Below are 53,819 nucleotides of genomic sequence, written 5' to 3'. Positions count from 1 at the left end.
CTTTCTTGGGCATCTTAATCTTCCTTTTGACCCTCAAATCAAAGGGTTAGTCTATACTAACTTGATTAAAGTGCCCCCTTAATTGGGGTAGAGCCGGATTTTTCTAAAGTTGCTTGCGGGGGTACCCATGTTAAATCCACTTCAGAGGTTGGCCTTATTGCTCTTAAAAGAATAAATATCGGAGGTGGTAAAGAGCGTATTGAAATTAAACTTCTAGATGATAATTTGGGATTGTCTTAATTAAAAGCAATTGTTCTTATCATAAGTAAATAGTCTGGAGCCTCACTATAATTTGATTCTTCAAAGCCGGATTTTTTGTAACAACGAATAGCTTGAATATTATCATGATTTGGATCAACAACTACCAACCGAAAATGAGTCAGAAACTCATTGATAAATTGATTGATAATAACTACACCAAATCCTTGCCCTCGATTTTCATGGGTAGCAATGAATAGGTCAATGCCAGCGATTTGATTTGGTTGATAGCTTTTAAATAAAGAGTTTTCCTTTTGAATACCTTCTGGATAATGATCTGATAGACAATAGTATTGAATAAAACCAATGGGGTTATTGTCTGAATAAATAATAAAGCTGGGTACATTGTCATGGTCATTAAGCCTTGGAAGGTATTTATTTTCAATATCTTTGAGCGACCATGTTTGACCCCGTGCGTATTGCTGATTGATCGTTGGCTCCTGAAACCATTGATAGAGGAGCTGTAGGTCATCTTTATGTAATGGTTTAAAATCAATCATTTCTCAGCAATCGCTTTTGCTACTTTTTGCATCATTTTGGCTGTAACCTTTTCCTGATTTTCAATTTTACTGACATAGGCTTGGGTAACACCCATAAGCTTGGCTAACTCTTCTTGTGTTATACCTGCTTGAATGCGAGCTAAGGCAACAGGATTATCAATATAATCAGCCGTATCAAATACCTCATATTCTTGATCTTCCTTTGTCTGTTTTAATTGTTCAGTAATTTGGTGGCGCAGAGCTTGATAGGTAGCGACAGGTAAAAGGACATATTCGATCTTGCCATCCATTGATTTAATTGTTTGTAGGTTCATTTGTAAGCACCTCCACGGGGTTTAATTTTCTCAATCGAAATAATTTTTACTTCGTTATCTCAATCAAAAATAATTCGTCATTGTCCAACACGTAGGCGAAAATAGGGTTCGCCTTGTAATTTTTTTATATCCAAGCTTGCGTTGTCTGGATTTTCTCTTAACAATACAATCTTTTCCGTAATTCTGGTTCTATCAGGTTGTGGTACACTTTTAAGTGCTTTCTTGGCCTGTTTTTTGATCAGCAACGTGTGCGACACTATAAAACCTTGTTATTATTCTTAATAGTTATTATAGGTTATATTTAGTTATAATTCTAGTGGTATTATGTGGATAGAATTTAGTGGCATTCTAGTGGCACGAGATGACAAGAAATCATGTTTTATGGCAACAAACGGCAATGATTAGTTTGATCTAATTTATTGATTTTATTATCGTTATTTGTCATGTATTATTGCCATTAATAGAGCGACCGTGGATTCGTAATCAATAGGTTCGCGGTTCGATTCCGCGCAACGGCATAGTAAAATCAATGACTTACAAAAATACAATTCAAAATAATTTTTACGTGTCGAATATGTGTCGAAGGTTGGAGTACTAGATAATATCAATGGGACAGGTTAGTAGTATGTCGACTGAGAACAATTCTGGATGGTGGAAACGCGAAATAGCTGCTGGAGTGACCAAAGCTATGGCATACCATTTTACTATTACCTATGTTATCCCGTTTGGAGTTACATTATTAACAGGGATAATTGGTTATATTACTGGTATTCCTTGGTTTTGGATTTGGTTAGGTCTTCTTGCAGCTTTTTCTTTTATTTCAAATGGTCTTTTGCGGTTTGATGAATGGCTGTATAGACGAAAAATCCAGGACAAGCTTACATTTGGATCTGTACTTGTTGGACGTAGTATTAAAAATGATGGGTATACAATTGGGGTGTCATTAAATAATTCAGCAACATTTCCTATCGAATTTGAAATTACAGATATTAGAACCAAACTTGGAACCACTGTGCCCGAAAAAAATCATACGCCAAAAACAATTGTTATCCCTCCTAAAGGCTATGGTTGGTATAATGATGGAGTGATCAAGCTGCCATCAACTATTACTTCATCGATAGAAGGACTTCTTGAGTACTCCATAAAATATGGTAAACCTGGGGCTTTAAATTATACGATGACAGGAAAAAAACAGATAGTTGTCTCTTTTAATAGTGAGGGTTTTTTCGTAAGGGCTGTATGGCATGACGCGACTTAATATGAAATTCTAAACAATATATTTTTTTGAAAAGAAATCCTACGCTTGCTTCGCTAATGCTGTCGACCCTTCTTTTTTTGAATTTATTTTAAATCTTGGAAGATTCAGATTCCAACCAGTATCATGCCCTCTTCTATCTTGGTGGGGTAGACCTTTAAGGTCTTTTCTCTTGAAATTTTCCCTAAGGCATTGCCAAACACAGGTGGCCAAGGAGACCAGTCTTTGACATCACCAGTCTCTAAATCAAATGCACTCTTATGGAATGGGCAGACGATGGCGCAATCCTCAGTGATTTTTCCCTTAAATAATGGTAATTTGAAATGAGGGCAATTATGTTGCACGGCATGAATCTTTTCTTTTTGCTTAATAAATAGAATCTTATGTTCTTCTACCTTGACTACTTTGCGCTCATCAAGATCGTTAACCGCCAGCGCTTTTTTCCATTCCATGTCATTTCCTCTTTGATAAAAATCACCATATTACCACATCATTAGCCTTTTATTGAATCGGAACGCTAGTGGGTAGAATTTAGTGGCAATCTAGTGGCACGAGACGACAAGAAATTATGTTTTATGGCAACAAATGGAAATCATTGCTTTGATTTAATTTATTGATTTTATTATCGTTATTTGTCGTATGTCATTGCCATTAATAGCGAGATCGGGGGATCGTAATCAATAGGTCCGTGGTTTGATTCCGCGCAACGGCACTAGTAAAAGAAAGGGATGCAGAGGTTTTTGAAAAATAAAAAGAAGCGCAAATCATCGCGGATAAAGCTTATGATGCGGATTGTTTAATTGAGCAAATAGAATCTCAACAGTGAGCAGTAGACAATGATATAAACTCAAATCAGAGGAGTCACGTATGAACAAATTTAAGCGTATTTTTATAGTTGGTCATTCGGGTGCTGGCAAAGGCGTTCTTGGACAAGCGCTTGCTGAAAAGCTTGGTTGGAAATACATTGATGCTGATTTTGCATTGGCTCCGTCAATTGGCCGTAAATTGTCAGAGATTATTGGCAACAAGGGAGAAGAGGTTTTCCATCATACTCTAACAGAAATTTTGTCTAATCAACGGCAACAAGAGAATATTGTGGTGATAACTGATGATAGTATTGTTTGTCACGAAAAAAATCGCGAATTACTTTCATCAGAGTTCACGGTTCATTTGCAGGTAAGTTCTTCTGTCCAGTTAGAACGGCTCTCTCACAATCGTCCGCTTTTACCAGTTTCTGATTATGAGGCCTTTTTAGCGATACTACGTAAAGAGCGTGATGATTTGTATAAGAGTGTGGCTAGTTTTTCGCTGAGTTCTGATAATGGCGCCATTAATGATCATGTAATGCGCATTATTAAAGCCATGGAAGAATAATTTTGAGTTAACTCGCATCCCTTAAAAAGGGTTTTATCAACTATACTGGTATACTGGAACACATATCATGGTATAATCCAGCTATTTTTATGTTTTCATTTGCTATGCTCAGACCTGTTTTAATTTTTTTGATATTATCGTTCATTCCTTATTCTACTTTTTGTAAGCCCGTATCCATAACTAATGTTGTAGTTTTTGGTGATAGTCTCTCTGATCGTGGCTTTACTAAAGAACAAGGCGGATTCAACCGCTATTCTAATGGTCCTGTATGGCCTGAGTATTTCACCAGTGATCTCTGTAAAACTTGCTTGCAAGTCTATGCCTGGGGTGGTGCAAAATCTGATCAAACTAATGTTAATAATCTCGATTGGTCGGGTCTGTTATGGCAAGTTGAGCACTATCGGATGACTACTAATCCTGAACATACTTTATACATCATTTGGGTTGGGGCTAATGATCTTATTCAAGGGGAGACCAATGGCGCCATTCCGCCCACTAATATTATGCTGGCCATGGATCAATTAATTGATAAAGGAGCACGGTATATTGCTGTTTTTAATTTGCCTGATTTTTCTCTAGTTCCTGCCTATAATGATCCCCAACTCCCTGAGTATAATGAATACTCTCCGATTAAGGGGCGAGTTAAACAGGAATTGAAGACCTATAATCAAACTTTAAAAACCCTGTTGAAACAAAAAAAGAAAGATTACTCTGGAGATGCCCCTGGGGTAACTATTTACAGTGTTGATTTCTCTGATTTTTTTAATAAATTGATTAGAAGATATAATAATAAGCAATCACCTTGGCTAGGTACTTATGATTACCCTGAGAAAAATGGCTATTTCTGGTGGGATCACTGGCATCCAATGACTAGTGTTCACCAGCAGATAGCAAAGCATGTAAAACAATCCCTTGAGCAACAAGCATTAATACTGGGTTCTGAACTTTTATCGCCAACTGGCGATAAAAGGGCTTAATTTTCGAGTATCAACGCAGAGCATATAAGCATCAATCCCCGGAGTTCGGTGGTTTTTCAAGTCACTAGTACAATGTTACTCGGCAATAGATTCTTCATATTATCTTAATTATTTTTTATTACACTATGAGAATAAATTGAACATTAGGGGATTGGTTCTTGTTCTTGCTCAATAGTGGAGTGACAATATGAAGAAATACGTGGCAGGGATTGCAGAACAGCTCCAGTCAGGCATACAGGAGGTGATATCAGCCAAACTGTCTCTTTTTAATTCAGGTAAAAGCTTATCATTGGCTGATCTTCTCGAACAAATGTCTGAAGAGAAGGCCAAAAAACTATTAGACATTCTCAAAAAAGGAAAGGTAGGGGCGAATGAAATTTCGCAGCTCTATGAAGGCGAGACGAGTCAGGAAGCAACTAATTTTCGTAGTTTCATGAGCAGCCATGAGATTTCTTATTTGGGAGGAAATAATTCTATAAATTTTAAAGTCAGTTCTATTGACGGCACTAGCGACGAGGTTTTAAAGGTTGACTGTTGCATGGAAATGCCAAGAGACGCTGAGGAATATTTACGTGATAAATTAGGCTCCCATTTTTTACCCAAAAAAATAGCGCGTAAAGTTGCTGGTGCTGATGATCTACTGGTTGTGACCGAATATTGCCTATATGGAGATTTACTTCATGAAAGAAAAAAATGGGGTGAAGCCGATCTGGTTATGCGTACGCTCAATTTTTTTGAGCAAATGGCAGACATCCTGCTGAGTATAGAAGAGCAAGGTTGTTTATTCCCTGACGCTAAATTAACTAATTGGTTAGCTGATGGTGAGAGTAAGTTACGTTTGGGGGATGCCAAAAGCCTTCTGTTCACTGATGGGAAGGGTAATTTTTCTGCAGATAAAGCTAAAAATTTTTTGAATACAAAAAATTTTAACCCCCCTGAATTTTCAAGTAATGCCCTTATCCAGGCTGACAGTGTCCATGCTTATATCATGGGGAAAAATTTATATTTATATTTTACAGGCAAGATGTTTCCAATTGATCAAAATTTTAATTGGCCAAAAACTCCTGAGTCAGAGCATGTTGATAGTATAAAAAAACTGATAATTGGATTGGTTAAGCCTAATCCTGCTGAGCGAATTCCCGTAAGAGAGGCTCTGGATCAATTGTTTATGATGAAAAACCCTAGTTTTAAAGAGGTCTTTATGGAACTTAAGGCCTTGAAATTCGGCTCAAATGATGAGGGGATGAATAAATTTATTCGTGAAAAACAGCAACAGATCAATGCAACTAATGGAAAAGGGAAAAATAAAATTTTGATTGAATTACAACAGATGGTTAAAAATCTCAAGGCTGGTGATGAAATGAGTGAGGTTCGTAGGATCATTGCTGATTTTAGGAAAAGTTCAGGATTTTTTACGATAGGAATGAAGGCGAAGGCAAAACGCATCGAGGAAGCGATGGCTAAGATTCCTGTCGAGGAGCGTATTCATTTCCTTAAGTCAAAATCCTCCGGGGAAGTTATGAAAGCGTTGGCCTCCCATCGTTATTTGGGGAAACGAGGTAATGTTTATTTAGATAAGCATGATAAAATTGACTGCAAGAAAGCAGCGACAACCTATAAAAATTTTCACACAAAGTTTTTTGATACGGAACAAAAGAATAATAATGAGCCTCCAGTTGATAAGGGAAAGGAATTAAAATGAAATTTAGCCAACTTTATGAAAAACTCAAAATTGATTCATTAACGCCAGAGGGAAAACATCAAGCATTCGAGCAATGGTGCGGGGAAAATGTATCGCGAGATCTCCGTTTTTCGGGAAGCGTTGACGAACAATATAATCAATATATGAACTTGGCAAAGGCATATCTGGACGAGTTTCTTCCTAATGCCTCTGGGAGTCTAAATAAACCGGTTGCTTTTTTTGATGATAACAATCCTTTGGAAGTAGCCTCCTTACATGGTCTTGATCGTGCTATTGTTTCCTTGGCTCCTGGCCCTGAGGTTTTAAATGCTGTAAATCCAAAAAATGGCATGACGGCTTTACACTATGCCGCCTTATCAGGCCATGTGAATACCGTTACCGTTTTACTTTCTATGGATGCTGATGTGAGGAAAGCTAATAATCACTTGCAGCTGCCTATATTTTCTGCCTTGGTGCTACCTGTTCTGCAAACGGAAGATTTAAAAAAGAATAAAATGGCGGTTTTTAGATTACTGAAGGAAAAAGCGCCAGAGACTCTTGGAAAGCAAGATCGTGACGGTAATACAGTAATACACCAGATGGCAGTTCATGGATTTTCTGACTTATTACCAGAGGTATTGGAAACTCAAAAATCACTTATTTATATAAATAATTACCATGGGCATTATCCAATACATACTGCAATTTTGAATAATAAGCTGGAGTGTGTACGAATTCTTCTGAACCAGGACAATGTAACGGCTCTCGAGGATGGACATGGTGAGACACCTCTGCACTACGCAGTACGCCATGGTGGAAAAGAAATTCTGGAACTTTTCTATAGTGATACGAATGTTCTTGACCCTAGGGATTTTTTAGGCAAAACTCCTTTGATGCTGGCAGCTGAGAAAGGTAATCTGGAAGCAGTAAAAGGGCTTATCGGGAAAGGTGCCCGTGTTGACTTGGCAGATACTCAGGGTGCCACGGTGCTGCATTATGCGTTATATAATAACAATGCTGATATAGCACGTTGGTTAATTGAGAATACAACAGTCAATATCAATGCTGCGGATAGTGTTCAAACTCCACTAAAAATCTGTGAAGATAAAGGATTGGATAACATAAGAGATTTGCTTTTGGAAAAAGGGGCAGTTTCTGAGGTCAAAATGCAATTGTAGGAGCATCGGCTTAAATTAAACGTCCGGGATGAACCAAATTTAACCATGCTTTTTCTTAATGTCTTTTGAAAAATCCAGTAAATGGTTCTCAAAAACACTAAATGCTTGTTGCATATAATTAAGCGATTGGTGACTATTTTCAATTAGGATATGTACGATTTTTTCTAGAAAATCTTCTGGTTTCTTTAAGTGGGAAAGATCTTCAGGTTTGAGGTAGGTAAGTTGTTGAAAAGTTTTTACATTAAGCTCTATTATTTCCTGGATCGGTTTTTGTAATTGTTCAACAACATTTTTCCAGTTTTCTACATACCTGTAATATATATGCGGCATCAGCACTCTCCTTTTGTTGCAGCGCACAATTAAGATTAGAACCCTTAAAGCTAATTGTCAAATCAATTGAATGAATCTTAAAGTGTAAAAAGAGGGTTGATCTTTCGGATGAAGCTATTGATTGATTTATTGAGGTTGATTAGGATGAAAGAGTAATGAGCTGTAAAAAAGAACTATAGAATTAAGGTAAATATGGCTATCTGGTTTAAAAATATTACGCCGGAAGATTTAAATCGACGTGGTAATAATACACTTTCTGATTTTCTTGGAATTTGCTTCACTGAGGTAGGTGAGGATTTCCTTGTTGCAACAATGCCCGCAAATGAGCGAACAAAACAGCCTTTAGGTATTGTGCATGGAGGGGCAAATGTCGTTCTGGCAGAAACTATTGCCAGTACTGCTGCTAATGCAGTCATTGATCTAGATAGCTATTATTGTGTTGGGCTGGAGATTAATGCTAATCATTTAAGACCGGTTCGAGCAGGCTTGATAAAGGCTATTACCCATCCGATCCATTTGGGTCGCACGACACAGGTTTGGCATATTGATCTCTATAATGAGGAAGGGAAACAAACTTGTATTTCAAGGATGACAGCATCAGTGGTTGCTCGAACTATAGGGCAAACTTAGAGCTCTAGCTTTCTCCAACTTGCTTAAAATTTTTCTCGCCAAAAATGGCTGAGAAGTTAGAGTAGTGTTTAAATTCAAGTAAATTATTACTCGGATCTTTGAGAAAAAACGATTGATGTTCGAGTGCTGTGTTGGCAAAGCGTGTTTTTAACGGGATTTCATAGGGTATTCTCTGCTCATTAATGCGTTGAGTAAAGGTTTCAAACTCTGTTTTTTCGAGAAAAATCAGACCAAAATGCCTTGGGTATATGCCTTGTTGGGGAGGTAGGGCTGTGTCTATTTTATGTGCTACGATTTGATGCGAACCAAAACGAAAGATTAATGCATGGGCTGACTCACGACCTAATTCAAAACCCAATTTTTTATGATAAAAGACTTTGGATAACTCAAAGTCGTGTACAGGAAAGGCTAAATGAAACAAAGTATTCATATTATTCTCCTGATTTTCTTTATGCATGAATTATCTTGCTACGCTCCTGGTAATAAAGAGCAGAGAATCCAATAACCGCAAGCCCCAGTGTAATGGGAATGACACTTAAGCCATAAATAAAAGCACCAGGAACGGTGGTGCCACCGAAACTGTTAATCACTAATCCTATCGTAGTGTGAAAAGCATAACCAAAACTCATGATAATCATATTTGCAATAGCAGTGGTGATTCCTGCTACATGCTCAGGTACGAATGTAGATGCTTTGTAAATTGCTAAAATCTGATAAGCACAGCATATGCCAACCAAAATAAAGCCCAGAGCCATTGTTTTACTGGAGAGATGGTGAGAAATTAATGCCAGAAAAACAAACATCATCAGTAGTCCTGCTCCCATGATTACCCCAAGGTAATTACCGGATTTTTCAGCAACAAAGCTTAAAACAGGTGCGCCAAAACACATGCCAATGAAAATCATAGAGGGTAAATAACTGGCAAGCTCTCTGTCAAAACCATAGACCTGGGTAATAAAAGCAGAACCCCAGACATCCGCAAACCCCTCTAATGGCCCAACCATTAGTCCCGCCAGAAGACATAAGCTGATTACCTGTGGATTGGTAATTACCTGTTTAATATCCGCTTTTATGCTGTTAGATTGGGTTTCCTTGTTGATTTCCGGGACAATGAAGTAAGTAATAACCGCCAACAATATACCAAATAAAGCAAAAATTTTTATTACTAGCTGATACCCTAGGAGGTGGCTTAAATAACTGACTGGCCCCCCGCCATAAATGGCGCCGATTAAGCCAATCGTAACGGAAAAACTGAGCATTCGGGTGAAGTATTGTTCTTTAAAGGCCATGCGAATGATCTTGAACGTTCCAAGGATTGCAGCAGAAGACCCGATACCAATTAAGGCACGACCGATCATCGGATAAGTCCAGTTTTCGGCAAAAATAATGGGCAACAGTCCAATAACCGTCAGTAAGATACATCCTGTCATTACCCTTTTGGGCCCAAAGCGGTCAAGCATTATGCCAATTGGAAGATGCATCAGGGAATAGCCTATGTAATAAATCCCCGAGAATTGTCCAAAGACAGCAGTATCGATATGGAATTGCTGAATGAAATTGTCCAGCATGATATTAGGCATTACCCGTAAGATATATTGGTAAGCGTAGAAGAGGGAGGCGATTATCCACATTCCCCAGGCTGTTATGCGAGTTATTGAAGTATTCATAGTGTATCGCTTAAAAAATTAAAGAGTCCAATCTAAAACTATTTGTTCAGATGTAAGAAATATGCACAGAATTTAAGATAACCAGGTGAGCACTCCGCTCAGCGGAGAAGACTGCTAAGAAGTAAAATTTGTTTTGCGAAGGGTATAGTATTATTCATATGCAGTAAAAAGTCTTACCAATGGTATCATAATATGTGCATAAGCAATTTAAGTCAATGCCTATAAAAATTGGCACTACCCCTGATTATTTAAACAGGCAGCCAATCGTTTTTTTACTTCTTCCAGACCAAGGGTTCGCAAGAGACGGATATTGGTTTCCGGCACTTTTTCTGCGTTATGATATTTGAGCGCTTCCTCAATACTTTTCTCTCTTAAAAAATGGATCATGGGGTAGGGTGAGCGGTTTGTATAATTAGAAACATCTTCAGGCTCTTCATTAGTAAAACAGTATTCTGGATGAAAAGTGGCCATTTGGTAGATTCCTTCATAATTGTTCTCAAGTAACACAGATTCGAGCAATGCTATAAAATCCAAATAACCCTGGAAATTTTTAAATAAAGAAGGAAAAATTAACAGGGTGGTTTCTATTTCCCGTTTGCTGTCTAATAGCTTCATTTCTTGCACCGCATCGGCAAGTGCCTGGCGAATATTTTTTGCAGAGCTTACCTGAAATCGCACTGTTTTTCTGTCCATTTCCCTTTGTGCGAAAGGGCATAAATTAAGTTGCAGAACAAATGAGGTGATCCAGTTTTTAGTATGTTTAAGAATTAATTCGTTGCTGTTCATAGACGGTCTCTTGGACTGATACTAACTTTCAGATAAAAATTTAATTTCCTCAATCATGGCTGTAATTCTTGCCAGAAGATAAGGATCTTTTTTTGCCAATAACTTTGCCTGCTTTAGTTGTCTGACTGCATCACGCTTTCGTCCCTGTAAAAGCTGACATTGTGCTTGAGTAAAGTAGGCATAACTTTTACGGTGCGAGGCTGCCTGTGCTTGGGCCAAGGTTTCGCATAAGGCTAAATCCTGTTTAAACTGTCTTGAACCTTTCAGCAAAATGCTGGCAGCTTGCTCTGCTTTTCCTGCCAGTAACAAACTGCGGGCATAAGTCATCGTTGCGGCGTAATTTTCCGGATAATTAGCTTGTAAATTTCCTAATCTCTTCAATGAAGTTTCATATCGCCTATTCCCTGTTTCCGCTTCTGCCATGGCTATCTGGTAAAATAGATTATCCTCATCTTTATTTAGCAAGGGTGTGAGACGTGCTTCTGCTTGTTGGAACTGATTGATATGCAGCAGGGCTAAGGCGTAGCCGTATTGACAAGCATCACCGCTATTTTTTTTGTGACACTGGTATTGGTAGTAATCCAGCAACTCCTTGCTCCGGCTCACAGTGGATACACGAATCAATTCTTTAAATAACTGGTATTCAAGATTATCAGAATAGGACTTTTTTTCTAACCGCTCGGTTCGGCTCTCCGCTTCAGCAATCCGGTCGTCATCAAGCGGGTGGGTTCTTAGAATGGCTGGAATGTTCGCAGTGTAATAATAACGTGAATTTTGCTGCATTTTTTTGAAAAAACCGGCCATTCCCTGTGGGTTGAAACCTGATTTAATCAGCATGTCAATGCCTATGCGGTCCGCTTCTTTCTCATTAGCGCGGGTAAAATTGATATTGTCCTGGGCAAAGCCTGTTAAAGAAGCCATTAGAGCGCCGCTTCCCAAGGTTGGATTAATCATACCCAACGCCGCCGCAGCCAGTATGGAAGCCAGCATGGGGATACGCATTTGTTTTTCATGCTCAATCATTCGATAGAGATGATGGAGTCGAACGTGGGCAATTTCATGCGCCATCACCGCAGCGAGCTCACTTTCATTTTCGGTAGCAAGGATTAATTGGGTATTAATGCCAATATATCCCCCAGGTCCAGCAAAGGCATTAATTTCATTGGATTTTACAATAAAAAAATAAGGCAATGGGATTCGGGCAAAACGTGCAAGTTGTTTCCCCAGGTGATTGATGTATTGTGTGGCCAGAGGATTTCGCTCAATGCTGTCGGAGCGATTAATCAGTTGAATAAATTCCTTTTCCAGCTCTTCAAGCTCGCGGGTCGAATAGGGGGTTAGGGCAAAAGCAGAAAGAGAGATACCTTGAGAGACTAACAAAAAGAGAGCCATCGCTAATCGAGTGCAAATTGTATAAAACCTTTGTGATTTTAAAAAGCGCAACAGGTTCATTCGATTACCAGGATCAAAAAATGGATTAAAAAAATTTTATCCAAATTAAACATTCAGTATATCATAAAAGATTAAAGCTGCTTTTGTCTTTCAAACAGGATTTTCTTGCGTTAAAGCATGTAGGGTCTACGCATGAAAATTAAAATAGAATTTAATGACATCGAACTGGTCTATATTTATACATCCAGTGACTTGTTCACGGGATCCATAAATCTTCAAATGCCACTGGATTCTGCGGATAAACCGCAGAACGTAGAGGTCAAGAGTTTTTTCATGCGTAGGCCCTGTTAAAGCATGGGCTTGGGCTACTCAAGAATTGAATAATTTGTTATCATATTCACTTTTTTAATCGTTGACTTAACTATGCACAAACACTTTATGTTGGCTGCTCTTGAGCAAGCATGGCTTGGTCGCGGTATTTGTGCGCCAAACCCAAGTGTTGGTGCTGTTGCAGTATGCAACGGTGAAATAATTGCACGTGCCTGGCATAGGGGCGCAGGAACAGAGCATGCTGAACAGCTTCTATTAAAGCAAATTCCTCAGGGAATGCCGAATGTCACGCTGTATGTCACTCTGGAGCCCTGTAACCATTGGGGACGAACCTCGCCTTGTGTGTCAGCAATTATTCAACATGGTATTTCAGAGGTCGTGTATGCTTTTCATGATCCTAATCCGGTAGTTGCTGCTAACAATACCCCTGAGATTTTGCTGTCAAAAGGAATTAACGTCATCCATTACTCTTTACCTGAAATTGATGCTTTTTATCAAAGTTACCGTTATTGGACACTTAACAAGAAGCCTTGGGTTACTGCCAAGATTGCACAATCATTGGATGGTAAAATTGCTGGTTTAAATGGAATACGGTATCAGTTATCAAATAGCAAGTGTGCGCAATTTACCCATCAGCAACGGCTTTATAGTGATGTGATTGTTACGACAGCAAAAACGGTGCATCAAGATGATCCCTTATTAAATGTTCGTCTGGAAAATAAACAGCAAAGCAAACCCTTGGCAATTCTGGATGCCCGCTTATCGCTCAGTCAGGAAGCAAAAATATTTACCAGTGCCCGGCATTGTCATATTTACCATGATGAAATTTATACTGTGAAAAATCCTCTCCCTGATTGCAGTTATCATGCGATGCCTGTAAAAAATGGACTGTTGGACTTAACTGCAGTAATCAACCATCTGGGCTCTTTAGGGTATCATGATGCCTGGATTGAAGCGGGAGGGACATTATTCTCTGCGTTGCATCGTGAGGGTTTGCTTCAACGAACCTATATTTATGTTGTACCTGAAGTCCTGGGAGATGGGGCAATTACAGCATTTCATGGGAATGATATTTTTAGTCGTAAGAGAACCGTGTCCTGGCAAATAAAAGAGGATAATGTCATAGCATGTCTTGATTGGCAGGAGGATGTATGTTTACGGGATTAGTTGAAGAGCAGGGGGAAGTAATGGCTAACATTAAAAGTCAGTTAGCTAATCGTTTATACCTTAAATCCCCTTTTAAGGACTTGAAAACAGGAGAGAGTATCGCTGTAAATGGGGTTTGTCTGACTTTATTGCCGACAGAGAGTGATAGTCTGGCTTTTGATGTCTCTCCTGAAACGTTAAATTTGACCACCCTGGGTCATTTGCGTGCTGGTGATCAGGTCAACCTGGAACGGGCTGTATCTGTATCAGGACGATTGGGTGGACATTATGTTAGTGGTCATGTAGATGCTGCTGTTGCTGTAAAAGCAATGAGGCCAATGGATGATTATCTGGAAATAGTAGTAGGTGATTTTGCACCCTATGCTAAAATGTACCTTTTGCCAAAGGGTAGCATTACCCTTGATGGTGTAAGTTTGACGATCAATTCAGTAACTGGAACTGACATTACATTGATGTTAGTGCCGCATACACTGGCAAAAACCACCTTTGGGCAACTAAGCATTGGCCAACGGCTAAATGTGGAATTTGATTACTTGGCTCGTATCGTAGCGCATCAGCTCAAGATTGCGGGGCAATTGAAAAATGAGGTTGAAGTATGACAAGTCCTTTTGCAACGATTGAGCATGCCATTGCTGCTATGAAAGCAGGCCGCATGGTTATTTTAATGGATGATGAAAACAGGGAAAATGAAGGTGATTTAGTCATTGCGGCTGAACATGCCACTCCTGAGGCTATCAATTTCATGTCTCGATTTGGCCGCGGGCTTATTTGCCTTTCTATGGCGGGGGAGCTAATTGACAGGCTCCAGTTACCAATGATGGCATCTGATAATCGTTCGCCTTATGGTACGGCTTTTACTGTCTCGATTGAAGCTGCCGAGGGAGTGTCTACCGGCATCTCAGCCAGTGATCGGGCGCGTACTATTCAGGTCGCTATTGATCCTGAATGCAAGCCAGGTGATATTATTTCTCCAGGACATGTATTTCCCTTACGCGCCCGGTCTCGAGGTGTTTTGGAGCGTGCCGGCCAAACAGAAGGCAGCGTTGATTTGGCGAGTCTGGCAGGTCTTAGGCCTGCTGCTGTAATTTGTGAAATTATGAATGAAGACGGGACAATGAGCCGCCGTGATGAGTTAGCGCGCTTCTCAAAAGAACACGATATTCCTTTGGTCACCGTGAAGGATTTAATTGATTACCGTATTCGGCATGAAGAGTTGGTAGAGGAAGTGGCGACAACAAAGCTTCCCATGCAGGGATATGGCGATTTTACCATGATTGCCTTTCGTAATATGCTTGATTCGGCTGAGCATTTTGCCTTGGTGAGGGTACCCCAAACGCCTAATAAAGTTCCTTTGGTACGCATTCATTCGGAGTGCATAACAGGCGATGTTTTTGGCTCATCTAAATGCGATTGCGGAGCACAGCTTAAACACTCTTTACAACAAATATCAGAAGAGGGAGGGGTAATCATTTATCTGCGCCAGGAAGGCCGTGGTATTGGTTTAGCCAATAAACTGCGAGCGTATGCGCTCCAGGAACAAGGGTATGATACGGTCGAGGCTAATTTGCACTTGGGCTTACCTATTGATAACCGGGATTATGCGATTGCTTTTCAGATATTAAAACATTTGGGGCTGAATGCAATCAGATTACTGACAAATAATCCTCAGAAGGTAGAGTCTGTAAAGAAATACGGTATAGAAGTAACTGAACGCATCCCGCTAATAATTCATCCTACTAAGGAAAATCGGCATTATTTAAAAACAAAACAACAAAAGCTTGGTCATTTGCTGGTAATTGAATAGCGTTATTTAATGCGACACTGCTCGCTGTTTAGTGTCGCTAGATAGCTGACCAGGTTGTTGAGGAGATAATTATGAAATATATTCCTGCCAATCCCCCACGGGCTATGGATTCTTCTTTTCCAGTGGCTGTAGTAGTGAGTCGTTTTAATTACGCTATTACCCAGGAATTAAAACGCGGGGCATTAGATCGCCTAAGCGAACGTGGTTTCAGGCCAGAGGATATTATTGTTGTTGAAGTGCCTGGAGCCGTTGAAATTCCTCTTGTTGCCAAGCGATTAGCTATGCAAAAACAGGCGTCTGCCATTATTGCACTGGGAGCAGTTATTCGTGGAGAGACCAGTCATTATGATTATGTTTGTGAGCAAGTAAGTAACGGTTGTCAGCGAATAGCGCTTGATTATGATCTTCCTGTTATTTTTGGTGTTTTGACTACTGAAAATGAAGCTCAAGCCTGGGAGCGTCTCGGTGGTAGTCATGGGCATAAAGGAAAAGATGCTGCTGATTGTGCAATCGATATGTATCAAATTCTTAATGAGTTGAATTCCCTGTAGAGGTTGCATCTTTAGAGGGATACCTGGCTTTCCTTGATGCGTTTACCCTGATGGGATGGATAGCCTTGCCTGATGGTATGAATTACTCCATAATATTTTCTACGTTAGCAGGGAATCATCTTAATGAAAATCAGGACGTTCTTATTTATAATTTTTTATACCTTGAGTCTTACCGCCGCAGGTGGTACCTCGTCTATAAACGATAAATCAGTACCTCAATCTCCCTTATGGGATTCTGTAGTAGGGTTGAGATATTGGTACAGTACAGGTAATAGCAGCTGGAATCATGATCCGAGTGGCGTTGAACCTTTCCTGGGTAATCCGGGTTCTGTCCTTAGTTATGACGATATGGATGCTCATTCCGGAGAGATTTTTTTTCAGTTAACCCATAAAACAGGGCTTTTTGCCAAGGGTTTTCTGGCTACAGGCTCCATTAAGAATGGAAACCTGAATGATAAAGATTACTTAAGCGGACAAGTGAGATTTTCAGACACTACAAGTAGTTTAAGAAACGGAGATCTTGATTATTTATCGATTGATTTCGGAGGTAATTTTTATGAAAATAATTCTCTTGATCAAAGAAATAGTGTTTATCTTAAACGTGTAGGAGGGTTTGCCGGTTATTTTTATTGGCAGGAAGACGTCCATGCCTATGGTGTTCGGTGTAATCCTGATGATTTTGGTGGATTATTTTGTGGTCCCCCTGGATTTATTGAGACTCCTTACTCTACAAATGTTCTGAGTAATAAAGCGCGGTGGCGTTCCTTTCGCATAGGCCTGACTGCGGATGTTAACCTCCACCCTAAATTTACGTTGAATGGCGAAATTGCTTATGTACCTATTGCTCATTTAAAAAATGAGGACAGCCATCATATGCGCTCTGATCTTGGTCCTGTTCCAAATATCCTTATGGATGCTAATGGACAGGGTTTTATGGCTGATTTGATAGCCTCCTATAAGATTACAAGCCAATTAAATATTGGGGTAGGAGCAAGATATTGGGAGTTTATAAGTGAGGGGTCAATCTTATTTGCAAATACCGTCAGTCTGCCATTAAATGATTTTAAGAGTAAACGCTATGGCGTTTTCGTCCAGGCAAGCTATGCGTTCGCCTAGTATGGAGAAGTACAGCGCTCTCTAAAGTTTAAGACAGGAGTTAGTGAAGAGTGGTAAATTACCCGCTATGTTTTCTTTATATAATGGTTTTTTTGTCATATAGGGAGCGCTTTGTTGATTAAATGTGTCATTTCTCTTCTTCTTTTGATATAATAAAGCCCCGTTTACATGCGATCTTATTTGTCCGCCCATGAGGCGGTTTAGCATTCCAACGGGGTCATTTATGACAAATTATATTTTCATTACTGGTGGGGTTGTTTCTTCGCTAGGTAAAGGTATTGCTTCTGCTTCATTGGCAGCAATTCTCGAAGCACGCGGCTTAAGTGTTACTCTAATTAAACTTGATCCTTATATCAATGTTGATCCAGGAACCATGAGTCCTTTTCAGCACGGGGAAGTGTTCGTTACCCATGATGGGGCGGAAACTGATCTTGATTTGGGACATTACGAGCGTTTTGTACGTACGACGATGACAAAACGCAACAATTTTACCTCTGGCAAAATCTATGAGACGGTCATTAAAAAGGAGCGTCGGGGCGATTACCTGGGAGGAACTGTACAAGTAATTCCTCATATCACCAATGAAATCAAACGCTCTATAAAGCAAGGTGCAGAAGGATTTGATGTGGCGATGATTGAGATTGGAGGTACTGTTGGGGATATTGAATCCTTGCCCTTTCTCGAAGCAATACGCCAAATGCGCATTGAATTAGGTGCTCAGCGTGCCATATTTATTCATCTGACTTTAGTTCCGTATATCCCTACCTCTGGTGAGACCAAAACCAAACCTACGCAGCACTCCGTTAAAGAACTGCGTTCTATTGGTATACAACCTGATATTTTAATATGCCGCTCAGAAAAGCCATTGTCTTTAAATGATCGGGCGAAAATTGCACTATTTACCAACGTTGAGAAAGAGGGGGTTATCTCTCTCCAGGATGCGGAAAGTATTTATCAAATTCCAATTATTCTGCATGAACAAGGCCTGGATGAAATAGTGGTTAAAAAAATGGCTTTACAGGTGAAGTCTGCTGATTTGGGTGAGTGGCAAAAGGTTGTTAAGGCTCAGAATTCTCAAACAATGACGGTCAAGGTAGGTATGGTTGGTAAATATACCGAACTAAATGATGCTTATAAGTCCTTGAATGAAGCGTTGACCCATGCTGGTATTCATACGGAAACCAAGGTTCAAATTATTTATATTGATGCCGAACTGATTGAGAAGCAAGGTTCAGAACCACTTGCCGAGATTGATGCGCTTTTAATTCCTGGCGGATTTGGAGAGCGTGGAATCGAAGGGAAAATAAAAGCAATCCAATATGCCCGTGAAAATAAACTGCCCTTTTTGGGTATTTGCTTAGGTATGCAGACTGCTGTGATTGAATTTGCACGTAATGTGGTTGGCTTTGTGGGTGCCAATTCAACAGAATTTGACAAAACGACTGCCTATCCAGTTATTGGTTTGATAAGTGAATGGATGGAAGCAGATGGTCGCGTAAATTTGCGTGATGAAACTTCAGAACTGGGCGGTACTATGCGCTTGGGGGCTCAACTTTGTCAGTTAGAAACCAATTCCCTTGCCCATAAAATTTATAAAAAAAATCAGATTGTTGAGCGCCATCGGCATCGTTATGAAGTTAACAATCAATTTATTGATGCGTTGGTACAAAATGGTCTGGTTATTTCGGGCCGTTCGGCTGATGGCAGTTTAGTCGAAATGATTGAGCTACAGGATCATCCCTGGTTTGTTGCTTGTCAATTTCATCCTGAATTTACTTCAACGCCTCGGGATGGCCACCCACTTTTTGAGGAATTTATATTAGCGGCACGCAATGCTCACCAGAAAAAGGATAAAGTATGAGATTATGTGGCTTTGAGGTTGGAATAACCTCCCCCTTGTTTTTAATCGCGGGGCCATGTGTTATAGAGAGCGAATCCTTAGCGCTGGAAACAGCAGGTTACCTTAAGGAATTATGTGCAGGGCTTGGGTTATCTTTTATCTATAAATCATCCTTTGATAAAGCCAATCGCTCATCTATTGCCAGTTATCGAGGACCTGGATTTGAAAAAGGGTTAATAATTCTTGAAAAAGTCAAAGAGCAAATGGGGGTGCCTGTGCTGACAGATGTTCACGAAGATACCCCCTTACTTGAGGTGGCCAGTGTGGTTGATGTGTTGCAGACTCCGGCATTTTTGTGTCGCCAGACTAATTTCATCCAAAGGGTTGCTGCAATGAATAAGCCTGTGAATATCAAGAAAGGCCAGTTCTTGGCACCATGGGAAATGCAACATGTTGTTGCCAAGGCAAAAGCTTGTGACAATGAACAAATTATGGTTTGTGAAAGAGGGGTGAGCTTTGGCTATAACAACCTGGTTTCAGACATGCGCTCATTACAGATTATGCGTGAGACAGGATGTCCGGTGGTATATGATGCTACCCATTCTGTCCAGCTGCCTGGTGGAAATAATGGGGTATCTGGTGGCCAAAGGGAGTTTGTTCCTGCTCTGGCAAGAGCTGCTGTGGCAGTTGGGATTTCAGGGATTTTCATGGAGACGCATCCAAATCCTGATAAGGCATTAAGCGATGGCCCTAATAGTTGGCCGCTTGATAAAATGCAGCCATTGCTGGAAAGCCTGCTTGCGATTGATAGCACAGTGAAAGAAAGCATGAAAAGGATTGGTCTTTAACAGTAAAGTATTCTTTTAGAGGACCTTGCATGCCATACAATGTGACTGACGAGCATTACTCAGACCTTCTTAGGCTTGGAATCCCTCCGGCGTTCATTCCACCTGCTCTAATGCAAGAGCAGATGAAGACTTTGTATCGACGGTTACTTCTTGCTACCCGCTACTGTACTCTAGTGATCACTGAAAAATGGCAGATCCACTGCCTTCTGGGCAACATGGATCTTGTCGTGAAAGAGGACAATCGCGGGGCTAACTCGGCCCATTACGCCGCATGGTCAGGTGAGCCGATGGCGCTTGATCGGGTTAAGACACAGTGCCCAGACTCGCTAAACACTAAAGACAAAAATGGCTTCACCATCGCCCATTACGCTGCATGGTCGGGTGATCACAGAACGCTTGACTGGGTTAAAAGATACTATACTGAGTTCCTGAGTACCGCAGGATCAGGTGACAAGGCACTTGAGCAGGTAGAAATGCGCTGTACTCAGTTCCTGAACGCAATAGATAATAATGGCGGCACCATCGCCCATTACGCTGCATGGTCAGGTGATCCCAGGGCGCTTGACTGGATTAAAACGCACTGTCCCGAACTGCTGAACACAAAAGACAACAATGGCTGCACTATCGCCCATTATGCCGCAGTGTCAGGTGATCGCAGGGCGCTTGACTGGATTAAAACGCACTGTCGCGAACTGCTGAACACAAAAGACAACGATGGCTGTACCATTGCCCATTATGCTGCAAGGTCAGGTGATCGCAGGGCGCTTGACTGGATTAAAACGCACTGTCGCGAACTGCTGAACACAAAAGACAACGATGACTGCACCATTGCCCATTATGCCGCAGTGTCAGGTGATCGCAGGGCGCTTGACTGGATTAAAACGCACTGTCGCGAACTGCTGAACACAAAAGACAACGATGGCTGCACCATTGCCTACCATGCTGCAAGGTCAGGTGATCTCAATATGCTTGACTGGATTAGAACACACTGCTCTGATGAGCTCCTAAACACAAAAAACAACGATGGCCGCACTATCGCCCATTATACTGCAGTGTCAGGTGATCCTAAGGTGCTCGACTGGATTAAAACGCACTGTCCCGGGCTGCTGAACACAAAAGACAACAAAGGTAACACTATTGCCCATTATGCTGCAGTGTCAGGTGATCCCAAAAGGCTTTCTTGGGTTAAAGCGCACTACCCCAATTTATTGGGCAGCAAAAATTTGGATGGCAATACCATCGCGCATGTTGCTCTGGCATCTGAAGTCCCGGAACAATTCAACCTTGCTACCCGCCTGAGCGGCTCACCACATCAATTTGACAGTTCTCACGGTTACTGTTGTTCTGATGACAAAGCCATTAATACACTGCGCCGGGCGATGGAAACAAATTTCAGCCTTACCAAAGTTATTCTACCTGGAAATAAGATTGACAGCGAAATTATCGCACTTTGTAAACGCAATATCAGGCTTGCTGAAATCCGTGTGGGATTTACATGGCTGTTGCTGGGGCATCATCAAGAAAAAAATAACCTTAAAATGCTTAATAAAGACATACTCTTTTGCATTTTCAAAAATGTCGCATTGCCTTTTGAAAGTGATGAGATTACCCTGAACAGGGTATTTCAGGAGATGTATGAAAAATCAAGAGCAGAAAGTCGACATCTGGCAAACATGGACAGGCAAGTGAATTCACGCATAGATGCACTTCAGCGCGCGCCAACTTTTTTCGGGCTCATGGAGAGTCCTGATAAAAAAATCAGCTGTCTGCGAAAACTCACCGAAGAAGTGCTTGATAAAAAATACAATAGTATACAAGAGCTTCAAAACGCTATTGCGACATTTTATATAAACAATAAAGAAGTACCGCCCAAGCATAGAAGGCCTTTTCAGAACTTATTTAAACCCGTCGATAAGACCAAAACCCAAGGACTTTTTGAAAGCATTGGCAAGATGGTGGGTGTCGATCTGAATGAGAACATTAGCCAAATTGAGAAAAACAACCAGCAACTCCAATAAGTATCTTGGGTATAAAAACGGCGCACTCGCCGAAAACAGGAAGATTTTCAGCACTTGGTATGATAATTGGTTTAAGGATGGCGGAGAGGCAGGGATTCGAACCCTGGGAAGGTTGCCCTTCAACGGTTTTCAAGACCGCCGCTTTCGACCGCTCAGCCACCTCTCCGATAGGGCAGAAATATATCGCATCACTTGTTTCTTTGCAAATAATTTTTAACCTTAATTTTCTGTCAGGCTCTTTTTTCTTTAGCGTTCGCAAAAATCGCGGGGACAGGTATAATATGCCTGTTTTAATTGGGGCTATTATCAATTTGTAATAAATATTTCTGGTTTAAATGAAGTGCGGGCTATATTATAGCTCATTAAACGTTAACCAGCATTTAGTTGCTTATGGTTATCACGTTCATGATTTATAGGTGTTTATATGAAACGAATTCAAGCGCTACTTCTTATTACACTTCTGCTTTCTTTGACAGCTTGTGCAAGATGGTGGGACAAAAATGATGATGATTATAATCCTTATCAAGGACTGTCTGCCAAACAACTCTTTACTGAGGGACAGCAGTCTTTGGCTAAGGAGCAGTATGAAAGTGCTGCTAAGCGTTTCGAGGCGATGGAAACAATGTATCCCTTTAGCAATTATGCTGAAAGAGCACAGATGAATTTGATTTACGCTTACTATATGAAGGGTGATTACGCTTCCACGGCAGCAACTGCAGAGCGGTTTATTCACCTGTATCCGCGGGCTAAAAATGTTGATTATGCTTACTATATGAAAGGGCTTGCCAATTTTCAGCAAGTTCGCGGTACTTTTGCAAATGCATTACCTATAGATGAGTCATGGCGTGATCCTGGAACACAATCGCAGGCTTATTCAGATTTCGCCACTTTAATTCAAAAATTTCCTGAAAGCCCTTATAAAGCCAATTCTTTGCAGCGGATGATTTACTTACGAAATATGTTTGCTCAGCGGGAACTGAATACGGCTAAGTACTATTTTCAGCGTAAAATGTATGTGGCAGCGACTGAAAGGGCGAGTTTTTTAGTAAAAAACTATCCCCAGGCTCCCAGTGCCCAGCAAGCGCTGGCGATTATGTACCACGCCAATAAAGCGATGGGATTAAAAAAGGCAGCGGATGATGCGTTGGCTGTTTATCAGGCTACCTATCATAAACAACCCAATAATATGGTTGCTGGATAGGATGGATAATTGCGAAAAGTAATTGATCGCTTTTTGCCGGGTATCGTTTTATTGCTGCTGATTTCATCAGTCTATGCTTTTTCTTCAGAAGATGCCCGGTTGTTAAAGAAAGAATACCAACAATATCAGGCATGGAGTCTTGCACGTAATTATTTTTTTGGCACGACTGTAAAAAAAGATCAGCCAAGAGCACTCGCTTGGCAGTTGGTTTACGTTAATCAATTACCTTCCTCCTACCCTCAAAAAGAGAAATTGCTTGCTCCTTTTAAATTGGGTTTGACCCGTGTAGAAATTGATTCAGCAAATCAGTTAGCAAAAAACTTAAGGGAACAGTTTAATTTTTCAACACCCTTTACCGAAGCAGAATTGTCCAGAATCTATTCCCTTCATGAGCAGCACGTTTCCTGGGGGGATGTGGAGCTATTATCAGCACCTCAAACTGTACGGGGGCATTTCAAAGAATGGATTGATTGGCTTATTGAACATAACGATTCCCAGACAGCTGAAAAACTTGGTCAACGGATGTTGAATTTATATGCGGCCAAACGATTTCCCATTATTTATGGCCAGATTATTATCAAAGGGCCTGAATCGCCAGAAATGGTGAGTAGCGAAATCAATATTCTTCCTGGTGGCTTTTTCATTGCTCATCCTGCTGGTAAGAGTATTTCTTTTAATCTGCCCGGGTATCGTTCTATAACGGTTGCTGTAGAGAAGGCAGCAAAAATTCAAAGTATTGCGCCTGTGGTATTTGAAAGGGCTCCTCTTTCCCGGGATACCGGGGTTATTGGACGTGTTTTACCTTGGTCGGGTATTGAGAAAGGGAACCTCCTGTTACGATTCAAAGCCCCAAATAATATTGAAAATGCTCCTTGGCACTATCCTGCAATCCCTTTAACAATAACGAATGATGGCCAGTTTTATGTCACGGAATTAGCGCCAGGCAGTTATCAACTTTTCATTAATGTTGCAGGACTTGAAACATTAAAAGAATTTACCATCCGTAAGGATGAAATCAGAGGTTTATCATTAATTGACTTAAGAAAAATTATACTGAGGAACAATAGGTAATTAAGATATCAGAAAAACACGGTTCATTTTCTGACAGAGATAATTAAAAACGTTCTTTAGCAATCTTGGGTTACAGCGCTTTGCGCTTTCAACCAGGCTACTACACCTGGTTGAAGTGGCTCTTGATAATCAGGGTAAATGTACTTTGAGTGTAAATATCAAGCTTAATATCAGTGGGTGAAATCATGGTGAAAGAAATGCTTGCTGCCAATATTCATCTATTTTTGAGTAACGGATAACCTCTGAAAAAGCAGTAGTTCCAATGGTATAAAAAAATATGGTATGTGGAGTGAATCGAAAACCACAATAATGTTTACTCATGGGGATCACTTGATCGGCAAACTGGCTGATTAATTCTGCCTTTCTTTTTTTCAGTACTGTTTGATCTTCAATGACTTTTCCTGAAGTGGGAGCGTAGCTGGAGAATCGCAATTGACGCTCACGGGGTAAACTATTCCAAAACGCTTGATTTTCTTCATATGATAAAGGGGTAGCGACCCCTTCTAAAATTACCTGTCGCTGTTGCATTGCAAACCAAAAATTGAGTGTTGCATTGGGGTTTTGCTGTAATTCGGCAACCTTACGGCTGAGTTGTTGAGTAAAAAATAAGAGACTTTCTGTCTCAATTTTACGTATGGCAACTACACGACTATGAGGGTTGCCTTCAGTAGAGACAGTAGCTAACACTGCGCATTCAGGTTCATTGACACCCAATTGCTTTTCTTGTTTAAGTAAATTTTTGAGTTGATTAAAAGGCATACGTGGTTCCATTCTAAAAGAGCAAAGCTAATAAGATTATCTTGTAAAATGCCGAATTCCTCTATTATTTCTCTCATTCTGAGTGTTCCTTCAGGCTGACAGAGTAATTAAAAGCAGTCTTGAGGAATCTCGGGCTACAGCGCTTTGCGCTTTCATTTGAGTGTGGTTGGTATAGATCCCGCGCATAAGCGCGGGAAGTGAGCAGTTTCAGTTTGAAATGTCAACAGACCTTAAACTGGGCATGTTTCTTTTGGCAGAGATTCTATTCTATCTGAAGCCGTAGCATTTAAACCTGTCAGCAAATCATTGGTTAAGGCACGTAATTCACCAGAGAGTAAGGTAAGTGCTGCATCTTGTTGTTGGTATTCTTCTTCCAGTTCATGGATTTCGTTAAACTCATCTACCAGATATTCCAGGCTTTTTAATCGCTTGAAAACAAAATCATGAGTCAATGTGAATTGAATGCGCTCATTCCATATTAAAGAAATTTCAGCCGCAGCCAATCCCTGAGAGAGCAGGGTTAAAATTTCTTCTGCTGGTAATTCATAGCCTTTGCAATTAACCCGTTTTTTTTCATCATCCAGGGAAAAAAGCAGGCAGTCAGATGCTAACTGGAACGATGCTGGTAGTGTTGACGGATCGGTTATCCATTCTGCAAAACGTAAGGCTAAATTTTCATGGAATGGAAGAGGTTCAATCTGGATGCCAGGAATGGATTTCCGTAATAGGGAGGTCAGTTGCGATGCCTGGTTATTACTGGATGAATTAATAATAAGGCGATGGCTTGCCGTATCCAGCAGGGCAAATAATTGCTTTTGGACGCAAAATGATTTCGGCAGCAATTCAAATTCCAGGTCTTCGGCAATTTGGGCTTTTTCTGCGCGTTTGACAGTACGTTGCTGCTGAGCTTCCAGAAGCTGTATACGTTCTGCAAGTAAGCGTTTGATGACGCCACGGGGTAATATTCTTTCTTCTTTCCCCAAACAAATTAATGAGCATCCGGCTACTTCCTGCACAAGTTCATCAGCAAAAGCAGGCAGCCATCCATAGATAAATCGTGCGTGCGGTGGGCAGGGTTTTAGTACATCTTCTGATAAAGAAGTTGCTATGTCTACGGTTTCTTTAAGTTCATAATGATAAATCAGTGCATTATTAAACCACATCGTTTGTCCCCCAATACTAAATGCAGAGATGCTAACATGTTTCTATTAACTGGGCGATAAAATCTATAGAATTGGGTGCGACTAACACTGCGGTTGGTGGGTAATGATAGTAGCCCGGGATCGGAGCTTGATAATAAAGTCATGCCCCCGGATTCCGCTGGCGCTCCATTCAGGCTACAAAAATTAAAGTTGTTGTTGGCAGAAAAGATGATTGCAAAAAAGCCATTGGCGCGGTTTAAATCAGGCCAATGGCTTTACAAATTGAATGGAATTAAAATGATGGGGTGAAGCTGCTTTTGTCTTCTTTTTCCTCATCTAGCCTCTTTTTATCCAAAATAGGATTAAGAATTTTTAATGTCTCTACGTAAAGTTGTTTTCGAGCTTCTAAGTTTTTAATCATATCTTCACTTGTTTTAAGCTGTTTTTTATTTGCTTTAACCTGGCTTTCCATGAGTGTTAATTGGTCTATTTTATTTTTATCAAGTCCAACCCAAAACATTAATCCATCATAAGATGAATATTGTTTATTAGATTTATTTGTCTGCTTCTCTTGAGTTTCAGCTTCCTTTCTGAGGTTTTTAATCTTCTGTTCTAATAAGTTAATGGTGTTTTGATAATCCGCTATTTTTTTTTGTTCGATTTCGATCTTTTCTTCAACAAGTTCAATGCACCTGCCAAAAGAATGATTTAGTCTGGTTAATTGTTTCTCTGTCTTCTCATTAAGATGTTTAATCAAAACTTCTTCTGGCATTTCACTAAGAATGCTTAATCCTTCTGGTGTATCGTTATTTACAGGCGCTTTTAATTTTTTATTATTAATCTTTTCGTTAAACTCGTTGGGGCGTTTGGCGGCAGTCTTTGAAAAGGGCATATTTCATCTCCAGGTAATAAAATTTGCCTTATTATACTAAAAAATGACTTAAAATTAAATATTGTGTTTGTATTTTGCTCTAATAGATTATTAAACAATCTTTTTTATGATAAGTGCTTCAAAATAAAAAATTGAAGCACTGCGAATTAAGCTTACCAATAAGCATTAAAAGCAACCACGTAGGAAATAAAATCGGACGTTTCTCGACCTCTCACACTAAACCAGGGGCCAGCGATGATTCCGATATTGGGAGAGAAGTTATATTCAATTGCAGGGGCTAAGGTAATTTCTTCTATATCGGCATGGCCAATAGAGGCTGGAAGGCCCTGCTCGTTGTTACCTACAAATCCTCTAAATCGGGTGGCGCTTCGGCTTGCATAATAAGCTTCCATAACAGCTACCCAATTTTGCGTCAAGGTGAGTTCCCCGGCCAGATCGACACTGAGGAGATTGCCTGGATCAATAGATCCTGAAGTTTGTGGGGTGCCGCCATAACTACTTAAACCATTGATACTGGTAGAGCTGGCATATAGATAGCCTACACTAAAACGAGAGCGCAGATAATGTGTTTCTCCAAGTTGCATTAAATGTTGAAAATTTAATGCAAGGCCTGTCTGGTAACTGCCAAGTCCTGTCGCATCAGCACCATTATTTAATGGGTTAAGGCTTTCAAAACGGCCTGTGGGGATGACTTCTTGCAAGGTTACGCGAAGATCGGGCAACCATTTGGACTCTTTTTGTTCCAACAGCTGATACCCTAAGGTGACTGAAGTATCTCCCAGTCTTTGCGAACTGGAGCCTCGGTTGTGGTTATAAATGTAGGGTACGGCATATTGAATATCCAGTTTATCAGTTAATCCGTGACTGAAAATAGGGTTAACTATCGTACTTTCACTGCGAGGTGTGTGAATTAACCTCCAATGTCGATTATAGATGCCCTCATTAACGGTATAAAATCCATATAATTCCAAATTGCTATGACCCTTAGGGATGGTATGACCTGCAGGTGCCAATAAAGGGCCAGTTAACCAGGGGCCAGTCCATCCAGGTTTGCTAACCATAAGCGAAATAATGAGGGCTGCGGGAAATGAGTATTTAAAACGACAAAACATTTGCAATCACCTTGATGCTTCCTAAAACAGTAGTGTAGATTAGCTGACTTTTAGCCTTTGGGAAATAGTTATGAAAGCAGCAATTTATTTACATAAAATTAAACAAAGTACGGTTCTTCGCGGGCATCCATGGATTTTCCCTAAGGCTATTAGTAAAACAAAGGGTAATCTGATTACCGGAGGGCTTGTTGATATTTATACTGCAGAAGATGAACTTGTAGGGGTTGGCGTTTATAACGAACATTCCTTATACCGGGTGCGGGTGTTGGCAAAAGCCTGGGAAAAGCTTGACAGCTATCAATTGGACTCTATTATTTCAACGCGTCTGGAGCAGGCATTAGCTATTCGGCGAAGTCTTGACCTGCCTAATGAAAAAACCAATGCATACCGTTTATTTAATAGTGAGGCAGATGGTTTGTCGGGGTTAACGATTGATCGCTTTAACCAAATGAATGTCGTGGCAAGTTCTGCTTATTGGGTTGAAGCGAATAAGGAAATTATTTCCTGTTGTCTTAAGAAACGGCTGTCAGGAGAAATTGTATGGCTTGCACAAACAAAACCGCTTGCTCAGGATGGTTGGCAACAAGCTGCAGAGCAAATTCCTGCGATAACGACTCAGGTACTTGAGGCAGGCGTTATTTATGAAATAAATTTTTCCCAAGCGCAAAAGACAGGGCTTTTTCTTGACCAGCGTGAGAACCATCAACGCATTGCGGCTTTAGCGAAGGGAAGACGGGTACTTGACCTCTACTCCTATACGGGCGGGTTTGCTCTTCATGCTGCAAAAGCCGGTGCTGCTAAAGTAACTGCTGTAGACAGTTCTGCCCAGGCCATACTGCAGGCAAAGCAGAATGCTCAATTAAACGGAATAGAATCAATTGAATTTATTGAAGCAGATGCCCGTGATTATTTAGCTTGTGCAGCGGATTATGATTTGGTTATTCTCGATCCACCTAAACTGGTTCCCTCTCAACAGCATTTGCAACGTGCAAAAAATTATTATCGTTTTTTACATCGGGAAACTTTTAAATCCATGCGTTCCGGTACGTTGCTAATGACTTGTAATTGCTCTGCTGCCCTGTCTACGCAGGAGTTTGTATCATTGGTGAACAGCCAGGCTGCTGCAGTAGGGAAATTTGCCCGTACTCTTGGCATTTTTGGTCCGGCAAGTTGCCATCCGACCTTGACTGTCTTTCCTGAAGGGAATTATTTGACGGCTGTGTTGCTTGCAGTTGTATGAGCTGACTATCCGGGGTTCACTGGTTGGTTCTTCCTGAAATTTGATTTGGATTAATAGTATCGGCAATAGCCCAAAATATATTTGACAGCAGGCAGGTTTTTAGGTTGAGATGTTGATTTCTATGGGAGAAGGAAATGCTGTTGAAAAAAGATCAATCCTGCCTGCTATTAGTAGATGTGCAGGAGAAGCTAACCCCTCTTGTAAGGGAGCCTGAAGCGTTATTGTCCCGTTGCCAATGGATGATACGTTTATCAATCGATTTAAATATACCGCTGTTGGTGAGTGAACAATATCCTCGCGGTTTGGGTTCTACTATTGAGCCATTGAAGTCTTTGGTCTCACAAGAAAAAAGTGTCGAAAAAGTACATTTTTCTTGTTTTCAGGAACCAACGTTCAAACATCATTTGCAATTGATTAATAAAAAGCAGTTCGTGTTAATAGGCATAGAGGCGCATGTTTGCATATTACAGACAGCACTTGATTTGCTAGAAGCGGGTTATGATGTTTTTGTGGTCGTAGATGCTGTAAGCAGCCGCTTTGAGCTTGATTATAAATATGGGCTAAAGCGTATGAAGCAGGCAGGTGTCCAGCTGGTTACTTCGGAAATGGTCTTTTTTGAATGGGTGGGGCAGGCTGGAACAGCTGAATTCAAAGCTCTAAGCAAAGCCTATTTACAATCACCAAGGAGCGAGACTTTATGAATTTGGATAATCAAATTGCAGTGATTACCGGCGGCTCTTCCGGCATGGGAAAAGCCTGTGCCGAATTGTTAGGCTCTCATGGTGTGAGAGTAGTTGTTTGGGATAAGCAAATTAATGAGATCAACAGTGACCAGCAGACACTTGCAATTGCCTGTGATGTTAGCTCTGCTGAGGAGGTTGAGCAGGCAATCAAAAAAACAGTGGCACAGGTCGGAACGCCAAAAATTTGCATCAACTGCGCAGGGGTTGCTCCAGCTGAACGAATGGTGGGCAAGAAAGGGGTGATGCCGCTCAGTGCTTTTAAGCAGGTTATTGATGTGAACCTGGTAGGGACATTTAACGTGATGCGCGTTGTGGCTGAGGCCATGAGCCGCCTGGATATTGATGCTGGTTCAGAGGAAAGAGGAGTGATCATTAATACGGCATCAATTGCAGCTTTTGAGGGGCAGATTGGTCAAACTGCGTATAGCGCATCAAAGGGCGGAGTAGTTGCCATGACCTTGCCAGCGGCACGTGAACTGGCTCAGCAGGCTATCAGGGTGAATACTATCGCCCCGGGGTTAATTGCTACGCCGATGCTGTTAAATATGCCTCAGGAAGTGCAGGATAACCTGGCTGCTACAGTGACTTTTCCACGACGGTTGGGAAAACCCGAAGAGTTTGCTGCTTTGGCAATGCATATTATAGAAAATCCCCTCATTAATGGTGAGGTCATTCGCCTTGACGGTGCATTACGGATGCAAGCTCGCTAGGAATCTGATAATCATTGGTGGTAGCCCGGATGGCGCGTCAGCGAAATCCTGGATCAAGGCGATGACAAACACATGCCCGGATTTCGCTGACGCGCCATCCGGGCGAAAAGGAAACGGCAGTTTTAATCGCACCCCAGACCCTAATTTTATTCCAATTCTGATTGTTTTTCCTTACTTTAAATTTTCACACTCAATTCACTTTGAGGTGTCGTTTTTCCCTGTAATAAGATAAGTGCTTGCTTTACATCCTTACAAATCATCAGATAATCATAATATAATTTTGCACTGGTACTGGGGTAAAGCCTTTTTATTGGATGGCGACTAAAACCGTGTTTTTCATAGAAAGAAAGGGCTTTGGCATTCGTGTCTTCAACATACAGTCCCATGCTGATAAGATCTGAGTGGAGTGCTTGTTTAAAACAGGCTGCTAAAAGTTGCTTCCCTATTCCTTGTCGCTGTAAATGGGTATCTACATAAATCTTGTCCAGAAAGCTTTTTGCAGGCTCCAATTTAAGCAGCGCATAACCAACCAATATATCGTTTTGAAAAGCGCCAAAAAAAATATTGCCTTTACCAGCCATAGCGGCCTTGATTTTCTCGGGGGTGAAGGTTGACTCAAGTAGGGATGGTTCTTCTTTGCAAAACAGGGGATAGGTTTGCTGCCAGGTTTTTTTCATAAAGGGAATGAGTAAAGCCAAGTCTTTTTCTTCGATCTGCCTGATTAACATTAGCTCCTGTCCTTATTTGTAGGGGGCAGCCTGAAGGCTTGGGTTTAGAATATTAATCAAGCTTTTTGGTGTCTGCTTTTATCACTGGATGATTCTATATTTCCAGTTGCTGTGTAAACACTGGTTGCTTCGGTATTATTCTGTCCGGTAATAATGCCGATTACTTCCTGATGACTGTTAACATTTGTTGCTATCACCTGGCCATTGACTGCGTTTAATTCACGACACTGGATAAGTTTCTCTGCCAGCTCCTTGTTTAAACTATTAATTTGCTCTGCTTCGTCCTTCGAGCAATGACTTAAAAATTCTTGTAGACCAAGTTTAGGTTGAGTGTCATATTGATCTAATCCAAGTAGCTCAACCCGTTGTCTGGCGCTTTGCTCTAATTGCTCGGAAATAGTTTGCTTTTGATTGGCCAGCGGTTCTAATGCCTCAAATTGACGAGCTACCAGAATGTTTTTTTCTTCAGATAAAAGACGAATAAGCGAATCAATCCAGTTGACTTCCTGTTTGAGTAAATTAATCAATAATACGGGCTTATGTTGTGTCATTTTTAATCCTTTTTTGGCAAGACATCAGGTACCGTTTGATTGTCTGTAGAATGTTTCGAGTCAGGATAATTTAATGTCTGCAAACATTTTTTCTGCAATTTGCTTGCTGACAATATGGTAGCGCCCAGTAGCCAGCTCTTCTTTAACAAACTCAACTCTTGATTTGTCAATATCTGGTGCACTGAGAATAAATTCTTTTAAAACAGCCATTTGTTTGCTTGTAGTGCTTAGGTTGACATTATTTTCTTCCGAGTGGTTTTCTTTTGCAGCTACAGAAGACTGAGAAACCCGCTTCTCTGTATCGAGGATTTTAAAGCCATTGGGTTCATTAATTGGATTAACCATAACATTGCTCTCAATTACACTCATCATTGTTATCGGCTCCTTGATATGAAATCTTTAATAAATCCTGCTAATTTGATGCTATCATACTTTAAAATTCAAGTCATCAGACCTTTTTTCTTAGATAGTAACCCTTACTTTATTCGGGGCGCTTACCTGGGCTTCAACTATTTTTTTTGACGTAAGGTTTTTAACTTTAATCATCTCACCGATGACACCATCGCTTAAGGCAATGCCTTTCATGCTGACATTAATGGTGTCACTTAGCGCCTGGATAGTTACTTGTTCTCCCTTATGGATAAGGGCTGCAGTTTGCAGATTATTGGGAGTAATGACATTGCCTTGATTGATAGCGGTTTTGCAGATCTGGCCAATAACGTCTTCTGTTTTACTGAAGTAACCTTGCTTTAATTGGCTCACATCCACTTCCTGGGTATCAATATCAGTGGAAACCAATTGTATGCCTTTAGCTAAAGGACGTTTGGCAATGAGTACTGTTTTTTGCAGTATAATTTTTACGGGGACGTAGAGTGTCCAATGATTGTTAGTCTCCTGACACCTTATTCCCATAATCGTGGTGTGTATAGGAAGGGTTTGATAGGGATTAAACACGTCAAGTTTTTTTTCATCGCAGGGTTTTAATTGTATTCTTGGGTCGATATTTTCAATCGAAATTTGTAACTTTCCGTCTTGCTGAGGACCTATTGAGGCTAACAGGTGATGTTGTATTTGTTCTTTAATCAAATCCAGGGATTGTATTGATTCAGCGGCTTCTAAAAAATGAGTTGTGAAAAGTAGTAAAAAAACGAGTATAGTGCGCTTCATTTGTCATAATCCCTGTTTAGCAATCTAAACTTTTAAGCAAAAAGTGAACCAATTTTATAGGAGAATCCTCTTGCAGTACAAATTAATGATTGGGATCTTGTTATTTGGTTTTTTTTCTTTCTCATATGCTGAAACGCATCATCCTCAGGAGTTTCTACGTTCTATTTCAGGCTCTGAAGAGGAAGGTCAACAAATTGTTCAGCATTTTTGTGCTAACTGTCATGCGGATAAACCCTTAATTCCAATGGGGGCTCCACGCATTGGACATAAGACAGACTGGGAACCGAGAATAAAAGCTGGTATTGAAAATTTATTAAAGCATACAAGTGAAGGCCTTAATGCAATGCCTGCAAGGGGTGGGTGTTTTGAATGTACTGATAAACAGTTGTTATTGGCTATTTTTGCCATGTTACCTCAGGAGTCAGCCAAAGAGCTTTTAAGTGAACAATAACAGGCAAATTGTTAGTCAGATTATCAGATCAGGTTAATGTCAAAAAGATCATAAAAAAAGCAAACAGTTAAATTTTTTTATAAAAAACTCTAAATTTATTCAAATTCCTCCCGATAACATAAAAAAAAGAGGGAGGGACAACCAATGAAAAAACAACTTGTCATTGGACCATTATGTATTTTGACCGCGGCTTGTGCATCGATGGATAGATCGGTACCCATTGTCGATGATGCAGGGCGGACTCACTATACCATGAATGTGAATGCGGATAGTAAAGGAAGCTATCATTTCCCGTTAAAGCGTCCAGCAACAGGTAAAAAGGTTTTCATTTTTGATCCTAAAGCAACGGCTTGGGCAGCTTATGATGCTCAGGGCAATCGAATAAAAACAGGTAGTGCTTCTGGCGGCAAGGATTTTTGTGAGGATGTTGGCAGGGGTTGTCGAACGGTTACAGGTACGTTCAGAGTTTACTCCAAGAAAGGGGAGGACTGTACCTCGAGTATTTATCCTATTGAAACGAATGGTGGTGCCAGAATGCCTTATTGCATGCACTTCCACGGGGGTTATTCAATTCATGCAGCTTATGAGGTGCCAAATTATAATGCCAGCCACGGTTGTGTGAGGGTGTTACCCAGTGCTGCCAAATGGTTGCACCAAAATTTCATTGATGTAGGTACAACAGTAATTGTTAAACCTTATTAATTAATAATAAGCTTGACCTACGCGGTCGGATCCCGTAGTGCCTGGTATTTTACGGGATCAGTCTGCGTTATATTTAAACCTCTAGCCTTTAAGATGTTTTTTTAATAAAAGATTAACCTGCTCCGGGTTGGCTTGTCCTTTGGTTTGTTTCATAATTTGACCCACAAAGAAGGATAATAATTTCTCTTTTCCTGCACGGTATTCCGAAGTTTGCTCCGGATACTGGATAATTATTTTTTGAATGATTTCCTCTAACAGACTATTGTCGGTTAACTGCTCATAACCTTCTTTTTTTATAATCGCCTCGACACTCCCTTCACTTGCCCAGAGCTTGTTAAAGATTTGTTTGGCGATTTTCCCTGAGATTTTACCCTGTACCAGGTAATTAAGCAGGGTAGCCAGGGATGCAGCGGATACTGGTGAGTGCTCAAAATTAAGGTTTGCCTCATTAAGTGCTGCTGCATAGGTACCTTTAAGCCAGTTAACAAGTAATTTCGGATCAGCCAACGTTTGTTGTTTTACCCTATGAAAGTAGTGGTAGTTTGCAGGAGAAGAGAGCAAGAAATCGATGTCTTCACCAGTCAAGCTGCTACTTTGCTTAAGCTCTTGTTTTATTTCTTCAGGCAGGGCAGGGAGGGTTTGCCTGACTTGCTCCAAGGTTTCTGCTGTAATTTGAACAGGTAATAAATCAGGATCAGGAAAATAACGGTAGTCGTTTTCATTTTCCTTGCTTCTTAGCAGTTGTGTAGTATTTGTTTCCGGACAATAGAGTCTTGTTTCCTGTTCAAGAAACTGACCGTTTTCCAAGAGATCCTGATGCCGCGCTTGTTCATAAATAATAGCTTTTTCAATAAAACGAAACGAGTTAAGATTTTTAAGTTCAGTTCGGGTGCCTAATTTTACAGCTCCTTTTCGTTTAAGAGAGATATTGACATCACAACGAAATGAACCTTCCTGCATGTTACCATCGCAGATCCCTAAGAATCGTACTAATCGATGCAACGTTTTAAGATAGCTGATTGCTTCTTCGGCAGAAGAAAGGCAAGGCGCGGTAACGATTTCAAGCAGGGGTGTGCCTGCCCGGTTAAGATCAATGCCGGTGTAGCCAGCATAAATACCGTGAAGCGATTTGCCGGCGTCTTCTTCCAAGTGAGCTCTTACAATCGCTACTTTTTTCTCGATTCCGTCATTAAGTTCGATGTTCAAGTAACCATTAGAAACGATAGGTTGCTGGAATTGGCTTATTTGATAGCCTTTGGGTAAATCGGGATAAAAGTAATTTTTACGTTCAAAATAGGAATAATTATTAATTTCGGCGTTTACAGACAGGCCAAATTGAATAGCCATATGAACTGCCTGTTGATTAAGCACAGGAAGAACGCCCGGTAAGCCCGCATCTATATAGCAGGTTTGTGAATTGGGTTCAGCACCAAAGGCAGTTGCAGCGCCAGAGAAAAGTTTGGATTTGGTTTTCAGTTGGGCATGAACCTCAAGACCAATAACAGTATCCCATTCCATAAATTATCCTCGGTAGGTTGGTCTGGCCTGATGCCAGTCTGTACATTGCTGATAATGGTGGGCAACATTAAGAAGCCTGGCTTCATTAAAGTAATTGCCAATTAATTGTATACCGATAGGTAGTCCCTGGCTGAAACCTGCTGGAATGGACATTGCAGGTAGACCTGCCAAATTAGCAGCTACTGTAAATATGTCTGCCAGGTAGTTTTTTACCGGATCAGTTTGTTTCTCACCTGATTTAAAGGCACAGGTTGGTGTGGTGGGACCTAAGATAATATCAATCTTGCTTAAGGTTTCCTGCATTTCTTTTTGGATCAAACGCCTGATTTTTAATGCTTGTAAATAATAGTCGTCAAAATAGCCGGAAGATAACACATGGGTACCTGTAAGGATGCGACGTTTAACCTCAGTGCCAAAGCCTTCACTGCGAGAATGGGTAATCAGCTCACTTAATGTTCCGCCGCGACTGCTACGATGGCCATAACGGATACCATCATAACGTGATAAGTTTGATGAAGCCTCTGCACAAGCGATAACGTAGTAACAGGCTACCCATAAGGGTTGCAGCGGCAAATCAACTGTTATAATTTCCGCACCTTCCTGCTGGAAAATTTTAACCGCCTGATGAATTGCTTGCTGGATGTCCGTTGCTACTTCCTTTTGAAAGAAGCAGGAAGGTAAGCCAATGCGCATGCCTTTAATGGAACGGTTCAGGTTGGCGGAATAATCAGGAATGACTTGATTTACCGAGGTGGAGTCACTGGGATCAAACCCTGCCATTGCCTGGAGGATTAAAGCTAATTCTTCAGCACTGTGTGCCATAGGACCTGCCTGATCAAGGCTTGAGGCAAAGGCGACCATGCCATAACGGGAAATAAGACCGTAGGTAGGTTTAATTCCTGATATCCCACAGAAGGCTGCCGGTTGTCTGATGGAGCCACCGGTATCTGAGCCAGTGGCAAAGGGTACGAGTGCTGCTGCTACTGCGGCAGCCGAACCGCCAGAAGAACCTCCTGCCACTCTTTCAGTGTTCCAGGGATTTTTAACCGGACCAAAATAACTGTTTTCATTGGCGGATCCCATGGCAAATTCATCCATGTTGGTTTTACCCAGCATTACAACAGCCTGTTCTTGCAGTTTGGATACAATGGTTGCCTGATAAGGTGATTGGAAATTAGCCAACATCTTTGAACCACAGGTGGTAGGTAATTTATAGGTGCAAAAAATATCCTTATGAGCCATGGGGATGCCAGTCAGAGGTTTGGCTTGTCCTTGTTTCAATAATTTATCAGCAATCGCTGCAGCTTTCAGCGCCTGTTCTTCATCTATGGAGATAAAGGCGTTCAGCAGCTGATATTGCTGGATACGATTTAAATAATGCCGGGTTAATTCTACACTTGAGAAATCACCACGGCGTAAAGCCTGAGCCAATTCTTTTAAGGGGAGTTTGTGCATGGTTTACTGTCCTGAATCAATAACCTCGGGAACCAAATATAAGTCATTTTCAAAAAGTGGAGCTATCTCAGCCAGCTGGGCACGACAATCCTGTTCATTAACCTCATCGACTCTTAACCGTTGGTGCAGGTCAAGGGGATGAAAAAGAGGAGCGATATCAGTGGTGTTTACTTCTCGCAGTTGCTCGACAAAATTCATGATGGCAGTAATTTCTTCTGCTAGCTGAATGTTGTGTTCAGGCTCAGTTGCCAGGGCAGCAAGCTGCTCGAGGGTTTGTAAATCGCTTTCTGTGATTGTTGTCATTGATGGTTCCAAAACGGATAAGACAATTTAAGAGTGCTTTAAGATACAATCTTTTCTTAAATGATTAAAGTAAATCCATCCGGGGTGCTATCTAAAGTATGGTTTTCCTAATCGAGGGATTTATCCTCACTGGTTCTCGACCCTGCGGGCTCCAGCGATCCTGAAGATTCATGGATCCTGCAGGGGTGTAGTTATACACGGGTTCTTTTATCTTATTATTTAACAGCGTTATAGCCTTGCAGCGCTTTATTTTTAAAGTAGAATGAATCACATGTCGTATTTTTAGAGTCCTCTTGATGTTACAACAGGTAAAAACTGTGGGTGGGGTGCATATAGAGTATGAACAGCATACTCTGGCTTATGATAAGGCAATAGATCCTCTTCTTGAGCGATTGGATACACAACGCGGTGCATTATTTGCCTCCAGCTTTGAATACCCTGGCCGTTATACCTGTTGGGATATAGGCTTTTATAATCCGCCGTTAGCTATCGTTTGCAAGAATAAGGAAGTCCAGTTACAAGCGTTGAATAAGCGTGGAGAAATTATTTTGGCCATGATTTCTCCGACCCTGGCAGCTTGCAGCGAATTGATTATTAACGAGCAGTCAGAACAGTTGTATACATTTCAAGTTAAAGTGTCTCAGGAGATTTTTAACGAAGAAAATCGCAGTCGCCAACCTTCTGTATTTACTGTATTAAGGGAATTACTTGCTTTCTTTAAATCTGATGAACCTTATTTGGGATTCTATGGGGCTTTTGGTTATGATCTGATTTTCCAGTTTGAAGCCCTGACGCAATCTCTGGAGCGTCCCCATGATCAGCGTGATATGGTATTGTATTTACCTGATGAAATCTATGTTGTTAATCATCGCAAGGAAGAAGCTTTCATCAGGCGTTACAATTTCCAATACCAGGGCAAATCCACGCAGGCTCTGCCCCGGGAAGGTGAATTTAAAAAATATGAACCAAAATTGAAGCCTGAAAAAGACTGCGATCATGCACCAGGCGAATATGCACGATTGGTTGAGACTGCCCGAAAACGATTTGCCTGCGGGGATCTCTTTGAAGTGGTGCCAAGCCAAACTTTTTACTCACATTGCCAGGAACAACCTTCTGCTATTTTTAGTCGTATGCGGCGTCTTAATCCCTCTCCTTATGGTTTTTTTATTAATTTAGGTCAGGATGAATATTTAGTAGGAGCATCCCCCGAAATGTATGTTCGCGTTCAGGGGAAACGGGTGGAAACCTGCCCCATTTCAGGAACCATCAAAAGAGGCGCGGACGCTATTGAAGACGCATACAACATTCAGCTGTTGTTAGATTCCGAAAAGGAAGCTTCCGAGCTGACTATGTGTACTGATGTTGATCGAAATGACAAATCCCGAGTCTGTGAGGCGGGAAGCGTACGGGTAGTAGGCCGACGGCAAATTGAAATGTATTCACGGCTAATCCATACAGTGGATCATGTTGAAGGAATGTTACGTGACGGTTTTGATGCGGTTGATGCTTTTTTAACTCACATGTGGGTGGTTACTGTCACCGGCGCCCCCAAATTATGGGCGATGAATTTTATTGAGCAACATGAAAAATCACCTCGTAGATGGTATGCGGGTGCTGTGGGCTGGTTTGGATTTAATGGTAATTTAAACACTGGATTGGTATTGAGGACAATGCGCATTCAGCAGGGTATAGCTGAGATTCGAGTTGGTGCAACGTTGCTTTATGATTCGATCCCTCAAGCTGAAGAGCAGGAAACCCGGCTAAAGGCATCCGCCTTTCTTGAGATGCTGCAGAAAAAAGAACCTCAGACCAGTACAGCTTTTTCTGTTTCAAAGTCTGGCTTGGGCAAGAAAGTTCTACTAGTCGACCATCAGGATTCGTTTGTTCATACACTGGCTAATTATGTACGCCAAACAGGGGCAGAAGTGCTAACAGTGCGCAGCGAACATGCTTTGAATTACTTGCAGCAACAGCATTTTGATCTGGTAATATTATCACCAGGTCCAGGAAAACCAGAAGATTTTAATGTGGCACAAACTATCGAAGCTGTTCTTAAACAGCAGATCCCATTGTTTGGGGTTTGTTTGGGGCTTCAGGGTATTGTGGAGTATTTCGGCGGTGTGCTTGATGTTTTAGGCTACCCCATGCATGGCAAGGCTTCAGAGATTGAAGTGAAGGATAATTCAGGTCTTTTTGCCGGGTTTGGTGATTCTTTTACTGCTGGCCGCTATCATTCCCTTTATGCTTCTTTGAAAAAGATCCCTGAAGAACTAAAAGTCACTGCACTAAGCAATGATGGGATTGTTATGGCCATAGCGCATAAAACATTGCCTGTGTCTGCGGTACAGTTTCATCCGGAGACAATTTTATCAATGCCACAGCAGGCAGGGTTAAGGATTATAAATAATTTAATGGAGACAGTTACCTCAAATGCGTGACAGGATTTTGATAGTATATGCCGTTGCTATTGTACTCGGTATATTGACAGGGATTGTCGGCTCTTTTTTTCAACTGGCGATTCATTATGTTAATCACCTAATTATTATCATATTAAATTATGGCTTGCGTCAGGAAATACCTGTCGGCCTATTTTCTGCTGCTATCTCAATGCTGTTGGTATTTTTAGCCTGGTTTTTAGTAAGAGGATTTGCTCCAGAGGCTTCTGGCAGTGGGGTACAGGAAATTGAAGGGGCTTTATTGCATGAACGTCCAATTTTCTGGCGCCGGTTGCTGCCAGTCAAGTTTCTGGGCGGGGTAATGGCTATCTCTGCAAAACTGGTTCTCGGCCGTGAAGGTCCCACGATTCAAATGGGCGGGAATCTTGGACAAATGTTGGGTGAGTCGCTGCATTTACCAGCAGAGCGGTGTGAAACACTGATTGCTGCCGGAGCAGCCGCAGGTTTGGCTACTGCTTTTAATGCCCCCTTGGCCGGCGTACTTTTTGTTTTAGAAGAAATGCGTAATGAATTTAATTTTTCTTTTACTAACTTTAAAACTGTTGCAATCAGTTGTGTCATGGCAACCATCGCGTTGCATTTTATTATTGGTCCCCAGGCTGTTATCCCCATGGATGTTTTTGAGTTACCCAGCCTGCAGTCGTTGTGGCTCTTTTTTCTTTTTGGCATCGTCGTCGGTTTTGCGGGAATTTTGTTTAATAAGATGCTGATGAGAACGTTGGCTTTTACAGATAATTTTTCCAGGAAAACATGGATTTTATACGTATTATTTATCGGTGCTATAGTTGGTTATCTTGCCCAAAGTTATCCTCAAGCGGTAGGTGGCGGCTATGAGATTATTGAGCAAGCTTTAACAATGTCACCTTCCTTTTCAATTTTAGTGCTGCTAATAATAGTCAGGTTTTTTACCACATTGCTCTGCTATTCTACCAGTGTACCGGGTGGTATATTTGCTCCAATGTTAGCGTTAGGCACATTGCTTGGTTTGGCTTTTTATCATGTTCTACACCTTATCGTTCAAGACACAACGGTACATGCAGGAATGTTTGCTGTGGCAGGCATGGGGGCGTTATTCTCAGCAGCTGTGCGGGCTCCGGTTACCGGAATTATTTTGGTAGTTGAGATGACGCAAAATTATTCATTAATATTACCCTTGATGGTGAGTTGTCTCACATCGACTACCATTGTGCAGTTAGCTGGTAATGAACCGATATATACTCAGCTTTTGAACCGTACCGTAAGGAGAAGTAAGGTTTTGGAAAATAAACAGACCCAATGAGTTTTAGTTACAGAATTTATTGATACAATCCTTCATTTTCTCAGTGAGAAACTATCCAACACGGACCACAATTTTTCCAAAATGAGTTCTATCCTGCATGCGGGCATGTGCTTGTTCAATGCTATCGAGAGTAAATTCCGAGTCGATTATGGGAACTATTGATTTGTTCAGAAGCGCACTGGCCCATTCCTGCTGGCTAGACTCCCAGAGGGCCGCTTTCTCAAACAGTGGTTGGGAACGTAAGACAAATCCGTGAATCTGCAGCCTTTTTTGCATGACTAATGCCAGATTACAATCAGACATGATTCCTTGCATTGCTCCAATTTGTATTAACTTTCCTTGTGTTTTTAAGAGATACAGGTGTTTTAGGAAATAAGAGCCGCCGATAAAATCTACTATAAGATCGATCGATTTTTCATCAAGGACTGTCTCAATGTCTTCTTTCTCGTAGTTGATAAGCGTCATTGCACCAAGGTTGCTGGCTTTTGCGATTTTCTCCTCACTACCGGCGGTACTGATAATGTTGGCTCCTTGCATTTTAGCCATCTGAATTGCGAGAGAACTGATACCACTCCCTGCCGCATGAATAAGCAGGGTTTGACCCTGCCTTAATTGGCCTAATAAAAAAATACTGGCATGAGCGGTCATTAGCGCTTCAGGTAAGGCTGCGGCATAAAGAAAACTCCAATGCTCCGGGATGTGCTGAGCAAGATTCTGATTGATACAGCAATATTCCGCATAACCCCCTCCAGGAACAAGACCATAAACGAGATCACCCACGGCAAAGCGGGTGACTTCAGTACCTGTCGTAATTACTTCTCCTGCAATTTCCAATCCTGGAATAACGGAAGCACCCGCTGGAGGAGGGTAGAAACCTTGCCGTTGAAATAAATCAGCACGGTTTAATGCAGTGGCTCTGACTTGCACTAAAAGTTCTTCCGATTTACAGGCTGGTTCTTCCTGTTCACTAATGACTAAACGGCTTAGTGGGCCTGGATTTTCAATTAGAACGCAACGCATAGGAATTCCTTCATGGAATTATAAAATAAGTGTAGCAATTTTCAGGTGATAAGTCAGGGAAACGTACTTGGAGCACTTATAGTTTCTGGTGGTATATAAAGCGTGTAAAATTCGTTATACTGGCGGACAAAGTAGCAATTAAATCCCTGAATGGCTAAATATACCCAACATAGAAAACTGGCATTAATCTTAATTTTTTCCCAATTGCTTGTCACACTCCTGTTTTTTATTTGGCCAGCGCTCACCGCATTTGTTCAGGCTTTTTTTTTCAGTGATTCCTTCGGATTACATAGTGAGTTTGCAGGACTAACCAATTTTTTAGATTTATTGATAGACCCTAACTACAGGAAGGCTATTTTGGTGACACTGACCATTGCTTTTTTTGTAACGTTATTAACTATGAGTCTGGGGTTGTTTCTGGCGGTTCTTGTTCAAAGCCGGTGTAGAAGCCAGCAGGTTTATAAAACTTTACTTCTTTGGCCCTATGCGGTTGCGCCTGCAATAGCAGCAATATTATGGCGTTTTCTGTGTCAGCCAGCGATAGGATGGGTGGCCTATGGATTACAAAATACGGGTGTCCAGTTTAATTATCTTATTCATGCCAAACAGGCATTGCTGGTGGTCATATTAACAGCCAGCTGGCAGCAGTTCAGTTATAACTTTCTTTTCTTCTTTGCAGCGCTTAAAGCGATTCCTTCGTCTTTGGTTGAAGCAGCCATTCTGGACGGAGCATCCCGGTGGAGACGGTTTTGGCAAATTATTTTCCCTTTACTATCACCGACAACCTTCTTTTTATTGGTAATGAATCTGATCTATGCTTTTTTTGATACGTTTGGCATTATTGATGTGATGACTAATGGTGGTCCTGATAACAGTACTGCCACGCTGATTTATAAAGTTTACCGGGATGGTTTTGTGGGAATGGATCCTGGCAGCTCTTCTGCGCAGTCGGTCATGTTAATGTTGATGGTGATGATGCTTACCTTTTTCCAGTTTCGCTACCTTGAAAAAAGGGTGCATTACGAATGAAAATTTTAAATCGTTTAATTAACCACGGCCTCCTGGTTTTTTTTGTTTTATTCCTGTTTATGCCACTTTATATGGCTTTGGTTGCAGCCAGCCATGATGGCAGCGCTATGATGCACGCCCCATTGCCTGTATGGCCTGGAGCAGCTTTGTGGCATAATATTAAAACAGTGCTTTCTGAGGGGTTAATAGCGACTGGGGGGCAACCGGTTTGGCAAATGTTGCTCAATAGTTTTGTCATGGCAAGCTTAATTGCTGGTGGTAAAATCATTCTGGCTTTGCTTTCTGCCTTTGCGCTGGTGTATTTCGAGTTCCCTTGGAAAAGATTCTCTTTTGCTTTAATTTTTTCCACTATGATGTTGCCTGTCGAAGTGAGGATTGTACCTACCTTCCAGGTTATTGCTTCTTTTTCCTGGCTAAATACGTTTGCCGGTCTTAGCCTGCCCCTGATGGCTTCAGCTACGGCAACGTTTTTATTTCGGCAGTTTTTTAAAACTATTCCCAAGGAACTGGTTGATGCAGCCAAACTCGATGGTGCCGGACCGCTTCGTTTCTTTGTAGATATTCTTTTACCTTTGTCAAAAACACAAATAGCAGCCCTGTTTATTATTCTTTTTGTATATGGTTGGAATCAATACCTTTGGCCATTAGTCATTACGACAGATGGCAGCATGGCAACAATAGTAATGGGTATTCGCTATTTGGTCGGGGTTGCTGATCAAATTCCACAATGGCACTACATTATGACTATTGCATTAATTGCGTTAATACCACCTTGTCTGGTAGTAGTAACGATGCAGCGTTGGTTTGAAAGGGGGTTAATGCATTAATGGCAACAGTAAAATTAGTAGATGTCAGTAAGTGTTATGCGCAGGAGCTTATTCTCGATAAGGTCAACTTGAATATTGAGAATGGGGAATTTGTCGCCGTAGTAGGGCCATCAGGTTGTGGAAAATCGACTTTATTACGACTGGTAGCAGGTTTGGATTCGGTTAGCTCCGGAGATATTTTAATTAATGATCAAAATGTTAATAAAATACCGCCAGCAAAGCGTGATATGGCGATGGTGTTTCAAAATTATGCCTTGTATCCTCATATGAGCGTATTTGACAACATGGCTTATGGCTTAAAAATGAGGGGGCTAAGTACCAAACTTATACGGCAGAAGGTTAACGATGTTGCTTCCATGCTGCATTTATCCGATTATTTACAGCGTAAGCCGAAGGTGCTTTCTGGTGGCCAGCGCCAAAGAGTGGCAATGGGGCGGGCTATTGTCCGTTCGCCGGCAGTGTTTCTGTTTGATGAGCCTTTGTCTAATCTTGATGCAAAATTGCGTACGGAAATGCGCCATGAAATTAAAAAATTACATCAACAGTTAAATACCACCTGTTTATATGTTACGCATGATCAAACTGAAGCAATGACGATGGCCTCTAAAGTCCTGGTGTTAAATAAGGGTAGGGTCGAACAAATTGGCTCTCCACAGGTGCTATACTCAAAACCGGCATCAGTTTTTGTCGCGGGTTTTACCGGACATTACCCGGTTAACTTTTTGCCAGCAAAGGTCGATCTTGTCAATAAGAAAATTGTTACCCAGCTAGGCATTGAACTGCCGCTGCCTGCATTAATGCAACCTGTTTCTTGTGGGACTGAGGTCATTATAGGGATAAGGCCTGAGCATGTAAGTGTTGCCGAAAAAAAACAACAAGGGGTGATTCCGGTTAGAATTGAGTTTATTGATGACATGGGTGCGGATAAATTATTGCAGGTAATCAGTCGATGTGGTAAAGCGCGTTTTGCAGTGAGGACCTCGGCTGATACCCAAATTGTGGAACATCAGCTGGCTTTGGAGCTGGATATTAATAAGGCTAATCTATTTCACCAAAAAACAGGTTTACGTCTGGGAGGATGGCATGGCTGAACAAGCAAGGGCTTTAAGGAAAATTGATACCCCGCTTTATAACTACATCCAGGCATTGTTTTTATCTTTTTTTAGTCGACGTTTATACGTGGATGTTGGTAAACGATGGAAAGGCTTTGGCTTTCGTTATTTACTATTGGTTTTGTTATTGGGATGTATTCCTTTTTCATTGCAGATCCTTTCAGAATTAAATCGTTTTTTTGATGAGCAGATTATCCAGCCACTGGAAAGATTCCCGACCATCTATATTCAAAATGGCAAGGTTTCTTTTGACAAACCGATGCCTTATGAGGTAAAAAATGATGCTGGGCAGGTTGTATTTATTATTGATACAACAGGCACAATTAAGACAATCGACAATAACTACCCTCAGCTAATGGCGTTAATTACCGAAGATAAAGTTTTTTATCGTATTTTTGTTCATGATTTCTTTTTTGCCCAACAAATGGAACCCTCCGGTCAATTGGTTGGTGTTGTACCGCTTACTGAAAATATTAATGAAGTCTTTGATGGTAAAGATATGATAAATACTTTGGGAGTCCAGAAATTAAAGATCGTTTCACAGGTACTTTTATATCCAAGTATTGTGCTTGTGTTTTTTGCCATGTACCTGGTATTTTTTCTTGCCTTCGCCTTAATGGGGCAATTTATTGCCAAGCTGTTTTATTCATTAACTATTAGCTATAAACAAGCTCTCCGCTTGCTGACGGTAAGCGCTACCCCTCACATTCTGGTGTTGTTATTCTGTTTGGCATTTGATTTGTTTTTTCCAGGGTTTGGATTTTTGTTGATTGTTCTTCTGTTAGGCTATTATGTTTTTGCCATACGCTCACTTGAACGCGAAAGCCGTAAGCTGGTGGTTTCATGAGGGAACTTATCCATTTTGCTCACGGAAATGGCTTTCCTGCTCCTTGCTATTCGCAATTATTAAGTCAGCTGGCGACCAGATACGACTATTGTTACATTGACAGGATTGGCCATAACTCACAGTTCCCGGTTACAGAAAATTGGCATTTTTTAGTCGATGAAGTTATTTCTAGTGTACGAGAGAAAGCCAATCAACCGGTCATTGCCGTGGGTCATTCTTTGGGTGGGGTTTTAAGTCTGTTAGCGGCAATTGAACAGCCTGCGTTGTTTAAGGCTGTAATTATGATTGATTCGCCCCTCCTCGGACGGTTTAAGTCCAATATGGTGCGTATTGCCAAAGCATTAGGCGTAATCGATAGGATTACGCCTGCTTTGCGCACACGTAATAGAAGGGAACACTGGCAGAATAAAGAACAGCTTCTTGAGTATTTGAAAGGACGTGAACTCTTTAAAACATTTACTCAGGCTTGCCTGGAGGATTATATTGAGTATGGGCTGCAAAGAACGGAAAATGGCTATATGCTTCGTTTTGACCGCCATATTGAATATTTAATTTATAGAACCATCCCTCACACCCTTCATGAATATGAAGGGCGGCTGACTATACCTGCGATGCTGATTTATGGCAATAAGAGTACTGTTGTAGATCGTCTTGATGTACGCTATATGAAAAAACATTACAATATCTCAAGTATGAAAATAAAAGGAACGCATATGCTGCCTATGGAGTACCCTGTGCAGGTTGCAAATCAGGTTATTATGGCGCTTGATACTATACTCAGGTAATGTATATAAAAATTAAGGACAGCTTCCCATAAGGCTGTTTTATGATGGGGCTTTATCTAAGGATAATTACTAAAAGGAGAGAATAGTGTTGCATAGTCTAATCATACTGGCAGTGGCAGGTGCCACCTTTTTATTACTGGCCAGACAGGCATCTATTGCTGTTTGGGCAATCAGTTATATCCTGTTTGCGCTGCTGGTGATGAAGTTCGCTTCACCGGGAATTATCGCCCAAGGGTTTTTGTGGCTAATTGCTGCAGGATTGATACTCGGCTCTATCAACCCTCTGCGCAAGCAACTTGTCTCTCGTCATTTATTCAGAAAAATTAGTAAGTTAATGCCAGCCATGTCGGCTACAGAGCGTGAAGCGCTTGAAGCTGGGACAGTAGGCTGGGAAGGTGATTTATTTAGTGGTGCGCCTGATTTTAATCGTCTTCTTAATGCTCCGGCAGTTAAGTTAACTGAGGAGGAAAACGCATTTATTGAAGGTTCTGTGAATGAACTTTGCCGGATGATTGATGATTGGGATATTACCCATGTACACACTGATATGCCAGCTGAAATTTGGCAATTTATTAAGGAGAAGGGTTTTCTGGGAATGATTATTCCCAAGCGTTATGGGGGGCTTGGATTTTCAGCTACGGCCCAGTTTACAATTCTGGCAAGACTGTATGGTCGTTCGGTAACGGTTGGCAGCAGCATTTCGGTGCCTAATTCTTTGGGGCCTGCCGAATTGCTATTAAAATATGGTACCGAGGAGCAAAAGGATTATTATTTACCCCGTTTGGCCGATGGTAGAGAAATCCCCTGTTTTGCCCTGACAGGCCCTAATGCAGGCTCTGATGCAGCTTCAATTCCTGATAAAGGGATTGTTTGCCGTCAGGAATTTAATGGCCAGGATGTGTTAGGGGTGCGTTTGACATGGAATAAGCGTTATATCACCTTATGTCCGATTGCCACGGTAATAGGATTGGCATTCCGTATGTTTGACCCGGAAAATTTACTGGGAAAGGGAACAGATATAGGAATTACGCTGGCTTTAATCCCGGCAAATACACCGGGCGTTATTAAAGGACGGCGTCATTTCCCTCTGAATACGGGTTTTTTAAACGGGCCTACTCAGGGGAAAGATGTATTTGTTCCTCTGGACTATCTGATTGGTGGAGCCGCTATGGCTGGAGCTGGCTGGCGTATGCTGATGGAGTGTTTAAGTGCCGGACGTGCTATCTCACTGCCCTCAAGCGCTATGGGCGGTTCCCAGGCTGGTGCTTTAGCCAGTGGGGCTTATGCACGGGTTCGTAAACAATTTAACCAATCAATTGCTAAATTTGAAGGTATAGAAGAGCCTTTGGCGCGGATTGCGGGAAATACCTATCTTATTGATGCAGGATTGACCATGACTGCAGCTGCCATTGATCATGGTGCCAAACCTTCTGTAGCAGGGGCAATATTGAAATACCATACCACCGAGAGGGCACGTCAGGTTGCGATGGATGCGATGGACATTCATGGTGGAAAAGGTATTTGTTTGGGACCTAATAATTATCTTGGCCGTGGTTATCAAAATGCACCGATTAGTATTACCGTAGAGGGAGCTAATATCTTAACCCGCAGTCTCATTATATTCGGTCAAGGCGCTGTTCGTTGCCATCCCTACGTTTTTCAGGAGTTGGAAAGTGTTCGCAAAAACGATCTCGTGGCTTTTGATAAAGCATTCTGGGGACATGCAGGATTTGTCCTCGCCAATTTAACAAAATCGTTGATTTTCTCATTGACGGATGCTCGATTTACTGGCGCACCTGAGAGTAAAGCGAAACGGTACTATCAACTTATTCATCGATATAGTACTAACCTGGCTTTTCTCTCTGATTTTTCTATGGTTGTGCTCGGTGGTGCGTTAAAGCGGAAAGAAAAAATTTCTGCCCGCCTGGGAGATATCTTAAGTAATCTTTATCTGGCTTCAGCGGTATTAAAACGTTTTCATGAAGATGGTGAGCCTTCTACTGACTTGCCTTTAGTTGATTGGTGTTGTCAGCAGTTGTTTCATGAGTGTGAAGTTGCCATTCAGGCTGTGATTGTCAACTTTCCTGTTCGCTGGGCTCGCATTGTGCTCAAATTATCATTAATGCCTTTCGGTAATCGACGTCATAAACCCTCTGATAAATTGGGACAAAAATTAGCACACCTACTGACTGAACCAAATGAAGCGCGTAACCGTTTGACCCGGTTGGTATTTGTAGAGCCTATTGAGAACTGTCCCTTGGGGCGCTTGGAAAAAACTTTCCTGCAGCTCTATGCTGTACAAGAATTGGAAAGAAAAGTCTCTAATGCCGTAAAAGATGGCATGCTTACCTCATTGACTTTGCTTGATCAAATTGAAGAAGCAGAACAATGTCATATTCTTGATGCTAAAGAAGCGCTGAAATTACGGGAAGCAGAGATTGCAAGGCAAGAAGCAATTGCAGTTGATGACTTTAATGATGAGGAATTGCGAAGAGTCCCTGCGAATAATCCACCAGGTAAAGTAAAAAAGAGGGCTAGTCTCAGCGAAGATGATTTGGCAACAGAAGAAATAATTAATTAACTCCTCTGTTAGATCCTTTAAATCCTTGATGTTTGCTTGTGAAAACATCAAGGATTTGTTTCAACCTGAGCTATATTTCAAAATATTAATATGGTAAAAATTGCTTTTACTAACCAAGACAGGCAATCAGCATATAAGAAAGCAATTTTTGATGTCGCTTCGGGAACTTATTTAGTTAATGATAATGAAAAGATAGGTCCCCATTCTTTTAGAACATTAAATTTCAGCCATCCGTTACTGAATCACCCCGTATTATACCCTGTTAATAATATCTGTCAGTATACCTGCAATAGCAGGAAAACGTTTCTCCAGATGGCGAGGTATATTTATGCAACCCTGATTCAAGAGGAGAGTTCAAGGGACTATCTGTTTAAGATAACCTCCTCAGAGGCTCTTTTTCATTCAATGAATAACCATAAGATTCCGTTTTCTATCGATTACCATAAAGCTGCAAGTAAATTAATTAGTGTTAATCATTTAAATGCCATCATCACCGAGTTTTCAGATTGCAGATTTCAGTTTTACGATCATCTGCTTATTGATGAAGAGGTTTCTTTTACAAATCTCCCTCCTGTCGTCAATGGAGATTCTTTATTTGAAGAAAATCCAATCCTGAATCAATTATTAAATCAATCAGATGATTTTAAGAAATATGAATTGCGCTATATCAATAGCTTGATTGGATGTGGTGTGTATTCGAGGAAGTTAATCAGGGAAGGGGAGGCGGTTTGTGTCTACTATGGAAAGAAAAGCAGTGACCCCATCAACAAAAGATATTATTTTAACCCTGAAATCGATGTTTTGAATTTAGGGGTTGATGCCCGGGAGTATGGCAATATTGCAAGATTTGTAAATCATGCCCCTGCTTCGGACAATTCGGACTGCTCATTGATTAAAGCCAACCTGGTTGCGAAAAGAGATGTTTTAAACGGTATAGAAAATATAGTTTATTATGCGTTAAGGGATATTATAAAAGGGGAGCAATTATTAATTGATTATGGCGTTGAGTATTTTGAACATATGGAGCCATTTAGATTTACACCAGATGGAACTCTTGTCAGTGTGGAAAATGGAGCGTTGTTTGATTCAAAGGAGCAGAGAGAAGCCATTGCAAAAATAATAACTAAACATGAAAGCAGACAAAATATCGATCGACTCTTTAAACGAGTAGCAATTATCTTAAGTGTGGTAATATGCCTGCTGCTTTTAATCAATTATTTTCTTCCCGAATTAACATAGTGGGTGATAATGCATGTGCTATCTATTGAAATAGTATATTTTATGGATATTTTTCTATTTATAGAATAATATTACATATAAATATACTTATGGGGCGCGCCATGAACATTGGTAAACAACCCACAGTAAAAAACCTTAATGAAGATAGCCTGAAGCGAAACACACAAAATATTATTGCTCTTTTCAATAGATGGGAATTGAAAAATGATGAGCAGCGAAACCTGTTGGGAGGAATTAGCTCTGCACAACTTGACAAGTTTAAAAAAGGAACTGCTCATATCGCGGGTAGAGATACAATTGAGCGAGTGAGTAACTTGTTGGGTATTCATAAGAGTCTTAGAATTATTTATCCTGAAAACAGAGAAGTTGTTTACAGGTGGATAAAGGCACGTAATAGAAAGTTTGATAATTTAACCCCATTAGAAATTATGCTTGATTATGGGTATATCGGTATTGCTCAAGTCAGGCTGCTTACAGATCATATGCGAGGTCACTAATAATGGATCTATTTGATGTGGCAATTGATTATTCCAAGGATCTTTTCCGCAACATTCGCAGCATTAGGAAATCCCAGAATCTATTTGATGATCTTAGCGATGATCCTCTGGATTGGGATGCAGCAAATGAGCTGGATATTTATATACGGCCAAGCCTGGTTAATCACTCCATGATCCAGAGAGCCTTTAATTATAGTAAAAATGATTTTATTAACTATCCTTTTGAACATACTACTGCCTCTCGCTTTAGTGATGGATCATTTGCTTGCTGGTATGGATGCGAAACGCTGAAAACCAGTATTTATGAAACCAGGTATCATTTTATTCAGGATATTCTTGACTCTCCTGATGCCTTTGCAGATGAGGAGATAATTTATAGTGAAAGGAAAGTAGGTGAAATCAGTTGTCATGGTCTTGCTTTTGACTTATCAAAAAAAGTACAAGCATACCCTTGGTTAATTGATAAATTAAATTACTCCAAATGTCAGGAAATTGGAAAACGGGTGGCCAGAGAAGGTCATCCTTTATTAAGAGTGGCTTCGGCAAGGGATGAAGAAGGAATTAATATGGTTGCTTTCAATGATCGAGTCCTTTCCAATGTCCGTGATTTTTGTTACTTAACTTATAGTTTTGATATGAGTAACAAGGAATTTAAAGTACATCGAAGGAATGAGGAAATTATGTTTATTTAGCCATATTGATTATTTTTTATGCATAATTATCATGCAAGAATCTGGTCTTCGTCAATCTAATAAAGTTATATAAATAGCAAACTTATCTGCTAGCTTTCTTCGAGTACTTCATCAGGCATGGTTACATTAAGCTCAAGCACGGCACTGTCCCCCATGCGCTCCAGATTTACGCTGACCTGATCGCGATTTATACGAATATATTTCGCGATTACGGCGAGAATTTCTTCCTGCAGCTTAGGTAAATAATCGGGAGTGTTACGTTGGGAGCGTTCGTGCGAAATAATAATTTGCAAACGCTCTTTAGCTACAGATGCCGTACTGGTTTTTTTTCTCAAGTAACTGAATAGGCTCATGCTGGAATGTCCTCCTTGTTTTTTCCGAACAAGCGGCGCAATATTCCTTTCCGCTCACTATTAATAAAACGCATGGGCTTGTCTTCCCCTAAAAATCGGGCTATGGCGTCCTGGTAGGCTATTCCTGCATCACTGGTCTCATCAAGCACAACTGGGGTCCCTGTGTTGGACGCTTTCAGAACCGCCTTCGACTCGGGAATTACACCAATCAGAGGTATGGCAAGAATCTCCTTAACGTCATTAACAGATAGCATTTCTCCTTTTTCTACACGCTCAGGATCGTAGCGAGTTAGTAAAAGATGCTCAATAACAGGCGTCTGATTTTCCACTGCCCGTTTGGTTTTACTGGCTAAAATACCTAAAATTCTGTCTGAATCACGTACGGATGAGACTTCAGGATTCGTTACTACAATGGCATGATCGGCAAAATACATTGCCATCAAGGCACCAGTCTCTATTCCTGCTGGTGAATCACATATAATGTATTCAAACTCATTTGCTAATTCATTAAGAATTTTTTCTACACCTGCAAGTGTTAATGAATCTTTATCGCGAGTTTGTGACGCAGGCAGGATATATAAATCTGATAGTCGCTTGTCTTTGATTAACGCTTGATTCAGGCTTGCTTCACCATTAATAACGTTAACAAAATCATAGACAACCCGACGCTCACAGCCCATTATGATGTCCAGGTTCCTGAGGCCAATGTCGAAATCGACCACAACGGTTTTATGACCTCGCATGGCAAGACCTGAAGAGATAGCCGCCGAAGTAGTTGTTTTACCTACACCGCCCTTACCTGATGTAATAACAATAATTTTAGCCAACGCTGAACCCTTCCTGTTAGTCGACCAGTAAAAATATTCTTCCAGTGTACACGCTAATGTTTGCTCAATTCAAGTTCAAGAGCATTAGACAAGGAAAATTAATTTATTTAAGCTATTCAGGAAGACTCCTTACAACTTTATTTGCCGTAAGGAGATCGGGTTGTTTATTATTAGTACCAGCCGGACGAACCACAACAGTTGACAGCAACAGTGCCGCAACTTCCGCAGGAAGAATAGCCGCAACAGTTAGAAAAGCCGCAACCGGCAACCAGGGAAGTAGACCCAACAATCAGGAACAAGAATATTACTTTTTTCATAGTGCATCCTTGCAAAGGTTATTTAAAAATAAGTATATGCAAAGTTTTATATTTAGACAAATTGATTAATTAAGTGATTATTAATGATTAAGTTATAACTCCCGTTGCATCACGGAAATAGGTAACCCGAAATAATTTAAATAGAGCCAAAATCAGTGCTTCGTTGCATCACAATTAAGGTAACCCATTTATTAAAA

Annotated in this window: 55 protein-coding genes, 1 tRNA gene and 1 pseudogene; 33 read left to right on the top strand and 24 right to left on the bottom strand. The window is 40.9% G+C overall.

Features of this window, described 5'->3' with window-relative positions; translation table 11 throughout:
- Window positions 1–99: 99 nt before the first annotated feature.
- Window positions 100–240: pseudogene (locus E1O65_RS09535) on the top strand (alanyl-tRNA editing protein); the annotation flags it as partial.
- On the opposite strand, the gene E1O65_RS09530 reads toward E1O65_RS09535, so the two are convergent.
- Complete coding sequence (locus tag E1O65_RS09530; protein ID WP_133133373.1) at window positions 237–758, bottom strand: GNAT family N-acetyltransferase; 522 nt, start codon at window positions 756–758, stop codon at window positions 237–239. The pseudogene E1O65_RS09535 and the gene E1O65_RS09530 sit on opposite strands and share 4 nt — an antisense overlap.
- On the bottom strand, window positions 755–1,072 hold the full coding sequence (locus tag E1O65_RS09525) for a helix-turn-helix transcriptional regulator (RefSeq protein WP_133133372.1): 318 nt from the start codon (window positions 1,070–1,072) through the stop codon (window positions 755–757). The genes E1O65_RS09530 and E1O65_RS09525 overlap by 4 nt, the downstream gene beginning before the upstream one ends.
- Window positions 1,073–1,697: 625 nt before the next feature.
- Here E1O65_RS09525 and E1O65_RS09515 point away from each other — a divergent pair.
- Window positions 1,698–2,330 carry a DUF3329 domain-containing protein gene (locus E1O65_RS09515; RefSeq protein WP_133133371.1) on the top strand — a complete coding sequence of 211 codons (633 nt, stop codon included), beginning with the start codon at window positions 1,698–1,700 and terminating at the stop codon, window positions 2,328–2,330.
- A gap of 104 nt (window positions 2,331–2,434) precedes the next feature.
- Here E1O65_RS09515 and E1O65_RS09510 read toward each other — a convergent pair whose 3' ends face one another.
- Window positions 2,435–2,779, bottom strand: a complete 345-nt coding sequence (locus E1O65_RS09510; RefSeq protein ID WP_133133370.1) for a Rieske (2Fe-2S) protein — start codon at window positions 2,777–2,779, stop codon at window positions 2,435–2,437.
- A gap of 415 nt (window positions 2,780–3,194) precedes the next feature.
- On the opposite strand from E1O65_RS09510, the gene E1O65_RS09505 reads away from it, so the two are divergent.
- The 4 genes from E1O65_RS09505 (at window position 3,195) to E1O65_RS09490 (ending at window position 7,537) form a co-directional block, all read left to right on the top strand.
- Window positions 3,195–3,701, top strand: coding sequence for a shikimate kinase (locus E1O65_RS09505; RefSeq protein WP_133133369.1), 507 nt, complete (start codon window positions 3,195–3,197; stop codon window positions 3,699–3,701).
- 89 nt (window positions 3,702–3,790) lie between these two features.
- On the top strand, window positions 3,791–4,678 hold the full coding sequence (locus tag E1O65_RS09500; protein WP_133133368.1) for an SGNH/GDSL hydrolase family protein: 888 nt from the start codon (window positions 3,791–3,793) through the stop codon (window positions 4,676–4,678).
- A 187-nt stretch (window positions 4,679–4,865) separates the two neighbouring features.
- On the top strand, window positions 4,866–6,380 hold the full coding sequence (locus E1O65_RS09495; RefSeq protein WP_133133367.1) for a hypothetical protein: 1,515 nt from the start codon (window positions 4,866–4,868) through the stop codon (window positions 6,378–6,380).
- A complete protein-coding gene (locus E1O65_RS09490; RefSeq protein WP_133133366.1) occupies window positions 6,377–7,537 on the top strand; it encodes an ankyrin repeat domain-containing protein in 1,161 nt (386 codons plus the stop codon). Before E1O65_RS09495 ends, E1O65_RS09490 begins: the two co-directional genes overlap by 4 nt.
- A gap of 39 nt (window positions 7,538–7,576) precedes the next feature.
- Here E1O65_RS09490 and E1O65_RS09485 read toward each other — a convergent pair whose 3' ends face one another.
- Window positions 7,577–7,867: a phasin family protein gene (locus E1O65_RS09485; protein ID WP_133133365.1), complete on the bottom strand. Its 291-nt coding sequence runs from the start codon at window positions 7,865–7,867 to the stop codon at window positions 7,577–7,579.
- A 192-nt stretch (window positions 7,868–8,059) separates the two neighbouring features.
- Here E1O65_RS09485 and E1O65_RS09480 point away from each other — a divergent pair, with 192 nt between their 5' ends.
- Complete coding sequence (locus E1O65_RS09480; protein WP_133133364.1) at window positions 8,060–8,497, top strand: hotdog fold thioesterase; 438 nt, start codon at window positions 8,060–8,062, stop codon at window positions 8,495–8,497.
- Between the two features lie 4 nt (window positions 8,498–8,501).
- Here E1O65_RS09480 and E1O65_RS09475 read toward each other — a convergent pair whose 3' ends face one another.
- The 4 genes from E1O65_RS09475 to E1O65_RS09460 all read right to left on the bottom strand — a co-directional run bounded on the left by E1O65_RS09475 (window position 8,502) and on the right by E1O65_RS09460 (window position 12,342).
- Complete coding sequence (locus tag E1O65_RS09475; protein ID WP_133133363.1) at window positions 8,502–8,927, bottom strand: VOC family protein; 426 nt, start codon at window positions 8,925–8,927, stop codon at window positions 8,502–8,504.
- Window positions 8,928–8,946: 19 nt separating this feature from the next.
- Complete coding sequence (locus E1O65_RS09470) at window positions 8,947–10,164, bottom strand: MFS transporter (RefSeq protein WP_242601574.1); 1,218 nt, start codon at window positions 10,162–10,164, stop codon at window positions 8,947–8,949.
- Window positions 10,165–10,398: 234 nt separating this feature from the next.
- A complete protein-coding gene (locus tag E1O65_RS09465) occupies window positions 10,399–10,950 on the bottom strand; it encodes a DUF1415 domain-containing protein (protein WP_133133362.1) in 552 nt (183 codons plus the stop codon).
- A gap of 21 nt (window positions 10,951–10,971) precedes the next feature.
- On the bottom strand, window positions 10,972–12,342 hold the full coding sequence (locus tag E1O65_RS09460; protein WP_165474948.1) for a M48 family metalloprotease: 1,371 nt from the start codon (window positions 12,340–12,342) through the stop codon (window positions 10,972–10,974).
- A gap of 423 nt (window positions 12,343–12,765) precedes the next feature.
- On the opposite strand from E1O65_RS09460, the gene ribD reads away from it, so the two are divergent.
- The 8 genes from ribD to E1O65_RS09420 all read left to right on the top strand — a co-directional run bounded on the left by ribD (window position 12,766) and on the right by E1O65_RS09420 (window position 22,016).
- Entirely contained in the window at window positions 12,766–13,839 is a 1,074-nt protein-coding gene (gene ribD, locus E1O65_RS09455; RefSeq protein WP_133133360.1) for a bifunctional diaminohydroxyphosphoribosylaminopyrimidine deaminase/5-amino-6-(5-phosphoribosylamino)uracil reductase RibD, read from the top strand.
- A complete protein-coding gene (locus E1O65_RS09450) occupies window positions 13,824–14,438 on the top strand; it encodes a riboflavin synthase (RefSeq protein ID WP_133133359.1) in 615 nt (204 codons plus the stop codon). Before ribD ends, E1O65_RS09450 begins: the two co-directional genes overlap by 16 nt.
- Entirely contained in the window at window positions 14,435–15,643 is a 1,209-nt protein-coding gene (locus tag E1O65_RS09445; RefSeq protein WP_133133358.1) for a bifunctional 3,4-dihydroxy-2-butanone-4-phosphate synthase/GTP cyclohydrolase II, read from the top strand. Before E1O65_RS09450 ends, E1O65_RS09445 begins: the two co-directional genes overlap by 4 nt.
- A gap of 71 nt (window positions 15,644–15,714) precedes the next feature.
- On the top strand, window positions 15,715–16,194 hold the full coding sequence (gene ribH, locus E1O65_RS09440) for a 6,7-dimethyl-8-ribityllumazine synthase (protein WP_278043648.1): 480 nt from the start codon (window positions 15,715–15,717) through the stop codon (window positions 16,192–16,194).
- A gap of 123 nt (window positions 16,195–16,317) precedes the next feature.
- Window positions 16,318–17,310, top strand: a complete 993-nt coding sequence (locus E1O65_RS09435; RefSeq protein WP_133133357.1) for an omptin family outer membrane protease — start codon at window positions 16,318–16,320, stop codon at window positions 17,308–17,310.
- A 223-nt stretch (window positions 17,311–17,533) separates the two neighbouring features.
- The gene (locus E1O65_RS09430) at window positions 17,534–19,171 is read left to right on the top strand and encodes a CTP synthase (RefSeq protein ID WP_133133356.1); all 1,638 of its coding nucleotides are present in this window, start codon (window positions 17,534–17,536) and stop codon (window positions 19,169–19,171) included.
- Complete coding sequence (gene kdsA / locus E1O65_RS09425) at window positions 19,168–19,998, top strand: 3-deoxy-8-phosphooctulonate synthase (RefSeq protein ID WP_133133355.1); 831 nt, start codon at window positions 19,168–19,170, stop codon at window positions 19,996–19,998. Before E1O65_RS09430 ends, kdsA begins: the two co-directional genes overlap by 4 nt.
- A 29-nt stretch (window positions 19,999–20,027) precedes the next feature.
- Entirely contained in the window at window positions 20,028–22,016 is a 1,989-nt protein-coding gene (locus E1O65_RS09420) for an ankyrin repeat domain-containing protein (RefSeq protein WP_133133354.1), read from the top strand.
- Between the two features lie 78 nt (window positions 22,017–22,094).
- Here the strand turns inward: E1O65_RS09420 and E1O65_RS09415 are convergent.
- A tRNA-Ser gene (locus E1O65_RS09415) sits at window positions 22,095–22,182 on the bottom strand.
- A gap of 258 nt (window positions 22,183–22,440) precedes the next feature.
- Between E1O65_RS09415 and E1O65_RS09410 the strand changes: the two genes are divergently transcribed.
- The gene (locus E1O65_RS09410) at window positions 22,441–23,217 is read left to right on the top strand and encodes an outer membrane protein assembly factor BamD (RefSeq protein WP_133133353.1); all 777 of its coding nucleotides are present in this window, start codon (window positions 22,441–22,443) and stop codon (window positions 23,215–23,217) included.
- A gap of 9 nt (window positions 23,218–23,226) precedes the next feature.
- Window positions 23,227–24,288: a hypothetical protein gene (locus tag E1O65_RS09405; protein ID WP_133133352.1), complete on the top strand. Its 1,062-nt coding sequence runs from the start codon at window positions 23,227–23,229 to the stop codon at window positions 24,286–24,288.
- Window positions 24,289–24,471: 183 nt separating this feature from the next.
- Here the strand turns inward: E1O65_RS09405 and E1O65_RS09400 are convergent, their stop codons facing one another.
- The 4 genes from E1O65_RS09400 to E1O65_RS09385 form a co-directional block, all read right to left on the bottom strand.
- On the bottom strand, window positions 24,472–25,047 hold the full coding sequence (locus tag E1O65_RS09400; protein ID WP_133133351.1) for a pyridoxamine 5'-phosphate oxidase family protein: 576 nt from the start codon (window positions 25,045–25,047) through the stop codon (window positions 24,472–24,474).
- Between the two features lie 230 nt (window positions 25,048–25,277).
- The gene (locus E1O65_RS09395; protein WP_133133350.1) at window positions 25,278–26,210 is read right to left on the bottom strand and encodes a recombination-associated protein RdgC; all 933 of its coding nucleotides are present in this window, start codon (window positions 26,208–26,210) and stop codon (window positions 25,278–25,280) included.
- A gap of 271 nt (window positions 26,211–26,481) precedes the next feature.
- A complete protein-coding gene (locus tag E1O65_RS09390; RefSeq protein WP_133133349.1) occupies window positions 26,482–27,081 on the bottom strand; it encodes a hypothetical protein in 600 nt (199 codons plus the stop codon).
- 152 nt (window positions 27,082–27,233) lie between these two features.
- Entirely contained in the window at window positions 27,234–28,193 is a 960-nt protein-coding gene (locus E1O65_RS09385) for a transporter (RefSeq protein ID WP_242601573.1), read from the bottom strand.
- Window positions 28,194–28,263: 70 nt separating this feature from the next.
- On the opposite strand from E1O65_RS09385, the gene E1O65_RS09380 reads away from it, so the two are divergent.
- The 3 genes from E1O65_RS09380 to E1O65_RS09370 all read left to right on the top strand — a co-directional run bounded on the left by E1O65_RS09380 (window position 28,264) and on the right by E1O65_RS09370 (window position 30,886).
- Window positions 28,264–29,433 carry a class I SAM-dependent rRNA methyltransferase gene (locus E1O65_RS09380; RefSeq protein ID WP_133133348.1) on the top strand — a complete coding sequence of 390 codons (1,170 nt, stop codon included), beginning with the start codon at window positions 28,264–28,266 and terminating at the stop codon, window positions 29,431–29,433.
- 134 nt (window positions 29,434–29,567) lie between these two features.
- Window positions 29,568–30,134, top strand: coding sequence for a hydrolase (locus tag E1O65_RS09375; protein ID WP_133133347.1), 567 nt, complete (start codon window positions 29,568–29,570; stop codon window positions 30,132–30,134).
- A complete protein-coding gene (locus E1O65_RS09370) occupies window positions 30,131–30,886 on the top strand; it encodes an SDR family NAD(P)-dependent oxidoreductase (RefSeq protein WP_133133346.1) in 756 nt (251 codons plus the stop codon). The genes E1O65_RS09375 and E1O65_RS09370 overlap by 4 nt, the downstream gene beginning before the upstream one ends.
- Window positions 30,887–31,062: 176 nt before the next feature.
- Here the strand turns inward: E1O65_RS09370 and E1O65_RS09365 are convergent, their stop codons facing one another.
- The 4 genes from E1O65_RS09365 to flgA form a co-directional block, all read right to left on the bottom strand.
- Window positions 31,063–31,614 carry a GNAT family N-acetyltransferase gene (locus E1O65_RS09365; protein WP_133133345.1) on the bottom strand — a complete coding sequence of 184 codons (552 nt, stop codon included), beginning with the start codon at window positions 31,612–31,614 and terminating at the stop codon, window positions 31,063–31,065.
- Between the two features lie 56 nt (window positions 31,615–31,670).
- Window positions 31,671–32,165 (bottom strand): flagellar protein FlgN, encoded by a 495-nt coding sequence (locus E1O65_RS09360; protein ID WP_133133344.1) that lies wholly within the window; start codon window positions 32,163–32,165, stop codon window positions 31,671–31,673.
- A gap of 60 nt (window positions 32,166–32,225) precedes the next feature.
- A complete protein-coding gene (gene flgM, locus E1O65_RS09355) occupies window positions 32,226–32,537 on the bottom strand; it encodes a flagellar biosynthesis anti-sigma factor FlgM (protein WP_133133343.1) in 312 nt (103 codons plus the stop codon).
- A 90-nt stretch (window positions 32,538–32,627) separates the two neighbouring features.
- A complete protein-coding gene (gene flgA / locus E1O65_RS09350; RefSeq protein WP_133133342.1) occupies window positions 32,628–33,332 on the bottom strand; it encodes a flagellar basal body P-ring formation chaperone FlgA in 705 nt (234 codons plus the stop codon).
- 85 nt (window positions 33,333–33,417) lie between these two features.
- Here flgA and E1O65_RS09345 point away from each other — a divergent pair, with 85 nt between their 5' ends.
- Window positions 33,418–33,783: a c-type cytochrome gene (locus E1O65_RS09345; RefSeq protein WP_133133375.1), complete on the top strand. Its 366-nt coding sequence runs from the start codon at window positions 33,418–33,420 to the stop codon at window positions 33,781–33,783.
- Between the two features lie 144 nt (window positions 33,784–33,927).
- Window positions 33,928–34,485 carry a L,D-transpeptidase gene (locus E1O65_RS09340; RefSeq protein ID WP_133133341.1) on the top strand — a complete coding sequence of 186 codons (558 nt, stop codon included), beginning with the start codon at window positions 33,928–33,930 and terminating at the stop codon, window positions 34,483–34,485.
- 81 nt (window positions 34,486–34,566) lie between these two features.
- Here E1O65_RS09340 and gatB read toward each other — a convergent pair whose 3' ends face one another.
- The 3 genes from gatB to gatC are packed head-to-tail and all read right to left on the bottom strand — an operon-like array spanning window position 34,567 to window position 37,761.
- Window positions 34,567–36,003, bottom strand: a complete 1,437-nt coding sequence (gene gatB / locus E1O65_RS09335; protein ID WP_133133340.1) for an Asp-tRNA(Asn)/Glu-tRNA(Gln) amidotransferase subunit GatB — start codon at window positions 36,001–36,003, stop codon at window positions 34,567–34,569.
- Between the two features lie 3 nt (window positions 36,004–36,006).
- Window positions 36,007–37,458, bottom strand: a complete 1,452-nt coding sequence (gene gatA / locus E1O65_RS09330; protein ID WP_133133339.1) for an Asp-tRNA(Asn)/Glu-tRNA(Gln) amidotransferase subunit GatA — start codon at window positions 37,456–37,458, stop codon at window positions 36,007–36,009.
- Window positions 37,459–37,461: 3 nt separating this feature from the next.
- Window positions 37,462–37,761 (bottom strand): Asp-tRNA(Asn)/Glu-tRNA(Gln) amidotransferase subunit GatC, encoded by a 300-nt coding sequence (gene gatC / locus E1O65_RS09325; protein ID WP_133133338.1) that lies wholly within the window; start codon window positions 37,759–37,761, stop codon window positions 37,462–37,464.
- 296 nt (window positions 37,762–38,057) lie between these two features.
- On the opposite strand from gatC, the gene E1O65_RS09320 reads away from it, so the two are divergent.
- Window positions 38,058–40,199, top strand: coding sequence for an anthranilate synthase component I (locus tag E1O65_RS09320; protein WP_133133337.1), 2,142 nt, complete (start codon window positions 38,058–38,060; stop codon window positions 40,197–40,199).
- Window positions 40,192–41,496: a H(+)/Cl(-) exchange transporter ClcA gene (gene clcA, locus E1O65_RS09315; protein WP_133133336.1), complete on the top strand. Its 1,305-nt coding sequence runs from the start codon at window positions 40,192–40,194 to the stop codon at window positions 41,494–41,496. Before E1O65_RS09320 ends, clcA begins: the two co-directional genes overlap by 8 nt.
- A 51-nt stretch (window positions 41,497–41,547) precedes the next feature.
- On the opposite strand, the gene E1O65_RS09310 is transcribed toward clcA, so the two are convergent.
- Entirely contained in the window at window positions 41,548–42,516 is a 969-nt protein-coding gene (locus E1O65_RS09310; protein WP_133133335.1) for an NAD(P)H-quinone oxidoreductase, read from the bottom strand.
- Between the two features lie 150 nt (window positions 42,517–42,666).
- On the opposite strand from E1O65_RS09310, the gene E1O65_RS09305 reads away from it, so the two are divergent.
- The 9 genes from E1O65_RS09305 (at window position 42,667) to E1O65_RS09265 (ending at window position 52,125) form a co-directional block, all read left to right on the top strand.
- Window positions 42,667–43,545, top strand: a complete 879-nt coding sequence (locus E1O65_RS09305) for an ABC transporter permease subunit (protein WP_133133334.1) — start codon at window positions 42,667–42,669, stop codon at window positions 43,543–43,545.
- Entirely contained in the window at window positions 43,542–44,372 is an 831-nt protein-coding gene (gene ugpE / locus E1O65_RS09300) for a sn-glycerol-3-phosphate ABC transporter permease UgpE (RefSeq protein WP_133133333.1), read from the top strand. The genes E1O65_RS09305 and ugpE overlap by 4 nt, the downstream gene beginning before the upstream one ends.
- Entirely contained in the window at window positions 44,372–45,463 is a 1,092-nt protein-coding gene (ugpC, locus tag E1O65_RS09295) for a sn-glycerol-3-phosphate ABC transporter ATP-binding protein UgpC (RefSeq protein WP_133133332.1), read from the top strand. Before ugpE ends, ugpC begins: the two co-directional genes overlap by 1 nt.
- Window positions 45,456–46,331 carry a DUF1189 family protein gene (locus E1O65_RS09290; protein WP_133133331.1) on the top strand — a complete coding sequence of 292 codons (876 nt, stop codon included), beginning with the start codon at window positions 45,456–45,458 and terminating at the stop codon, window positions 46,329–46,331. The genes ugpC and E1O65_RS09290 overlap by 8 nt, the downstream gene beginning before the upstream one ends.
- On the top strand, window positions 46,328–47,116 hold the full coding sequence (locus E1O65_RS09285) for an alpha/beta hydrolase (RefSeq protein ID WP_133133330.1): 789 nt from the start codon (window positions 46,328–46,330) through the stop codon (window positions 47,114–47,116). The genes E1O65_RS09290 and E1O65_RS09285 overlap by 4 nt, the downstream gene beginning before the upstream one ends.
- An 85-nt stretch (window positions 47,117–47,201) precedes the next feature.
- Window positions 47,202–49,697 carry an acyl-CoA dehydrogenase gene (locus E1O65_RS09280; RefSeq protein WP_133133329.1) on the top strand — a complete coding sequence of 832 codons (2,496 nt, stop codon included), beginning with the start codon at window positions 47,202–47,204 and terminating at the stop codon, window positions 49,695–49,697.
- Window positions 49,698–49,787: 90 nt separating this feature from the next.
- Window positions 49,788–50,936: an SET domain-containing protein-lysine N-methyltransferase gene (locus tag E1O65_RS09275; RefSeq protein WP_133133328.1), complete on the top strand. Its 1,149-nt coding sequence runs from the start codon at window positions 49,788–49,790 to the stop codon at window positions 50,934–50,936.
- A gap of 101 nt (window positions 50,937–51,037) precedes the next feature.
- Window positions 51,038–51,433 carry an antitoxin Xre/MbcA/ParS toxin-binding domain-containing protein gene (locus E1O65_RS09270; RefSeq protein ID WP_133133327.1) on the top strand — a complete coding sequence of 132 codons (396 nt, stop codon included), beginning with the start codon at window positions 51,038–51,040 and terminating at the stop codon, window positions 51,431–51,433.
- A gap of 2 nt (window positions 51,434–51,435) precedes the next feature.
- A complete protein-coding gene (locus E1O65_RS09265) occupies window positions 51,436–52,125 on the top strand; it encodes an RES family NAD+ phosphorylase (protein WP_207384239.1) in 690 nt (229 codons plus the stop codon).
- A gap of 89 nt (window positions 52,126–52,214) precedes the next feature.
- On the opposite strand, the gene minE is transcribed toward E1O65_RS09265, so the two are convergent.
- The 3 genes from minE to E1O65_RS12595 form a co-directional block, all read right to left on the bottom strand.
- Complete coding sequence (gene minE / locus E1O65_RS09260) at window positions 52,215–52,478, bottom strand: cell division topological specificity factor MinE (protein ID WP_133133326.1); 264 nt, start codon at window positions 52,476–52,478, stop codon at window positions 52,215–52,217.
- Window positions 52,475–53,305 (bottom strand): septum site-determining protein MinD, encoded by an 831-nt coding sequence (minD, locus tag E1O65_RS09255; RefSeq protein WP_133133325.1) that lies wholly within the window; start codon window positions 53,303–53,305, stop codon window positions 52,475–52,477. The genes minE and minD overlap by 4 nt, the downstream gene beginning before the upstream one ends.
- 170 nt (window positions 53,306–53,475) lie before the next feature.
- Window positions 53,476–53,622 carry a hypothetical protein gene (locus E1O65_RS12595; RefSeq protein WP_165474947.1) on the bottom strand — a complete coding sequence of 49 codons (147 nt, stop codon included), beginning with the start codon at window positions 53,620–53,622 and terminating at the stop codon, window positions 53,476–53,478.
- Window positions 53,623–53,819: the final 197 nt, after the last annotated feature.

It is taken from the genome of Legionella sp. W10-070 (assembly GCF_900640175.1).
Classification (GTDB): domain Bacteria; phylum Pseudomonadota; class Gammaproteobacteria; order Legionellales; family Legionellaceae; genus Tatlockia.
This window is presented reverse-complemented; position numbering and strand designations above follow the sequence as displayed.

Bases quoted from the DNA above. Each gene is read 5' to 3' on its own strand.
- E1O65_RS09530 (WP_133133373.1), bottom strand. From the start codon at position 758: ATGATTGATTTTAAACCATTACATAAAGATGACCTACAGCTCCTCTAT.
- E1O65_RS09525 (WP_133133372.1), bottom strand. From the start codon at position 1,072: ATGAACCTACAAACAATTAAATCAATGGATGGCAAGATCGAATATGTC.
- E1O65_RS09515 (WP_133133371.1), top strand. From the start codon at position 1,698: ATGTCGACTGAGAACAATTCTGGATGGTGGAAACGCGAAATAGCTGCT.
- E1O65_RS09510 (WP_133133370.1), bottom strand. From the start codon at position 2,779: ATGGAATGGAAAAAAGCGCTGGCGGTTAACGATCTTGATGAGCGCAAA.
- E1O65_RS09505 (WP_133133369.1), top strand. From the start codon at position 3,195: ATGAACAAATTTAAGCGTATTTTTATAGTTGGTCATTCGGGTGCTGGC.
- E1O65_RS09500 (WP_133133368.1), top strand. From the start codon at position 3,791: ATGTTTTCATTTGCTATGCTCAGACCTGTTTTAATTTTTTTGATATTA.
- E1O65_RS09495 (WP_133133367.1), top strand. From the start codon at position 4,866: ATGAAGAAATACGTGGCAGGGATTGCAGAACAGCTCCAGTCAGGCATA.
- E1O65_RS09490 (WP_133133366.1), top strand. From the start codon at position 6,377: ATGAAATTTAGCCAACTTTATGAAAAACTCAAAATTGATTCATTAACG.
- E1O65_RS09485 (WP_133133365.1), bottom strand. From the start codon at position 7,867: ATGCCGCATATATATTACAGGTATGTAGAAAACTGGAAAAATGTTGTT.
- E1O65_RS09480 (WP_133133364.1), top strand. From the start codon at position 8,060: ATGGCTATCTGGTTTAAAAATATTACGCCGGAAGATTTAAATCGACGT.
- E1O65_RS09475 (WP_133133363.1), bottom strand. From the start codon at position 8,927: ATGAATACTTTGTTTCATTTAGCCTTTCCTGTACACGACTTTGAGTTA.
- E1O65_RS09470 (WP_242601574.1), bottom strand. From the start codon at position 10,164: ATGAATACTTCAATAACTCGCATAACAGCCTGGGGAATGTGGATAATC.
- E1O65_RS09465 (WP_133133362.1), bottom strand. From the start codon at position 10,950: ATGAACAGCAACGAATTAATTCTTAAACATACTAAAAACTGGATCACC.
- E1O65_RS09460 (WP_165474948.1), bottom strand. From the start codon at position 12,342: ATGGCTCTCTTTTTGTTAGTCTCTCAAGGTATCTCTCTTTCTGCTTTT.
- ribD (WP_133133360.1), top strand. From the start codon at position 12,766: ATGCACAAACACTTTATGTTGGCTGCTCTTGAGCAAGCATGGCTTGGT.
- E1O65_RS09450 (WP_133133359.1), top strand. From the start codon at position 13,824: ATGTTTACGGGATTAGTTGAAGAGCAGGGGGAAGTAATGGCTAACATT.
- E1O65_RS09445 (WP_133133358.1), top strand. From the start codon at position 14,435: ATGACAAGTCCTTTTGCAACGATTGAGCATGCCATTGCTGCTATGAAA.
- ribH (WP_278043648.1), top strand. From the start codon at position 15,715: ATGAAATATATTCCTGCCAATCCCCCACGGGCTATGGATTCTTCTTTT.
- E1O65_RS09435 (WP_133133357.1), top strand. From the start codon at position 16,318: ATGAAAATCAGGACGTTCTTATTTATAATTTTTTATACCTTGAGTCTT.
- E1O65_RS09430 (WP_133133356.1), top strand. From the start codon at position 17,534: ATGACAAATTATATTTTCATTACTGGTGGGGTTGTTTCTTCGCTAGGT.
- kdsA (WP_133133355.1), top strand. From the start codon at position 19,168: ATGAGATTATGTGGCTTTGAGGTTGGAATAACCTCCCCCTTGTTTTTA.
- E1O65_RS09420 (WP_133133354.1), top strand. From the start codon at position 20,028: ATGCCATACAATGTGACTGACGAGCATTACTCAGACCTTCTTAGGCTT.
- E1O65_RS09410 (WP_133133353.1), top strand. From the start codon at position 22,441: ATGAAACGAATTCAAGCGCTACTTCTTATTACACTTCTGCTTTCTTTG.
- E1O65_RS09400 (WP_133133351.1), bottom strand. From the start codon at position 25,047: ATGCCTTTTAATCAACTCAAAAATTTACTTAAACAAGAAAAGCAATTG.
- E1O65_RS09395 (WP_133133350.1), bottom strand. From the start codon at position 26,210: ATGTGGTTTAATAATGCACTGATTTATCATTATGAACTTAAAGAAACC.
- E1O65_RS09390 (WP_133133349.1), bottom strand. From the start codon at position 27,081: ATGCCCTTTTCAAAGACTGCCGCCAAACGCCCCAACGAGTTTAACGAA.
- E1O65_RS09385 (WP_242601573.1), bottom strand. From the start codon at position 28,193: ATGTTTTGTCGTTTTAAATACTCATTTCCCGCAGCCCTCATTATTTCG.
- E1O65_RS09380 (WP_133133348.1), top strand. From the start codon at position 28,264: ATGAAAGCAGCAATTTATTTACATAAAATTAAACAAAGTACGGTTCTT.
- E1O65_RS09375 (WP_133133347.1), top strand. From the start codon at position 29,568: ATGCTGTTGAAAAAAGATCAATCCTGCCTGCTATTAGTAGATGTGCAG.
- E1O65_RS09370 (WP_133133346.1), top strand. From the start codon at position 30,131: ATGAATTTGGATAATCAAATTGCAGTGATTACCGGCGGCTCTTCCGGC.
- E1O65_RS09365 (WP_133133345.1), bottom strand. From the start codon at position 31,614: ATGTTAATCAGGCAGATCGAAGAAAAAGACTTGGCTTTACTCATTCCC.
- E1O65_RS09360 (WP_133133344.1), bottom strand. From the start codon at position 32,165: ATGACACAACATAAGCCCGTATTATTGATTAATTTACTCAAACAGGAA.
- flgM (WP_133133343.1), bottom strand. From the start codon at position 32,537: ATGATGAGTGTAATTGAGAGCAATGTTATGGTTAATCCAATTAATGAA.
- flgA (WP_133133342.1), bottom strand. From the start codon at position 33,332: ATGAAGCGCACTATACTCGTTTTTTTACTACTTTTCACAACTCATTTT.
- E1O65_RS09345 (WP_133133375.1), top strand. From the start codon at position 33,418: ATGATTGGGATCTTGTTATTTGGTTTTTTTTCTTTCTCATATGCTGAA.
- E1O65_RS09340 (WP_133133341.1), top strand. From the start codon at position 33,928: ATGAAAAAACAACTTGTCATTGGACCATTATGTATTTTGACCGCGGCT.
- gatB (WP_133133340.1), bottom strand. From the start codon at position 36,003: ATGGAATGGGATACTGTTATTGGTCTTGAGGTTCATGCCCAACTGAAA.
- gatA (WP_133133339.1), bottom strand. From the start codon at position 37,458: ATGCACAAACTCCCCTTAAAAGAATTGGCTCAGGCTTTACGCCGTGGT.
- gatC (WP_133133338.1), bottom strand. From the start codon at position 37,761: ATGACAACAATCACAGAAAGCGATTTACAAACCCTCGAGCAGCTTGCT.
- E1O65_RS09320 (WP_133133337.1), top strand. From the start codon at position 38,058: ATGTTACAACAGGTAAAAACTGTGGGTGGGGTGCATATAGAGTATGAA.
- clcA (WP_133133336.1), top strand. From the start codon at position 40,192: ATGCGTGACAGGATTTTGATAGTATATGCCGTTGCTATTGTACTCGGT.
- E1O65_RS09310 (WP_133133335.1), bottom strand. From the start codon at position 42,516: ATGCGTTGCGTTCTAATTGAAAATCCAGGCCCACTAAGCCGTTTAGTC.
- E1O65_RS09305 (WP_133133334.1), top strand. From the start codon at position 42,667: ATGGCTAAATATACCCAACATAGAAAACTGGCATTAATCTTAATTTTT.
- ugpE (WP_133133333.1), top strand. From the start codon at position 43,542: ATGAAAATTTTAAATCGTTTAATTAACCACGGCCTCCTGGTTTTTTTT.
- ugpC (WP_133133332.1), top strand. From the start codon at position 44,372: ATGGCAACAGTAAAATTAGTAGATGTCAGTAAGTGTTATGCGCAGGAG.
- E1O65_RS09290 (WP_133133331.1), top strand. From the start codon at position 45,456: ATGGCTGAACAAGCAAGGGCTTTAAGGAAAATTGATACCCCGCTTTAT.
- E1O65_RS09285 (WP_133133330.1), top strand. From the start codon at position 46,328: ATGAGGGAACTTATCCATTTTGCTCACGGAAATGGCTTTCCTGCTCCT.
- E1O65_RS09275 (WP_133133328.1), top strand. From the start codon at position 49,788: ATGGTAAAAATTGCTTTTACTAACCAAGACAGGCAATCAGCATATAAG.
- E1O65_RS09270 (WP_133133327.1), top strand. From the start codon at position 51,038: ATGAACATTGGTAAACAACCCACAGTAAAAAACCTTAATGAAGATAGC.
- E1O65_RS09265 (WP_207384239.1), top strand. From the start codon at position 51,436: ATGGATCTATTTGATGTGGCAATTGATTATTCCAAGGATCTTTTCCGC.
- minE (WP_133133326.1), bottom strand. From the start codon at position 52,478: ATGAGCCTATTCAGTTACTTGAGAAAAAAAACCAGTACGGCATCTGTA.
- E1O65_RS12595 (WP_165474947.1), bottom strand. From the start codon at position 53,622: ATGAAAAAAGTAATATTCTTGTTCCTGATTGTTGGGTCTACTTCCCTG.